Source organism: Alteromonas sp. CNT1-28, assembly GCF_022348345.1.
Classification (GTDB): domain Bacteria; phylum Pseudomonadota; class Gammaproteobacteria; order Enterobacterales; family Alteromonadaceae; genus Alteromonas; species Alteromonas macleodii.
This window is the reverse complement of record NZ_JAKREZ010000025.1, coordinates 1-57671: the sequence shown is the minus strand read 5'-3', so window position 1 is coordinate 57671 and position 57671 is coordinate 1. Positions and strand designations below refer to the sequence as shown.

Annotated in this window: 49 protein-coding genes (1 of these 49 running past the window's edge); 24 read left to right on the top strand and 25 right to left on the bottom strand. The window is 44.5% G+C overall.

All coding sequences use genetic code 11. The features are described 5' to 3' along the window. On the top strand, positions 1-318 hold the 3' end of the coding sequence (locus MHN02_RS15000) for a tryptophan halogenase family protein (RefSeq protein WP_239247105.1). 1185 nt of this gene lie to the left of the window's left edge; 318 of the gene's 1503 nt are visible here — the last part of the coding sequence; its start codon lies off the left edge, out of view; its stop codon occupies positions 316-318. Positions 319-333: 15 nt separating this feature from the next. Here the strand turns inward: MHN02_RS15000 and MHN02_RS14995 are convergent, their stop codons facing one another. The 10 genes from MHN02_RS14995 to MHN02_RS14950 form a co-directional block, all read right to left on the bottom strand. Then, positions 334-1359, bottom strand: coding sequence for a LacI family DNA-binding transcriptional regulator (locus MHN02_RS14995; RefSeq protein ID WP_239247102.1), 1026 nt, complete (start codon positions 1357-1359; stop codon positions 334-336). Positions 1360-1544: 185 nt separating this feature from the next. Beyond that, positions 1545-2174, bottom strand: a complete 630-nt coding sequence (gene upp, locus MHN02_RS14990; RefSeq protein WP_239247099.1) for a uracil phosphoribosyltransferase — start codon at positions 2172-2174, stop codon at positions 1545-1547. A 204-nt stretch (positions 2175-2378) separates the two neighbouring features. Then, positions 2379-2600, bottom strand: a complete 222-nt coding sequence (locus MHN02_RS14985; RefSeq protein WP_014950268.1) for an XRE family transcriptional regulator — start codon at positions 2598-2600, stop codon at positions 2379-2381. A gap of 366 nt (positions 2601-2966) precedes the next feature. Beyond that, entirely contained in the window at positions 2967-3479 is a 513-nt protein-coding gene (locus MHN02_RS14980) for a WbuC family cupin fold metalloprotein (RefSeq protein ID WP_156087354.1), read from the bottom strand. A gap of 13 nt (positions 3480-3492) precedes the next feature. Continuing rightward, positions 3493-5556 carry a glycoside hydrolase family 97 protein gene (locus MHN02_RS14975; RefSeq protein ID WP_239247097.1) on the bottom strand — a complete coding sequence of 688 codons (2064 nt, stop codon included), beginning with the start codon at positions 5554-5556 and terminating at the stop codon, positions 3493-3495. Between the two features lie 93 nt (positions 5557-5649). Next, on the bottom strand, positions 5650-6654 hold the full coding sequence (gene ylqF / locus MHN02_RS14970) for a ribosome biogenesis GTPase YlqF (protein WP_239247094.1): 1005 nt from the start codon (positions 6652-6654) through the stop codon (positions 5650-5652). 38 nt (positions 6655-6692) lie between these two features. Then, a complete protein-coding gene (locus MHN02_RS14965; protein ID WP_061486297.1) occupies positions 6693-7475 on the bottom strand; it encodes an RNA methyltransferase in 783 nt (260 codons plus the stop codon). Positions 7476-7651: 176 nt separating this feature from the next. Beyond that, a complete protein-coding gene (locus MHN02_RS14960) occupies positions 7652-7957 on the bottom strand; it encodes a hypothetical protein (RefSeq protein WP_014977116.1) in 306 nt (101 codons plus the stop codon). Positions 7958-7961: 4 nt separating this feature from the next. Next, a complete protein-coding gene (locus tag MHN02_RS14955; protein WP_014950274.1) occupies positions 7962-8243 on the bottom strand; it encodes a hypothetical protein in 282 nt (93 codons plus the stop codon). A gap of 144 nt (positions 8244-8387) precedes the next feature. Next, positions 8388-10421 (bottom strand): aminotransferase class V-fold PLP-dependent enzyme, encoded by a 2034-nt coding sequence (locus tag MHN02_RS14950; protein WP_239247091.1) that lies wholly within the window; start codon positions 10419-10421, stop codon positions 8388-8390. A gap of 198 nt (positions 10422-10619) precedes the next feature. Here MHN02_RS14950 and MHN02_RS14945 point away from each other — a divergent pair, with 198 nt between their 5' ends. The 3 genes from MHN02_RS14945 (at position 10620) to MHN02_RS14935 (ending at position 11956) form a co-directional block, all read left to right on the top strand. Further along, positions 10620-10985, top strand: a complete 366-nt coding sequence (locus MHN02_RS14945; RefSeq protein WP_239247088.1) for a hypothetical protein — start codon at positions 10620-10622, stop codon at positions 10983-10985. Between the two features lies 1 nt (position 10986). Next, positions 10987-11193 carry a hypothetical protein gene (locus tag MHN02_RS14940; RefSeq protein ID WP_239247085.1) on the top strand — a complete coding sequence of 69 codons (207 nt, stop codon included), beginning with the start codon at positions 10987-10989 and terminating at the stop codon, positions 11191-11193. A gap of 106 nt (positions 11194-11299) precedes the next feature. Beyond that, positions 11300-11956: a crotonase/enoyl-CoA hydratase family protein gene (locus tag MHN02_RS14935; protein ID WP_239247082.1), complete on the top strand. Its 657-nt coding sequence runs from the start codon at positions 11300-11302 to the stop codon at positions 11954-11956. Positions 11957-12014: 58 nt separating this feature from the next. Here MHN02_RS14935 and MHN02_RS14930 read toward each other — a convergent pair whose 3' ends face one another. Then, positions 12015-12530 carry an Mpo1-like protein gene (locus tag MHN02_RS14930; RefSeq protein WP_239247079.1) on the bottom strand — a complete coding sequence of 172 codons (516 nt, stop codon included), beginning with the start codon at positions 12528-12530 and terminating at the stop codon, positions 12015-12017. Positions 12531-12717: 187 nt separating this feature from the next. Between MHN02_RS14930 and MHN02_RS14925 the strand changes: the two genes are divergently transcribed. The 5 genes from MHN02_RS14925 to MHN02_RS14905 all read left to right on the top strand — a co-directional run bounded on the left by MHN02_RS14925 (position 12718) and on the right by MHN02_RS14905 (position 19646). Then, entirely contained in the window at positions 12718-13581 is an 864-nt protein-coding gene (locus tag MHN02_RS14925; protein ID WP_014950280.1) for an META domain-containing protein, read from the top strand. Positions 13582-14259: 678 nt separating this feature from the next. Next, a complete protein-coding gene (betB, locus tag MHN02_RS14920; RefSeq protein ID WP_014950281.1) occupies positions 14260-15726 on the top strand; it encodes a betaine-aldehyde dehydrogenase in 1467 nt (488 codons plus the stop codon). An 18-nt stretch (positions 15727-15744) separates the two neighbouring features. Continuing rightward, the gene (betA, locus tag MHN02_RS14915; RefSeq protein WP_239247075.1) at positions 15745-17391 is read left to right on the top strand and encodes a choline dehydrogenase; all 1647 of its coding nucleotides are present in this window, start codon (positions 15745-15747) and stop codon (positions 17389-17391) included. Positions 17392-17567: 176 nt separating this feature from the next. Then, a complete protein-coding gene (locus tag MHN02_RS14910) occupies positions 17568-18785 on the top strand; it encodes a choline transporter (protein WP_014950283.1) in 1218 nt (405 codons plus the stop codon). 138 nt (positions 18786-18923) lie between these two features. Further along, positions 18924-19646, top strand: coding sequence for a TorF family putative porin (locus MHN02_RS14905; protein ID WP_239247073.1), 723 nt, complete (start codon positions 18924-18926; stop codon positions 19644-19646). Between the two features lie 118 nt (positions 19647-19764). On the opposite strand, the gene rlmF is transcribed toward MHN02_RS14905, so the two are convergent. Further along, entirely contained in the window at positions 19765-20754 is a 990-nt protein-coding gene (gene rlmF, locus MHN02_RS14900; protein WP_239247071.1) for a 23S rRNA (adenine(1618)-N(6))-methyltransferase RlmF, read from the bottom strand. A gap of 6 nt (positions 20755-20760) precedes the next feature. Beyond that, complete coding sequence (soxR, locus tag MHN02_RS14895) at positions 20761-21237, bottom strand: redox-sensitive transcriptional activator SoxR (protein WP_014977126.1); 477 nt, start codon at positions 21235-21237, stop codon at positions 20761-20763. A 106-nt stretch (positions 21238-21343) separates the two neighbouring features. Here soxR and MHN02_RS14890 point away from each other — a divergent pair, with 106 nt between their 5' ends. Both MHN02_RS14890 and MHN02_RS14885 read left to right on the top strand, forming a co-directional pair. Continuing rightward, positions 21344-21724: a VOC family protein gene (locus tag MHN02_RS14890; protein WP_069944783.1), complete on the top strand. Its 381-nt coding sequence runs from the start codon at positions 21344-21346 to the stop codon at positions 21722-21724. 157 nt (positions 21725-21881) lie between these two features. After that, entirely contained in the window at positions 21882-23225 is a 1344-nt protein-coding gene (locus tag MHN02_RS14885) for a M24 family metallopeptidase (protein ID WP_039228505.1), read from the top strand. 204 nt (positions 23226-23429) lie between these two features. On the opposite strand, the gene MHN02_RS14880 is transcribed toward MHN02_RS14885, so the two are convergent. The 3 genes from MHN02_RS14880 to MHN02_RS14870 form a co-directional block, all read right to left on the bottom strand. Then, positions 23430-23897 carry a hypothetical protein gene (locus MHN02_RS14880; RefSeq protein WP_014950289.1) on the bottom strand — a complete coding sequence of 156 codons (468 nt, stop codon included), beginning with the start codon at positions 23895-23897 and terminating at the stop codon, positions 23430-23432. Positions 23898-24216: 319 nt separating this feature from the next. After that, positions 24217-25329, bottom strand: a complete 1113-nt coding sequence (locus tag MHN02_RS14875) for a hypothetical protein (protein WP_014950290.1) — start codon at positions 25327-25329, stop codon at positions 24217-24219. Between the two features lie 185 nt (positions 25330-25514). Then, the gene (locus MHN02_RS14870) at positions 25515-26315 is read right to left on the bottom strand and encodes a PaaX family transcriptional regulator (protein ID WP_239247069.1); all 801 of its coding nucleotides are present in this window, start codon (positions 26313-26315) and stop codon (positions 25515-25517) included. Between the two features lie 249 nt (positions 26316-26564). Here MHN02_RS14870 and MHN02_RS14865 point away from each other — a divergent pair, with 249 nt between their 5' ends. After that, positions 26565-28274 (top strand): acyl-CoA dehydrogenase family protein, encoded by a 1710-nt coding sequence (locus tag MHN02_RS14865; protein ID WP_239247067.1) that lies wholly within the window; start codon positions 26565-26567, stop codon positions 28272-28274. A 237-nt stretch (positions 28275-28511) separates the two neighbouring features. On the opposite strand, the gene MHN02_RS14860 is transcribed toward MHN02_RS14865, so the two are convergent. Both MHN02_RS14860 and MHN02_RS14855 read right to left on the bottom strand, forming a co-directional pair. Continuing rightward, entirely contained in the window at positions 28512-29063 is a 552-nt protein-coding gene (locus MHN02_RS14860) for a DsrE family protein (protein ID WP_239247065.1), read from the bottom strand. Positions 29064-29080: 17 nt separating this feature from the next. Next, positions 29081-30142 carry an L-dopachrome tautomerase-related protein gene (locus MHN02_RS14855; RefSeq protein ID WP_014979926.1) on the bottom strand — a complete coding sequence of 354 codons (1062 nt, stop codon included), beginning with the start codon at positions 30140-30142 and terminating at the stop codon, positions 29081-29083. 252 nt (positions 30143-30394) lie between these two features. On the opposite strand from MHN02_RS14855, the gene MHN02_RS14850 reads away from it, so the two are divergent. The 7 genes from MHN02_RS14850 to MHN02_RS14820 all read left to right on the top strand — a co-directional run bounded on the left by MHN02_RS14850 (position 30395) and on the right by MHN02_RS14820 (position 40268). Next, positions 30395-30970 (top strand): DUF4136 domain-containing protein, encoded by a 576-nt coding sequence (locus MHN02_RS14850; RefSeq protein WP_014979927.1) that lies wholly within the window; start codon positions 30395-30397, stop codon positions 30968-30970. 175 nt (positions 30971-31145) lie between these two features. Beyond that, a complete protein-coding gene (locus MHN02_RS14845; protein WP_014979928.1) occupies positions 31146-31805 on the top strand; it encodes a hypothetical protein in 660 nt (219 codons plus the stop codon). A 169-nt stretch (positions 31806-31974) separates the two neighbouring features. Further along, positions 31975-33960 carry a class I adenylate cyclase gene (locus tag MHN02_RS14840; protein WP_239247064.1) on the top strand — a complete coding sequence of 662 codons (1986 nt, stop codon included), beginning with the start codon at positions 31975-31977 and terminating at the stop codon, positions 33958-33960. A 162-nt stretch (positions 33961-34122) separates the two neighbouring features. Further along, entirely contained in the window at positions 34123-34515 is a 393-nt protein-coding gene (locus MHN02_RS14835) for a BlaI/MecI/CopY family transcriptional regulator (protein WP_014950296.1), read from the top strand. Next, a complete protein-coding gene (locus tag MHN02_RS14830) occupies positions 34508-35749 on the top strand; it encodes a M56 family metallopeptidase (RefSeq protein ID WP_239247062.1) in 1242 nt (413 codons plus the stop codon). The genes MHN02_RS14835 and MHN02_RS14830 overlap by 8 nt, the downstream gene beginning before the upstream one ends. Positions 35750-36055: 306 nt before the next feature. Then, the gene (locus MHN02_RS14825; protein WP_061095627.1) at positions 36056-36646 is read left to right on the top strand and encodes a DUF2780 domain-containing protein; all 591 of its coding nucleotides are present in this window, start codon (positions 36056-36058) and stop codon (positions 36644-36646) included. A gap of 145 nt (positions 36647-36791) precedes the next feature. Continuing rightward, positions 36792-40268 (top strand): DUF748 domain-containing protein, encoded by a 3477-nt coding sequence (locus MHN02_RS14820; protein ID WP_239247060.1) that lies wholly within the window; start codon positions 36792-36794, stop codon positions 40266-40268. 170 nt (positions 40269-40438) lie between these two features. Here the strand turns inward: MHN02_RS14820 and gloA are convergent, their stop codons facing one another. Further along, positions 40439-40987 carry a lactoylglutathione lyase gene (gene gloA / locus MHN02_RS14815; RefSeq protein WP_239247057.1) on the bottom strand — a complete coding sequence of 183 codons (549 nt, stop codon included), beginning with the start codon at positions 40985-40987 and terminating at the stop codon, positions 40439-40441. 169 nt (positions 40988-41156) lie between these two features. Further along, on the bottom strand, positions 41157-41990 hold the full coding sequence (locus MHN02_RS14810) for a DUF1456 family protein (protein ID WP_239247054.1): 834 nt from the start codon (positions 41988-41990) through the stop codon (positions 41157-41159). A 60-nt stretch (positions 41991-42050) separates the two neighbouring features. On the opposite strand from MHN02_RS14810, the gene MHN02_RS14805 reads away from it, so the two are divergent. The 3 genes from MHN02_RS14805 to MHN02_RS14795 are packed head-to-tail and all read left to right on the top strand — an operon-like array spanning position 42051 to position 45785. Next, positions 42051-42560: a 2Fe-2S iron-sulfur cluster-binding protein gene (locus MHN02_RS14805; RefSeq protein WP_239241121.1), complete on the top strand. Its 510-nt coding sequence runs from the start codon at positions 42051-42053 to the stop codon at positions 42558-42560. Continuing rightward, positions 42560-43585, top strand: a complete 1026-nt coding sequence (locus MHN02_RS14800) for a xanthine dehydrogenase family protein subunit M (RefSeq protein WP_272492370.1) — start codon at positions 42560-42562, stop codon at positions 43583-43585. Before MHN02_RS14805 ends, MHN02_RS14800 begins: the two co-directional genes overlap by 1 nt. Further along, on the top strand, positions 43572-45785 hold the full coding sequence (locus tag MHN02_RS14795) for a xanthine dehydrogenase family protein molybdopterin-binding subunit (protein WP_239247048.1): 2214 nt from the start codon (positions 43572-43574) through the stop codon (positions 45783-45785). Before MHN02_RS14800 ends, MHN02_RS14795 begins: the two co-directional genes overlap by 14 nt. A 38-nt stretch (positions 45786-45823) precedes the next feature. Here MHN02_RS14795 and MHN02_RS14790 read toward each other — a convergent pair whose 3' ends face one another. The 3 genes from MHN02_RS14790 to MHN02_RS14780 form a co-directional block, all read right to left on the bottom strand. Next, positions 45824-46753 carry a dienelactone hydrolase family protein gene (locus MHN02_RS14790; protein WP_239247046.1) on the bottom strand — a complete coding sequence of 310 codons (930 nt, stop codon included), beginning with the start codon at positions 46751-46753 and terminating at the stop codon, positions 45824-45826. A gap of 123 nt (positions 46754-46876) precedes the next feature. After that, complete coding sequence (locus tag MHN02_RS14785) at positions 46877-48685, bottom strand: DUF1223 domain-containing protein (protein ID WP_239247043.1); 1809 nt, start codon at positions 48683-48685, stop codon at positions 46877-46879. 10 nt (positions 48686-48695) lie between these two features. Continuing rightward, positions 48696-50054: a radical SAM protein gene (locus tag MHN02_RS14780; RefSeq protein WP_239247041.1), complete on the bottom strand. Its 1359-nt coding sequence runs from the start codon at positions 50052-50054 to the stop codon at positions 48696-48698. On the opposite strand from MHN02_RS14780, the gene MHN02_RS14775 reads away from it, so the two are divergent. Both MHN02_RS14775 and MHN02_RS14770 read left to right on the top strand, forming a co-directional pair. Then, entirely contained in the window at positions 50053-51096 is a 1044-nt protein-coding gene (locus tag MHN02_RS14775; RefSeq protein WP_239247039.1) for a hypothetical protein, read from the top strand. The genes MHN02_RS14780 and MHN02_RS14775 overlap by 2 nt on opposite strands. A gap of 113 nt (positions 51097-51209) precedes the next feature. Beyond that, entirely contained in the window at positions 51210-51767 is a 558-nt protein-coding gene (locus MHN02_RS14770) for a PepSY domain-containing protein (protein ID WP_239247037.1), read from the top strand. On the opposite strand, the gene MHN02_RS14765 is transcribed toward MHN02_RS14770, so the two are convergent. Continuing rightward, positions 51762-53810 (bottom strand): TonB-dependent receptor, encoded by a 2049-nt coding sequence (locus MHN02_RS14765; RefSeq protein WP_336246512.1) that lies wholly within the window; start codon positions 53808-53810, stop codon positions 51762-51764. The two genes, MHN02_RS14770 and MHN02_RS14765, sit on opposite strands and share 6 nt — an antisense overlap. 126 nt (positions 53811-53936) lie before the next feature. Then, entirely contained in the window at positions 53937-57191 is a 3255-nt protein-coding gene (locus MHN02_RS14760) for a glycosyl hydrolase (protein ID WP_239247033.1), read from the bottom strand. Positions 57192-57671: the final 480 nt, after the last annotated feature.

Below are 57671 nucleotides of genomic sequence, written 5' to 3'. Positions count from 1 at the left end.
CGCAACGACAGTGACTATTGGAGAGACAACAGAGCTAACATGAAGCTGTCCGAATCACTGCTTAGTTTACTTGATGTGTGGTACAGAAAAGGGGATATTGTTGAGGAAATAAAACGGCAAGGTATTGGTCGACATTTCAGCACAACGTCGTGGCACTGTTTGTTGTCTGGCTATGGTGTATTCCCGCCACCGGCACTCAATCAGCCCGCTTCTTTGAAGGAAAGCGGCGATCTTTTCGAAGAAAAGAAACTTGCCGCATTTTTTAATCGCTGCTCACTAAACTTTGAATTGCAATCTACGTTATTTAGCGCGGGCTGAATTTCAAGGCTCAGCCTATACCGTCTCGCCGAGTTGCAACTCAAAAGGCAGCATACTCTTTGCTGTTACATGATTAAGTAGCGCTTTTGTTGCTTCTACGCCTTTGCCACTGCTGGATTGGCAAACTGTAGTAAGACGCGGGCGCGCACGCTCAGCTTCCCCAATACCATCAAACCCCGTGATTTTTAGCTCTTCCGGTACCTTAATATTCATATCCAAGGCTAAGTGAAGTAGCTCAAGGGCTATAATGTCACTCATACACAAAACCACATTAGGTCTTGGAGCGCTGGTCAATACTTCTTTGGCAGCCTGTCTTGCAAAGTGCCTGTCACTTTCTGGCAAATTCCATATACGCTCATTACTAACCGTGATGTTCTTTTCTTCAGCGGCCCTTAAATAACCATCAAGTCGACGGTGAGCAATTGAGCTGTCTGCGGCAATTAACGGACTATCATAAATACGGCATGTGGAAGGCGAGTCAATCAGGCGAAGCCCAAAGATTGCCACATTGTCACCTTCATTTAACGCATGAGACGCAACACGATAGGCCGCTTCTTCGTTATCAATATTTATAGATGGCTTGTCTTCGATATCAAAGTCAACGGTGACCACAGGTTTTGGCGACACTGCCAACTCCGCTACCAAGTTGCTGTTGCGCGGTTGTCCGTAACAGATAAAACCATCAACAAAATCTACAACATCAAGAATGCTGTCAGAGTCGCCCGCGTACAGTAACAAATGCTTGCCATTTTCTTGAAGCGCAGAAGAAACACCTTTAATAAAAGTACTCGCGACGGGGTCACTCACCATATATGAAATGCTGTCGGCTAATACTAAAGCCACAATATTTGATGTGCCCTTTCTGAGGATCTGTGCTGCTTTATTGGGGCCGCTGTAACCAATCTTTTTGCACTGCGCTAAAATCACTTCGCGCTTCGCTTTTGATAATTGGTCCGGGCGGTTAAATGCATTTGAAATGGTTGCCGTTGAAACGCCCAACTGTTCAGCAACATCTTTTAGGGTAAGTTTTGTTCTATTCATTATTTTTAGCTCTTTTCACGAAACTAACTACCCAGATTTAAAAACAAAAAAGGGTAGCAAGCGTGCGCTCTGACTACCCTCTGACTATATCATTAACTTAAACGTTTAACGCGTGAAATTTAGCGCTAATTCGATGAGTTGTGTAACAAATTGCTCAATGGCTTAATTTTTAGAGATTTTCGCTCTTAGCGCGTGCCAAAGATTTTGTCTCCAGCATCCCCCAATCCCGGTAGGATATAGCCTTTCTCATTCAATCTATCATCGATTGCGGCGGTAAAGATATCAACATCAGGGTGTGCTTCAACAACGGCTTTAATGCCTTCAGGCGCAGCAACAAGGAATAGTCCCATTATTCTTCGACACCCTTTCTTTTTCAGAAGGTCGATTGTTGCAATCAACGTACCGCCTGTTGCCAGCATTGGGTCAACAATCAGTGCGGTACGTTCATCAATGTTTTTTACTACCTTGTCAAAATAGGCAACTGGCTGCAGTGTATCTTCATCACGGTACAGACCGACTACACTAATCTTCGCATTTGGAATAAGTTCCAGTACGCCTTCAAGCATTCCTAAGCCAGCACGAAGAATAGGGACAACAGTTATTTTCTTACCTTTAATTTGTCTTACTTCTACCTCATCCTCCGACCAACTTTTAATCGTCGCTCTTTCCGTAGGCAGTGTTCGCGTTGCTTCATAAGTCAGAAGGTTCCCTACTTCAGAGGCAAGCTCGCGAAAGTCTTTGCTGCTAATTTTAGCGTATCGCATAAGCCCTAGTTTGTGCGCAATAAGCGGGTGGGTAATTTCGTGAACGGCCATGTAAGACTCCTTGTAATCGATTTAGCTATATTTTAACCCAGAAGTATTTTAGTTAAAGCGATTAGTCGTAAAAATATGTCTATTCGATGCGTGCACTAGACAAACAGAGCCAGCTTTCTTTAACAAAGCCCTATTATTGGTAAACACTACCTAGTGAATACACACTTTTGAAAAAACACCAAATATGTCTTGGCTACAATTTCACTACCCTACTTGCAAAGTAGCGCCATCAGGCATCGTTACTTCAATTTTCATGTTCCCGCCAACCGCAGCTAAATATGCAGCCGCACGTTGAAGTGAAACGTCCTGAATACGTTTTGATTCCAACTTACTTACACCAGAAGCTGTGACCGATAACGCCATTGCTACGACTTCCTGTTTAACTCTGTGCTGCTTTCTGATGTCACCTAATGTGATTTCTTTCATTGTCTTTTACCGAGAATTACGGGCATTAAAAAAGCCCAGATGGTGATACCTTCTGGGCTTTTGCAAAACGTTCTACCTGCAGTGCCCAGAAGCCAATACTTGCCCCTGAACACCGACGGTCAGGTGCAATCAGTAATTAAAATTATAAAAATAACCAGTTGAAACGTTTTGCATGATAATTCTCTTTTCACAATGTGCTTGTACAATCGGCCCTTTGCCGCGACTAAGCTAAATGTATTGGCCTCGGTGCTTTTTAAATATATAGCAGCGACCTTCTGTCACTTATCCTTAACCATACCATGTAGATAAGCAATAGCAATGACTTTCCGAAAAGGAAAGTGCCGAAAGCCGGCTATAAGCGCTTTATTAGGCAAGTAGAGGCTTTAAAAAACGTACGCTATCACCCACCGCCGCTTGCTTAAGTGATGCTAGAAAATTGGGGACCTGGTCGCTTCCTTCTTCAGGAGACCAGCTTGCAAAACCTTTATCATCGGTGACTTCGTAAGGCCCTTGTTTAACTTCCATGAAAACTACTGGGCTATGACACACCGTTGCGTGCCAGGTATTAGGAGGAATCTCAATTCCGCAGGTCTCTCCACGAGCGGTTAGCGTTACTCTGTTTTCGACTTCGCCATCGTCGCTGAAAAATAGAATGTCTAATTCGCCCTCTACCACCATGAAGAACTCCCACTTATGAGACTGTACATGTCGATGAGGCCGCACGTAGGAGTCAGGCATCATTGCAATAAACAAACGCTGTACCATGTCGGTATAAGATTTATGTACGTTCAAATTAGCCCGTCGGCGAGGACTTTCCTCAGCCGACTGTTTAAGCGTTTCAAACAACGCTTTATCAAAATACTGAATCTTATCCAACATCACACCCTGTCTATTATTGCGCTAGTAATTTAAAGCGTATCGCTCCTCCCCCCGATGGCGCAAGCTTTAATGACAAGACATCGGCAGACGTCACTACCTTTTTCTCGATGTTCATTGCGTAGGGGTTTGTTTTCCAATGCGCTTTCTCTCCATCCAGATAGAGCTGCGCTTCATACTGCTGACCTTCCTCTAGAAAGGTTAGCGGTAGTGATAATTCTCTGGCTTCTTCATTCGTAATTGCACCAACATACCAATCGTTTCCAGAGTAGGATTTGTGCTTGCTCGCTTTACGCGCCATTACAATATATTCGCCCACTTCCCCTTGAAGCGCTTTACTATGAGACCAGTCTGTAGGGACGTCTTTGATAAACTGAAACGCCGGTAAATTATTCTCATAATTACGAGGCAAGTCTGCAGCCATTTGGATAGGGCTATACAGCACTACGTATTGGGCCAGTTGCTTGGCAAGCGTTGTTTGAGGGCGCATTACCTCTCCTTTGCCCCACTCTATTCCGCCATCATTAGTTCTTACATAGTCAAAGTTGAAAATGCCAGGTGTGAAATCCATCGGACCAGCGAGCATGCGAGTAAACGCCAACATGGGAATATGGTTGGGTGGATTAGGTGCCGCCCACCCTGAGTTGTATTCCTGACCACGAGCGCTTTCTCGCGATATCCAGTTCGGATAAGTACGGCGAAGGCCGGTATCTTTTACCGATTCATGAGTGTTGATAGACAACTGATATTTCGCAGCGGTTGTGACGTTTTTAATGAAATGATTTACCACGTCTTGGCTGTCGGTATATTCATAGCGCAGTACATTGTTGTCGTCGCGCACTTTGAGATTTTGGCCGTGTGCAACATAGCCGGTTTTAATTTGAGAGACCCCTAGCTTGTTGTACAGGGCAAAACCGTCTTCCATCTGCGCTTCGTAGTTGGTTATTCCTCCTGATGTTTCATGGTGTCCTATTAACTTCACGCCAACGTGCTCGCCGTAGCTGGTCACCGCTTCAATATCAAAGTCTGGATAACTTTCTGTGAAAGAAAATAGCTCTGAATTCGCTATCCAATCACCATCCCAACCTTTATTCCAACCTTCAACCAATACACCATCAAAACCGTGTTTAGCGGCGAAGTCCATGTATTGCTTTGTGCGCCGAGTAGTAGCACCATGCTTGTCTCCAGAGCCCCACGTATACTCATCAATGTGCATTCCCCACCAAATACCTATGTATTTGCCTGGTTCAACCCAGCTCACGTCACCGAGCTTATTTGGCTCATTAAGATTCAAAACAAGGTACGAATTAATCAAATCCGTTGCGTCATTTCCTAACGTAATAGTGCGCCATGGGGTAACAAAACTACCAGTTTTATGCACCAAACTCCCGTCGTGACGAGGTGCCAGCGACGCTGTAAAACGCCCTAACTCTTGTCTTTTAAGGCTCATACCCGCGTAATCAACAAGGGCAGCTTCATGAATAGCGACATGAGTGCCGTTTTCATACTTCACCGTGAATGGCGTGTGAGCGGTGTGAACGTCTTGCAGATTAGTGGATTGATAAACATATTCATATCTATCTCGACCATGGGCGGGGATCCAAAACGCTTTTGCTTGATGAGAATCGACTAAGTTAAATTCAGTCAGCTCTCTAGTAATTATGCGATTACCGCTTGCAGGTAGCTCGTAGCGAAAGCCGATACCATCGTTAAAAACTCTGGCTCTTACAAGAAAAGTGCGGTCTTTATCGCTAGGGTTATAGAACTTGACCAAAAGCTCATTGTGGTTGTCGCGAATGTTTCGCTGCTCTCCCCACGGCTGCTGCCATGTTTGATCCACCGTATTCCTGCTTATCTCTTCTACTTTAAAGTCGCGATATAAAGGGGCGGCTTTTGCAAAAGTAAAACCAAGCTTACCGAGCCCTAAAACGGGTTCTCCGTTAAATGACACCCGATATTGCGCTAATTCGCCATCATCTGTGAACGATAACTTTACTTTTTTATCTGGGGAGAGAACCGATAACTCATTAGCTATTGAAGGCAGGGAGACGACCAATAAAAGAAGCAAAAATACGCGCATAAAATATCCAACAAAAGTTGTTAACCTAATGTTAGTATCAAGTAATGGCGAATTTTTGCAACCTTTTTCTTAATCGATTAAGTCTATTTTGGGTTAGCGCTTGTTTTTCTTCATTCTACGGCTTTGTTCTTGACGTTTCTCTTCTCGTTTTTCTTTCCGATCTTTCTTATCTGGCGTCAACGAACCTCTTTTGAATTTTGCTTTACGCTTGGCTTTCGCTTCAGCTTTCTTCGCCGCTTCGAGTGCCATTTCTTCTTTTTCAACTTCCAGCATTTCTGGAGTCTCTAGGGTTATTCGCCCCAACTTGCCCGACTGCAGTTCTTTAAGCAGGATCTCACATATTTTATGAAGGTTTACGCGGCCACCCGCTTGAATTGCCCCGCGCGTTTTAGCGGCGGCTTCTAAAAATTCAATTTCAGTGTCGGGCAGCTCGTCCAGCTTATAGCGCTCTTTCATTACCTCTGGATACGCTTTGATTAGATAATCGGCTGCAAAAAAACCGACATCGTCGTATTCCATCGCGGTGTTTTTAACGGCGCCCGATGAAGCTAACCGATAAATTGAATGTGGGTTTTCAAGCTTAGGCCACAGTACTCCCGGTGTATCGAATAATATAATACCGCTGCCCAAATTAATGCGCTGCTGGCTTTTCGTTACAGCAGGCTCGTTACCTGTTTTCGCAATGATTCGCTCGGCCAAAATATTAATTAGCGTTGATTTGCCAACGTTAGGTATACCCGTGATCATGGCCTTAATAGCTTTGGGCTGGCCTTCTTTGTACGAACAAATGCTTTTAACAAGCTGCATAATTTGCTTGCTATTGCCCGGGTTATCGCTAGAGGTCGTAATCGTCTTCACGCCGCGCTCTTTCTCTAAGCTTTCCTGCCAGCGCGCGGTAATTTCTGGATCTGCCAGATCGTACTTATTAAGAATTTTAATACAGGGCTTATCGCCGCGTATTTTTGCAATTTCGGGGTTTTCACTGGAATATGGAATACGCGCGTCAAGCACCTCAATAAGAATGTCTACTTGATTAAGCGACTCTTTAATTTCTTTTAGGGCCTTGTGCATATGCCCTGGGAACCATTGTAATGCCATGGTTGTTTCCTATCGTAATCGAGTTGAGGGGAGTGTGCTTAACGGGTTAATTCATAAGCGCAGATATTCACAGCGCTGGCTAAGTTTAACGAGTCAATCTTACCGCTTCCCGCAATGGTATACGCCGTTGCGTTTAGCTTTGATAGTGCCTCAACAGGCACGCCACGGGCTTCGTTACCAAACAGATAACACTGATAATCACCAAAGGTGTTAGAGGTGATATTACTACCATTCATATCCAAGAAAGCGAAACGTTCGAACCGCTCGCCTAGGCTTTCAAGCGCCACGTTTAATTCCATGTTTACATGGAAAATAGCCCCCATACTTGAGCGTACAACTTTCGAGTTGTATGGATCTACGCTATTTGGGCTTAGTAATAATGTAAAATCCCCAAACCACGCTAGCGTTCTTAGTATGGTGCCTAAGTTGCCAGGGTCTTGAACTTCATACAAATAAATGTACTTTTCGGCACTGGATTTGTTTGCTGAAATGCTGGTTTGTGACCGCTCTGAATATAACGCGGAGTTAGGAAGTGGAACGCGAGCAATAATACCTTGAGGTGACTTAGTATCGCTGAGTTGCTGCATTTGTTGAGACGATACCGTTTCTACCTTCATATTAGAGACTGAAGAATCAAGTTTTTCTTTCAGCCACGCCTCATAATCAGCTGTCACATAAAGGGTTATATCACCTAATGTACTGCTGTCATGCTGAGCAACATTAATTAACTCTAAAACTAAGTGCTCTCCTTCCACCAAATAGAATCCGAACTGCGTTCTAAATTTCTTTTGATGAAGCTTTTTCACGTCACTTAGTTTCATTTGCACTGCCCTTTTTATAACTTTCGGCGCAAGTGTAAGGTATGAAACCCAAAACGCAAAGCGGCAACGCTTAATAGTGAAACAAATAATGAGAGAAAAAGATTGTAGTGGAGAAATACGGGATAAAGGAGAGTATCAAAAAGGCGTTTCAAATATACTTGTAAACGCCTTTTTAATTACCGAGATACCAAGACACCTAAAGCGTTCCAACGTTTGCGTGGCTCACCAATTGGAATACATAAGCAGGCCTCTTCTTTTTCACTTGGTAAAATCTGACATACAACATTTGCACTTTTAAACTCGTGAGCAAGTTCTGTTGCAAATATTTCCGTCACACCCTCCACCAGCACAAACTCGTTTTGCTTTTTCAACGCTGTAGCCAACTCTTCTACCGCTTTTAGTGAAAGCGGCCACAAAGTACGCAATACTCTTAACGATGCAACTGAGGTGATATCGCCACCTTGAATTTGTACTTTAAACATTGAATTACTCGTCTAATGTTGTTGCTTCTTGAGTATCATCACTCGTTGACGCTAATGACGTGCCAGCGGCAAATCCACCTGCGCCTGCTAAACCAATACCAACGACACCAACTCCGATTTCACCAAGCGTTGCAGCGCCCGCAAGAGCAATGGGCACAGTTGCTAACCCTGCTGTGCCAACAATGGCAATACCCAAACCAATCATAGCAATGCCAACGCCTAGCTGCTCCCAACCATCAAAGCCGCCGGACACCATTTCAATTTCACTTGTATTTAACTCTTTCATTTACATTTCCTTGTTTTATTAGGCTTCCATTCGAAGCCAAAAACAGGGTAAAAAATGGAATAACAAATAGAAACTGTTCGATGGACGGGTTTTAACACTTAAGAGCTAAAGCACCGTCCAAACTGGTTTGGTTCGCTTTTTTTCCTACTGTTGGTCAGCTACAACATAAATTTCACCGTCGTAAATACCTTGGACGGTAAGCTTCTGGCTTGCCAGTGCCTGAAGGTAATCAATATGCGCTTGTTCCACTTTCTGTCCAGGAACAATAAGCGGAATACCAGGCGGATACGGTGTAATTAAACCTGCTGCAGTGCGTCCAACGCTGTTTTGCCATGGAATGGCTTCCCTAGGGCTGAAAAACGCTTTTGACGGAAGGTCGTCTAAATGAATTGGCGGAATGTCTGCCGGTAACGGACTCTTGCTCTTGCGCTTGCTTAGGTTAACGGCGCCATCATCAAGACGTTTTAACGCGTTGTATAGCCTTACAATTTTAGAGCGCATTCCACCTAGCGTAAGCAGTACTAGAATAGTGCTATGAGTAAACTTCTCGATTTCTAAACCAACTTCGTCCATTAAGAAACGATGTATTTCTTGGTTTGAATAATCAAGCGCCGATACGTCAATTAAGATTTTAAGCGGATCATGCCCAATGTTGTCACTTTCAAAGTGAGAAAACATATTCGCAAAGTCACTAGGCGAAAGTATTTTAAGTCGCTTAAACTTGGCCATTTGCGATTTGAGTTCGGCAACATTGCTCAATAGCTCATTAAGGATTTTGTAGCCTTCCATTTCCAGCTGCTGACGACATACATCAAGCGAGGCAATGAGTTGATACTTGGGCGAGGTACTGGTGTGAATTGCAAACACTTCTTTAAAAAAGTCTTTATCGAAATCTGGATCGTTTACATGAATAAAGGATGCTTGCGAGAACGCCGACACCACTTTGTGCGCAGAGTGAGTAATATAGTCTGCCCCAGCGGCGATAGCCGAGTAGTCACGCAATGCAGGATGGAACAAGGAATACGCAAACCATGCTTCGTCAATGAACACTTTAATGCCATGCTCGTGGGCTAAATTTACGACTTGCTTAAGGTCAGTCAATAACCCGTCGTAGGTACAGCCCGTCAGTACGATAAGTTTAGCGTCAGTATTTTCTTCAATAAGCTGCTTAATTTGCGCCATTCTAGGCGGTGAGAAAATACCGTATTCAGGGTTAAATACACTGTCTAAATACACCGGCATGGCTCGCGCCTGAATAATGCCGTAGTGCACTGACTTGTGGCAGTTTCTGTCGGCAATAACTTTGTCGCCCTCACGCAACAGCGTCTGCAAAATGATTTTGTTTGATGTAGAAGACCCGTTCGTGACGAAATAGGAATGACGAACTTCAAATGTATTGGCAACAGCGGCTTGCGCTTTACCAATAGCGTGAGTGCCATCTGATAGTGAGCCCAGCGAGTCTACGCTTACCGATAAGTCACTAACAAACACGTTACGACCAAAGAAGCGATAAAAATCACTGATATAGGGTGAATTTCTAAAGCTTGCGCCACCGCTGTGACCTGGCGTATGCCACGAGTCGTTAGACTCCACTACATAGTCTTTGTATTCAGTCCAAAACGGCGTTTCGTTTCTATCATCAAAGTCGTTGATGATATAACCCAAAATAGACTCTGGGTCTGAAATAATGTCGTTACGATAGAAGAACGATTCAATGCCATTGGCTTGGTTTACAATATCCAACCCTTTTACTGCATCGCCTAAGACATATACGGGGAGTTCAGGGCGAATGCGTTTAATGGAGTCTATAACTCTGGCGTTATTATCAATAACAGCGTTGCGTGCAGACGACTTTTCGCTTGTGGTTTTCTCGTTCGCGTTTTGTGAACTAGCGCTTTCGGCTGCGGGGCTTGTATTTTCATTAAGTACGCCATTTAATGGCACAACGTCTGTCAGCTCTTTAACCTTCGCCACCACATCCCAGCTAAATACCACAGCTTGAATATCACCGTCTTCACGAACAAATTGTAGTGCCTTTGCAACGGAGTTCGCTTCAAGCAGGCTTATTTCAACGTCACTTCGGTCAAAGTAAGTGATGGTGTTGCCTATACTTGACGTAATTTGTTCCAATAAATCAACAGCATCTTCTATAACAAGAATTTTTAAATGAGGGCGCATTAACCAACCATGTAATTAATAATGAGCATTTAGCGCTAGGCTAAAACTCATAAAACTAAGAATCAATAAACTAAGAATCTATAAACAAAAACAGTAAAACTAAAAATAGTGTAACTCTGAATTTCACTGGTGTCGTGTAAACTCTTGCTATGTCGAAATAAAAGTGCGTAAACGAATTGGACGAGGGCTAAATCACGCATGCACACACCTTCCCTTCAGAACCAATTCCCACACGCTTATCTCTCAAAATCAACGGAGCACACGAAGAACCTACGAGAATTTCTACACTACGCGAAAAATGTGCTCCCTTCTATTGCATCTGCAAAGAAAAACGCCTGGCCAATACATCATGACCACTGCTTTATGCGAGTGATTTTAGACAATATTGTCGGCTGTGCGTGGTATGAGGTCATTCCCTCGCCGGCCTATAACAACCTGACCGACGAGCAAGCCAACGCAGCGTTAAACCTCGCGAGACAGATAGCCACTGAGAGTGTCTCGCTTCACGCACTCAACCAACGCTCGAAACAATGGCGCAATAAGCAGCTAAAACTGGAGTTTTAGTATGACAAAACGAACAACCATTAACGACGCAATTTTGATAGAGGAAGGTCAAGACCTAGAGCGAATTGTGAAAGACAAACGTGCGCAATGGCGGGCTAATAACGCGAAAGCGCGTCGCAGACAACGCCGATATAAAAAGAAGCTTATTGCAGAACTTCCGCGAATTATCACCGATATTCGTAGCGCATATCCCGAAGATGAAGCCTAAAGCACTATCATAAAAGAAATCAATTACCTACAATCACTGCTAGAAAGTTGCGCTTAACAGAGCGTAACGTAAATTAATTCCTACTAAGAAAGTGACAGGACATACCATGGCGTTTAATTTAGCTATTAATAACGATATTGCAGTAATCACCTTTGACGACGGAAAAGTTAACGCCGTTGGGTTTGAGCTTATTCAGCAGTTTAACGATGCCTTAGATGAAGCAGAGCAAAACGCAAAAGCGGTTGTATTACACGGTGGTGAAGGCAAGTTTTGCGGCGGGTTTGATTTATCGGTAATGAAAGCCGACGACAAAGCAAAACAACACGAGTTGGTGTCAAAAGGCGCTGAGTTAATCGTACGTCTTTATAGCTTCCCACTACCTGTAGTCGTTGCTGCAGAAGGTCACAGCATTGCAATGGGCGCAATTATGCTTATGGCTGCTGACCTGCGCATTGGTAAAGACGCAGGTACTAAGTATGGGCTTAATGAAACCGCCATTGGTATGGTGCTACCGCCTTTCGGTATGGAGCTAGCCAAAGCCAGACTAGCGAATACGTCTCAAACTGAAGCATTGCTTTTTTCACGTATTTACCAAGGTAAAGAAGCAGTGAAAGCGGGCTTTATCGACGCTGCGGTGCCTCAAGAGCAGGTTTTAGCAACGGCCATGGGTTATGCAGAAAAGTTGAAGATGTTGCCTAGACAGTCTTTTGCTGAATCTAAGCTTCAGTTGCGTAAAGAGACAATAGCCAAGATGCAAGCCTAGGCCCTAGTTTGTAATAACGCGTTGAGACTTGTTACTTCAACGCGTTGTTTAGAAGTGATTACTTTACAGGGCCAGAACGGCGCTCTATCTCTTCTTTAAGTGCACTTCGAAGGCCTAGCTCAAAACTTAATTCCGCAAGCACAAATAGTGGTCCTATCGCCAGCCCCATTATGTCGTCGACAAACGCAGGCTTTTTACCCTCATAGTGATGACCAATAAATTGAAGCACCCAACCACCAATAAAAATACCAAGTGAAATAGCAAGCCATGTTCCCACTTCATTCTGTGCGATGGGTTGAGCGAAATAGACCATAGCCCCCGTAATAAGCGACATCACTATGCCAAGTTTTATATCTAACTTAATGTAGAACGCATTACCAATTGCCCAAACAAAGAGCGCTGGGCTTATGATCATTTCCCCAAAAATTGGCGCGCTAACTAGAAACGCAGGCTTACTTAGTAGACAGAAAACCGAGAAAACAATTAGCGGAATACCGACATAATGGGTGTATATGTTTCTTTGATCTCTGTGGTACTTGGCGTACTCACTCAAGTGCTGTTCTAAATTTTTCATACTGCGTCACCCATAAGTTATATCAAGGTGTTAGTTTACTCCCTTCTTTCGCTTACAAACTGTCGTTTTGACGACAAAGTGGAGGTATAGTGGTGCTCTTCGTGCTATTTGAGCTCAACGATTAAAGATGAACTTAGTTGGCTATCGCGAATCATAGTGAAATTGATTAAAAACAATTGGAGTTTTCATGACTTACAGGAAGTACCTTTGGGCTTTGACAGGTTCTGCGCTTCTTTCTTTAACAGCGTGCAGCTCGGTCTCCTCTCTCTATTCAAATGAAAGTGAAGGTAGTGAAAAGCGTACCGAAGGCAAACCACTTACGTTAGCAGACAGTCATTGGCAGGTTGAAAGTATAGACCGAGCAGGAATTATCGATTTCAGCCATGTTACGCTTAACGTAAATTCAAACGGAGACACTAGCAGAGTAAGCGGCAGTACAGGTTGTAATCAGTTTACCGGAGCGCTAGATGTTGATGAAGCCGATACGGTATTTAGTAATAAAAGCTCAGCTGAATCCTTTTCCACTGATAAGCTCATTCTCACTAAAAAGGCATGTGCGCCTGCACTGATGAAACAAGAGCAACGCTTCATCGAAATGTTGGCCGCATCGGCAAGTTATTCGATAGTGGAAAATACTTGGTTGGTGCTTTACGACAGTAGTGATAATGAAACGATTAGAGCGATTGCTGCACAGATTTCTCAATCGACGACAAACAAATCGGCAAGTGCGACAAAAAGTAATGTAGATACGAAATTGTCTGACCTGGCGTCATCGCAAAAACAAGATGTAGTTGGCTCAAATGAACAAGAGTCGACCAAAACGTACAAATGTGAAACGCCTAATGCCAATCTCGCTACTTTACGTGTAAATACGCTGGGGCCTGACACATTGGCTTTATCATTAAACAACACCCATCACATTGTGCAGTTATCACGTTCAGCATCGGGGGCAAAATACACCAACAACAAGAACGTAGTGTTTTGGAATAAAGGTGATGTTGCTACCCTATCGATCAACTCAGGTTATTACCATTGTAGTTTAAGCACCTAAAGCGAAATCGACGCTTACTTGTCTGTTTTAGGCTTAGTCTCTACCTTAATATTTACCTCACATGATGAAAGGGCCTAAGCTGCCCTTTTAACTTCTCTTTTCAACAGTATCAAATTGCGAAGAGCAATTGCTTTTAGCCCCGCAAGGTTAACCCTTACCTCCAACTCAATTAGTTTCAGTTAAACATTTTCGCACCTTTAATTGGTCAATCAAAAACGAATTAAGCATGGGGATAGCTAATTCTTTATATTTTTAATGATTACACTTTTACTGTTTAAAATCATTCACTTACCAGCAAGCTTCGCAGGTTACTCCTAGCCATTCCGCTTCTGTAACAATGCTCACAAGTTGAAACAATAGTTAGAACACTATACAATTTATTTTTATTGAACGACCAATTAAAATAAAAACATCAGTAAAAAGACGTGCGACATTACGTCCTAAAACCTTCAATAATGCGCCATTGGCGCAGTAGGTAATGATGTTTTTTACAGGGTGACTTTTACAAAGCGAAAGTGTTCTATTCGAGCAAGTTAGCACTTCAATAAAGAAAATAGTTTCAACACTATTCATCATTTTGAAACTATTTCTACGTATTAGGTATTTGTAATAGAAGTTAATTCGCAGTATCCGCAAATTGGCGAAAGTTTTAGTCCTTTTAAAAGTAGGAGTTTATGCATGTCATTACCGACTTATCAGAATTTCATTCACGGCAAGCCGATGGCAAACAAAAGCAAAGAAACCTTTGCTGTAACCAACCCCGCAACCGGTGAGGTAATTTACCACGTAGAAGTGGCTGATGAGTTTATTCAACAAGAAGCAATTAAAAGCGCTAAAGAAGGTTTTTCAGTGTGGTCAGCAATGATGCCAATTGAAAGAACCCGCATTCTTAATAAAGCGGTTGCATTGCTTCGTGAGCGTAATGACGAACTCGCTAAACTTGAAGTACTCGATACCGGTAAGCCTATTCAAGAAGCCGACTGTGTTGATATTGAAACTGGCGCTGATGTCATTGAGTACTATGCCGGCCTAGCTCCTACTCAACTAGGTACCCAGCAACCTGTGGGTGGCGATTTCTTCTACACGCGCAAAGAAGCGCTAGGTATCTGTGCCGGTATTGGCGCATGGAACTACCCTATTCAAATCGCTTGCTGGAAATCAGGCCCCGCCCTTGCCGCAGGTAATGCGTTTATATTTAAGCCGTCAGAAGAAACCCCGATGGGTGCGCTTAAACTGGCTGAAATTTTCACCGAAGCTGGCGTACCTGACGGCGTATTTAATGTGGTTCAAGGCGCAGCACAAGTAGGCCAGTGGCTTACAAACAGCCCTGACATAGAGAAAGTATCGTTTACTGGTGAAGTAGGCACAGGTAAAAAAGTGATGCAAAGCGCCGCTGCGTCGAACTTAAAAGACGTGACAATGGAGCTTGGCGGTAAGTCACCGCTTGTGGTATTCGAAGATGCCGACATTAGCCAAGCTATCAGCGCCGCTATGCTTGGTAATTTCTACACCCAAGGTGAAATCTGCACTAACTGCACCCGTGTTTACGTTCAACGTTCTGTTTATCAAGCCTTTATTGATGAGCTTAAAGCCCGTACCGAAAACAACATTGTTATGGGCGATCCACTTGACCCCAACGTAAACCTAGGCGCACTTATTTCTAAAAAGCACCAAGAGCTAGTACTTGGCTATATTGCCAAAGGAAAAGAAGAAGGCGCAACGCTGTTAACCGGCGGGAACGCTGCCTCTCCGGCATCTGCGCCAAATGGCTATTTTGTTGAGCCAACAATTTTCACTGACTGCACTGACGATATGACTATCGTTAAAGAAGAGATCTTCGGACCAGTGATGAGCGTGTTAGTCTTCGATGATGAAGACGAAGTGATCGCACGCGCGAATGACACTGAGCTAGGTTTAGCTGCCGGTGTATTTAGTAAGGATATCCAGCGCGCGCACCGCGTTATCCACCAGCTTCAAGCCGGTATTTGCTGGATAAATGCATATGGTAACTCTCCGGCTGAAATGCCTGTAGGGGGCTACAAACAGTCTGGCATTGGACGTGAAAACGGCGTTGAAACGCTTAATAGCTACACACAGACCAAATCGGTTTATGTAGGTATGAGCCAAATTGAGAGCCCGTTTTAAGCCGCAGTAGGAGTACATATGCAGACATTTGATTACATTATTGTTGGAGCTGGTTCTGCCGGCTGCGTGCTAGCGAACCGCTTATCAGAAAACCCAAAGCACAAGGTGTTGCTACTGGAAACCGGTGGCTCAGATAAAAGCATTTTCATCAAGATGCCAACGGCGCTGTCTATTCCTATGAATACCGACAAGTATGCGTGGCAATTCAACACTGAAAAAGAGCCCTATTTAAACAACCGTGAAATGCACTGCCCACGCGGTAAAGTGTTGGGCGGCTCGTCATCCATTAACGGAATGGTATACGTACGCGGCCACGCTAAAGACTTTGATGAATGGGAAGCTCACGGCGCAGAGGGCTGGAATTATCAGGCGTGCCTACCCTATTTCCAAAAAGCTGAAACCTGGTACAAAGGTAACGACGCTTACCGAGGTGGCAATGGTGAACTCGGCGTTAACAACGGTAACGAAATGAAGAACCCGCTTTATACGGCCTTCATTAAAGCCGGCGAACAGGCGGGCTACGACATCACTAGCGATTACAATGGAAAGCAGCAAGAAGGCTTTGGCCCTATGCATATGACCGTTAAAGATGGTGTACGCAGTTCAGCAAGCCGTGAATATCTTGACCCGGTAAAATCGCGTAAGAATTTAACTATAGTGACTGGCGCGCTGGTTACTAAAGTCGTGCTGGAAGATAAAGTCGCAAAAGGCGTTGAATATGTAGTTAACGGTAAAACCGAGACTGCCGCCACATCTAACGAAGTGATTTTAAGCGCCGGCTCTATTGGCTCGCCACACATCCTGCAGCTTTCTGGAATTGGCGACAAAGATATTCTTGAAAAAGCAGGTGTCGATGTTAAGCACCACCTGCCGGGTGTGGGTCAAAACCTGCAAGATCATTTGGAATTTTATTTCCAGTACAAGTGCAAACAGCCAATAACGTTAAACCGCAAACTGGGCTTAATTTCAAAAGGGTTGATCGGCGCTCGCTGGTTGCTTAACCGTTCTGGGTTAGGCGCTACGAATCACTTTGAATCTTGCGCGTTCATTCGCTCGAAAGCAGATGTGGAGTGGCCTGACATTCAGTATCACTTCTTACCTGCCGCTATTCGATACGACGGAAAGTCAGCGTTTGATGGCGATGGCTTTCAAGTGCACGTAGGTCACAACAAACCTAAAAGTAGAGGTAGCGTAACCCTTCAGTCGGCTAACCCGACGGTTCCGCCTAAAATTTTGTTTAACTATTTGCAGCATCCAGATGATATCGAAGGGTTTAGAGCATGCGTAAGACTTACACGAGAAATCATCGCACAGTCAGCATTCGACGACTTCAGAGACGGCGAAATTCAGCCTGGCGAGCACATTCAGACGGATGAAGAAATAGACGCTTTTGTGCGTGAAGCCGTTGAGAGCGCTTACCATCCATCATGCTCTTGCAAAATGGGTGAAGATGAGATGGCAGTGGTAGATTCTCAAACCAATGTTCATGGCATTGAAGGATTGCGAGTGGTGGATTCTTCTATCTTCCCCACAATTCCAAACGGAAACCTAAATGCGCCTACCATCATGGTGGCGGAAAAGGCGGCAGACATCATTCTGGGTAAACCCGCTTTGCCACCACAAAATGTGCCCGTGGATATTCACCCGCATTGGCAAACAGAGTAACGCTAAATTTTTAAACTATCTCGCACCAGTGTGCTTGTTGTTAAAACAAGCGCACCTTCCACAGTGCCTACATGCCGCCTTTAATATAAGGCTTTAATGTGTAGTTGGGTGGACTGTTTAATAACGAAAAAAAGGAAAAAACATGTTTCATTTTTATCAATATTGGGAGGGTGATAATGACAGTATGGCTTAGTGCAGGCATTATTTTCACTCTACTTTCTGTAGCCTATATTTTGTTTAAATGGGGCAACATGAAAGTGGTCGGCGTAACGCCAGTTAGAACCTTTACCTTTATTGCTATTCTCTTTACCTCAGGTTTGGACGTGGGCCTTATTATGTTCCCGCTCACTGAATTTGCTGGTTATGCTGACATAAGCGCAAGTCCTGAATATGCCTTCACCAATCCGCTCGCCATTGAGTTTGGGTTCTGGGGATTCTTAATTTGGGGATTCTACTTTCTTACTTGTTTTTATTTCTGCGTAATCGAACCGAAAGTAAAGTTCTTCGAGCTTCCCGTTGTTAAGTTCGTAAACAACGTTGTAATCATCGGAACCTGTGCTTTCACGGCGTTTCTACTGCTGTCTAACCTTCCATGGTATTTACCGTCGATAGGCGACGGAGAATCTGTCGTGCCTGCGTTCTACCTGATTGTGTTTGCAGCCATTGCTTTTGCCGTATATTCGAGCACTAGCATTAAATACGTGCGTATTTTAAGCCTTACAACCACATGGGTATTCATCGCACTCATTGTTGGCATGTGGGCGGCAGCATTTGTATTTGGCGAAAGTGAGATAACGGCTTATTTTACCAACCTAGGTCTTATTGGTGGGTACTTTGCGAACATCGATAACTTCGTATTACCCATTAATGAGTATCACGAGTTCTATCTATTCTGGTGGTTCAGCTGGAGTATCATGATTGGTCAGTTTACGTCTCGTTTCGTGGGCGGTCTTAAAACTTATCAAGTCATGTTGGCTATGATGGTCATTCCATCTATTCCCATTGCGGCTTGGTTTTCAGTACTGTACCACTATCACAGTGCAGGTATTCCTACTGAGGGGATAACCAATTTAGCCATGGTGTGTGTGGGTGTCGTCTTTGTGATCAACTCACTTGATTCACTGATTAGACTTTACACAGATAATCTAAACATGACCGTTGAACGCATCGGTAAAGGCAATTACATTGCTCTCAATATCGTGGCGCTTTCGCTACTCACGCTGCTGTTCAAACTAGACTTCTTGCAAATTCAGTGGGTGGGTGCGTTAGTTATCGCTATCTTCTTTAGCTGCTTTGCTTTCATTCTAAGTCAGAAGTTTAAATCGGTGACGGCCATCAAAACATCGCCGAAAGAAAACAAAATCGACTTTACCAAGATAGAAAATCTCAACTAATTAAATCAATCACTTCTTACCTCATTAACATTGGCTCACTTTTAGCCAATGGGGGTAAGTGTTGCCCGAAACCGGCGTAAAAGCGCATTAACTAGGAAGCGGGCCAAATAAAACAACGATAAAAACAGGTATTTAACAATGAAAAAATTGAATTCTTTTTTTACATCCGCGCATATTTTCACAGTGGCTATTGTCGCAGCGTTATATTCTTCAGCTTCATTCGCTGATTGGAGCGCCAATATCTCTGCGGTTTCAGATTATACCTTCAACGGCGTTAGCCAAACGCAAAACGACCCTGCACTACAAGGCGGTGTTGATAAAGCATTTGATAACGGCACTTATGCAGGCACGTGGGCATCAAATGTAGATTTTGGTGGCGATACAAACCTTGAATGGGATTTTTACGTGGGTCGTTACCAAATGCTAACCGAAACGGTGAGTTTGGACTACGGCATCGCTTATTACTCTTATCACGGTGGCGATGATTCAAGTGATGGCAATTACCCAGAGGTGTATACCAAGTTTGGTTATGCCAGTGACTACGGTAGCTCAGAACTAAACTTCTGGTACACGTGGGATTACTTTGGAACAGGCGCAAAACACGCTATCGCAATGATTGCTCATACCTTTGAACTCGCACCCAACCATCATTTACGTGCAAGCTTTGACGTATCTAACTCACTAGACAGTGACAAGTGGCTGTGGAATGGTGATGACACCTCTTTCTACCACTACCGTTTGGCTTACCAAACGAGTTATGAAGGGTTCGATTTCGAAATTGCTGCTGAAAACACAAATCTTGATTTTGATACCGCCGATGAGCGCATTGTGTTTGGTGTGTCAAAAACCTTCAGCTTCTAAACGTTGAATTGGAAGGTGGTTCTTCAGAACAAGAACCACTTTCCTTAGCAAATGCTATGCGTGCTCGCACTACGCTGCTTCAACTGTACTCGGTCAATTTAACTTAGCGATACGACGGTTAAAAAGTCCACGCAACAAAACGACTCAATTTACTTCCCTGTCCCATATCAATCACTTTACACTGCGCAGCACCGTAATAATCAATACTGGTTTTAATTGGTTTCAAATGGGCACTCTTCGACACCAAGCAGGTGAACCATTCTACATTGTCTTTTACAGAGACACTCTCTTTAACCATGCGCTGAATAAAGGCAAGTTCACCGCCTTCGCACCACAGTTCATTCGCTTGGCCCGCAAAATTCAAGTTTGCGTCCTTACCTTGGTAAGCGGCATTTTTACCTTGTAGCTTGGATGTACGATGCCCAAAACCTTGCTCACGATTATCGGTGAACTTCGCACCACTTCGTTTCTGTTTATTACGGGTTAAATTAGATGTCTTCCTTCGCGTGCCTGACAGTGCCTCTTGCGCAGACTTATGAAACGGAGGATTGCACATAGTAAACGTAAATCGTTCATTTGCTTCAATCACGCCGTTGAAAATACTTGCTCTATTCGCTTGTTTACGCACTTGGAATTTATGGGCTAACACACTATTTTTACTAGCAATAGCTTTAGCACTTTTTACTGCGACGTCGTCAACATCACTCCCTACGAACGACCAGTCATAGGATGTAACGCCGATAATAGGATAGATAGCATTTGCGCCCACGCCTATATCAAGCCCACGAACGTTTTGATCTTTCCCCAGTTGACTCTGCTCACCATGCGCACTGCTGCTCGTTGATTTTAATAAATCAGCAATACCGTGGATATAATCTGCTCTTCCAGGTACTGGGGGGCATAAGTAGCCATCAGGAATATCCCAATATTCAAGGCGGTAGTAGTGATGAAGTAAGGCCGCATTAAGCACCTTCACCGCTTTTGGGCTGGTGAAATCTATACTGGTATTGCCGCTTTTAGCACGAACGAGAAAAGACTTGAGCGCTGGGTATGTCTGGCACAGCGTATCCATAGGATAGCCGTTCTTGTGAAGATTTTTTGGGTGCATGAAGCGCTACTTTTTGTGTGAAACTAAGAACTGGGATTGCACGTTTTCATCGAGCAACTGGGCACCGCTACCTTGGGCTGCCACTTTATCGTCGGTATTGTAAAGCCTACAGCGGTCTAATGACAAACACCCACAGCCAATACAGCCTTCTAACGACGTCTTCAAACTGGTCAGCGCTGCAATTTTTGCTTCGATATGCTGATTAAACACCGTGCTTAATTTTGCCCAATCAGCTTGTGTTGGCGTTCTGTTGTCTGGAAGTGTAGACAACAGACTCTTTATCTCAGCAAGGGAATACCCCATATTTTGCGCAATCAAAATAAAGGAAACTCTGCGAATGACTGAGCGAGGAAATGCTCTATTTCCGCCATTTGTGCGCACAGAAGGAATTAGTCCTTCGTTGGCATAATAGCGAATTAATGAAACAGCATTACCAGTACGTTTAGCAATAAAGCCAATGCTTACCATAGGTTCTGGTGCCATAACGCCCCTTTTCCAATTTCGAAATAGCGGTAAAAAAACGCTTGATCTAAAGTTAGCTTTAGATATTAAGCTGTTTTTCGTTGATTATCTACACAAGGAAAAACACATGACAACTGCATACTTAGAGCACGCGAATATCACCGTTGAAAACCCAGATGAGCTAGCCAGCTTACTTTGTACGCTATTTGGTTGGAAAGTACGGTGGAGCGGCGGCGCCAAAAATGACGGCTACACGGTGCACGTAGGAAACGATAAAGACTACCTAGCCCTTTACAGACCTAAAGCTATCAATGATATTGAAAGCGATTATAAAACCCTCGCCAATATCAACCATATCGGTATTGTTGTGCCTAATTTAGACGAAACAGAGCAGCGGGTTCTGGCACTAAATTTCAATACTTTTAGCCATGGCGATTATGAACCAGGTAGACGCTTTTATTTCATGGCTCAGCAAAACATAGAGATTGAAGTCGTTTCATATAATTAGGGCTATCAGGTGATACGCCTAGCTGAACTTTCAAATTTAGTGTTAGATTAACGTTACCCCACTCGTGCGCGTTTTACTTTGTATTTGTGTTTGCTAGGTTTGTTTACTAAAAATGAACGCGCACTGTGGTCATTTTAATAATAGACAGGAAACATGGATGAGAAAGTTACTAGCGATAAGTTTAGGTTTAGTAATGTTGTCCCTATCGGCAAACGCATGGGCGAATAACATTCTTAGTATGAAACAGCGAAGCGAGCTGATTGATAAGATCACCGTTGAACGCTTCAACTCTGTGCTGCCCCAAATTATGGAGCGTGAAGGCATCGACATGTGGGTGCTTATGTCCCGGGAATACAACGAAGATCCCGTTTTAAAAACCATGTTACCTTCTACTTGGATTTCCGCACGACGTCATACCATGTTAGTCATTTATAACCCCGGCAATGGTCAACCGCTAGAACGTTTGGCCGTTGCAAGATATGCGGTAGGGTCACTATTTAAAAAAGCGTGGGATAAGGAAGCACAACCCGACCAGTGGGAGGCATTGAAACACATTATCGAAGCCCGGAATCCCGCTAAAATTGCCATTAATACGTCTGATTCATTTGCGCTCGCTGATGGCATGACCTCTACCGAACACGATAAATTCATGGCCGTACTTCCTGAAGCGCTGAAAAGCCGCGTTGTAAGTGGCGAAAGACTCTCAATCGGTTGGCTGGAAACGCGCAGTGACCTTGAAATGCAATATTATCCGGTACTTACTCAAATTGGTCATTCACTAATAGCAACGGCATTTTCAAATGAAGTTATAACCCCTAACGTGACAACTACAGACGATGTGGTATGGTGGCTGCGTGATCAAACGCGCGCTTTAGGGCTGACCAACTGGTTTCATCCTACTGTCTCAATTCAACGTAAAGACAGTGAAGTCTTCGACCAAATTACCGCGTTTAGCAAGCGTCCTGGTGAAAACATCATTCGGCCGGGCGATCTCATTCATGTCGATTTCGGCATTACTTACCTTCGACTTAATACTGATCAACAGCAGCATGCTTACGTGTTAAAGCCTGGTGAAAAAGACGCGCCAGCTTCACTTAAGGAAGCACTTAAATCTGGAAACCAGTTGCAGGACATTCTGACCGGTAATTTTAAAGTAGGCAGAACAGGTAACACTATTTTGAGTATGTCGCGACAGCAGGCTATCGAACAAGGCATTACACCCGCTATTTACACCCACCCGCTTGGTTTTCATGGGCACGCGGCAGGTCCAACGATAGGAATGTGGGATGCACAGGAAGGAGTACCAGTTCAAGGTGACTATCCAGTGTTTGCACAAACGGCTTATTCGATAGAACTCAATGCAGCAAGCTTTATTAAAGAGTGGAACAAAGAAATTAGAATTATGCTGGAAGAAGATGCATTTTTTGACGGTCAGTCAGTAACCTATTTAGATGGCAGGCAAACTGAGTTTCATTTGATTCATTCAGATGAAAACCAATAACTATAGGTGGAGCGTTACGCCTATTTTAAGGCCTATACAAAATGAAAAAACTGAACGGTGCGGCTAAAGGTTGGCCGATGCGAGAAGACTTACGTAGAATTAAATCAAGCGAAGCGTAAAGTGTCAGGCCTTTCGCCCTTTCAAGCGAAAGGCCATGAAACTGTACTAAATATTAGCAGTAGGTTGCTATCCTAAAACGCAGTCTTATTCAGCAGCAGTGCGAACAACTACGTTCTCTGCACTGTATTCGCGAACAAAATCAGACATTGTTTTGTGGTTACAAATAATGTTCTCACCTTCCAAACCAAACTTCGCTAGTGCCGCTTCTTTACCTACTGAAAGCGCTTCTAGACAAGCCTGTGACGCAACATCTTGGTTTTTAGCAACAAGTGCTACAGTTTTCGCGTTTTCAGTCGCCTTGTTGTTTTTGTACATGTAAGCAAAAGTGCGAAGTGATTCGCCGTTGCAACGTACAGATGCACTGAACTCTTCTGCGTTAAAACCTTTTGAACGGATAAGACGCAATGCAGGACCAAAACCATCTTCAGCAGCAGTTAAACATGCTTGTGTTTCGATGTTGTCGTTAATTGGCTTTAGTACCACATCTTTTGCGAAAGATTGAGTGGCAGCAACAGATAGTGTTAGAGCGATTGCGAAAGTAGACAGTTTCATTTTTGAATTCCTATTTTGTAACTAAATTAGATATCACCTGAGTGATGAATACATTATGAACAATACTTTCAAAAAATAAAGCATTTTTCGTAATTTAATTACAGAAATAGCAAAATAAACAGACAGATCACGACAAAACTGAAAGTTATTTACAAAAACAAACATATTTTATATAAAATTTTACATATAAGTCTTTTTAGTTACAGAATGACTTCAGAAGGAATATAAAAAAGCGCGCATGGAATTGCTTTCAGCGCGCCTAGCTTTGTGAACGATATGAACTAAAATCGGACAGTAGAGTAATCTTAAAAGTTTAAAACTATAAAATCAGATCGTGCATCCAATTTAGTGAAGGCAACTGCTGCTCTGGTTGGTAAAAGAGTCGATTTAGTCTACCTAATAAATTAACCGAACGGCTAGGATCGTGCGCTTTAACCCTATGCTCACTTTCGGTTAGCATGAACTCCCAAGGCTGAAGATTGAGTTCGTCTACTTCTTCCTGCCTAACGCCCAGTGATTGCAATGTTGACAAAATTCGCTCCGTTTTACTTTCGGCAATAGGAATGATTTCGTTGCCGTATAAATCATCGAGCGGCGCATTGATAGCTTCTAACGTGTGATTTATTGCTGCCCACACTTCATCGTGGTCAAACGCCCAGCCTCGCGGAGCATAGTACCCCTCTATTTCCCACTCAAACTCTGCGTTGCTTACAGCAATAGAGCTTTCTGCTTCAGGAGAATAAGCTAGATCGGGTTTAGCGCCAATGTTGTAGGCGTCTACACTCATGGCGACGCAAATGATCAAATCACCACAATGTTGCTTGTTTGTGTAAAGCGCTTCAAATGCTGCCCGCTTAACCCCCATCCAACCGTGTACTCTTGAGGGTTGTTCAACAAAGTGTCTTACATCATCGGGTAAGTCTTCGCCATAGGCATTGATGAGCAAAGGAAGCGGATTTTGATCTGGCGCTTCATCTGGCATCCACACTTCGTATTCTTGTCGGTTGTCAGCTTTTCCGCGACTTTTAATTCCGAACGACAAATTCACAGGGCGGCAAATACTTCTATCTTCATCCACTTTGTGAAAATACTCAGAACGCATACGTTTAATAAATGGCGCGTCTAGCCCAGCCAACGCTGCCGTTGGGTAGCGATAGCCTATTTCACTATGCTCAACCATATGTAACGTGGGAATAGCCTGTGTCAGCTTATTCTTCAAACCCGACAACGCATGAACTTTAGGCAGTACAATGCTTCTCTCTGGCTCTATGGTAAGCCGACTTCCATCTTCGGTTACGAACTTTGGCGTTTTATGAAATTCATACCCCGTAAACCCTAAAGTATCTACAGCGGCGTTTCGATACTGAGAAAGCTCATTAAAAAGCGCTGTATGATTGCGAATATGCTTAAATAACGGTCTTGATGCGGTCATCTTCTCTCCATTTACGCTACTTCCATTAGAGCTAATTACACTTAGCGTTCTATGCGGCCAAATAATTACTTACCGTCTCATCTTTCTGACTGTTCTCACACAATACATCTATATGTGAAATTTACGCTCAACTGTGTGTAACGTATCTGTAACCCTCTTTTTGAGCTGTTTACCTTTAATCTCGCTTAGTTTTGATTTAAAAAGCGGTGCCAAATTTGTGCGCCAGCATCATCGTACCGTTTTACTAGATTACGATAGCGTTCACGCATTGCTACATCTGCAAGTGGCGATGGCAATAAGGGGTCAAACACCAAGTGGTATAACGCCCTGTCTCCTATCACATAAGATTCTTTGGTTGCTTCTTCAAGGGGTAAAGACGTTAATCGAGCAAGAGATTCCTCTATTTCGATGCATCCGTCTTTATAAAGTGCCTCTAGGTTTAGATGGCTCCATAATCCCATCGCCCTGCTGTGTGATTTAGTGTCAAAGTCGCTGGCACTAAACACGAGCGCCTTTCTCGATAGACCAAGTGTGTAAAGTTTGTCTCTTACTTCGCCTGTTCCGCCTGAGAAATTGTTCGGTCTGAGGTAAACGTCGTTTGTCAGCTTTCTCATCCCCAAAAGCTTCAGCGCTCGTTCATTATTTCTGAGCTGCTTTTTATCACTTTTAGGAAGCGTGCTGGTTTGAGCGACAACCCAATCGTTTTGCCAGGGTATAAGCCCATCCTCATCCTCTCGCCACTGATGAATTTCCTTTGCAAAACGAATGCCTTTGTCGCCCAGCTTGTAAAAACCGCGTTCAACCAAGGTAATAAGCTGTGCAGACTGTAAACGCGTGAGCGTTACCCGAATGTTATTTTCAGAAATACCAAACAGCGCCCCTACGCGAACAGCTGCGCTGGCATTCATTTGAATATTGTCACGGGAGCCCAATAGCTTTAGCAGTAGCTTTCTTGCGTTGGGCTTTTTCTGTTTTTCTAATTGCAAACTCTATTTACTTCTTTGTCTCAAATAGGACGTTATTTTAATTAAAATATAAGTTGGCTTAAGGCCAAACATATACGCATTCATCATTATATAAACACGCGCTGCGCACAAACATTACATGAAATACCAATTTACAACTATTAATGTAATGTTTTAAGGTAGTACTTGGAGATAGTGCTTTGACGTAGCCCTTTAAAGTAAAAGCCCAGTTCAAAGGTACACCTTGTATATTCACCAAGTGGAAATGCCATGACTTCATCAAATCGATTTGTTACGCACGTTGTAGAAAACCAACCCACCATTTCCACACCCTATAATTTGTGGCGTGATGACACCTTACTGCGCGTGTTAGTCGATCAGCATTTGCCATCATCCCACCAGCATGACGAAGGGTTATTAGGCCAGTATGGTCAAATCGCGGGGGATGCACTTATGGCTCACGGAGAGCTTGCTAATAAGAATAAGCCAACTCTCCACACATTCGATCGCTATGGCCGCCGCATTGACGATGTTGAGTTTCATCCCAGCTATCACGCGCTTATGGAAAGTGCGATGCAGCACAATGTACACAACTATTCGTGGAAGCATGAAGGCATTGAAGGCGCACACACCTTCAGGGCAGCGCTAATGTATATGCATTATCAGGCTGAGTCTGGCACGTCTTGCCCGCTGACTATGACCCACGCAGCTATTCCGGCCATGCGGTATGGAAAACAGCTGCCACCCGTATACCTAGAGAAAACCATTAATGGTGTTTATGATCCTCGTTCCCTGCCAGCTAGTCAGAAACATGGACTGACTATTGGTATGGGGATGACTGAGAAACAAGGTGGGTCGGATGTTAGGCGTAATACCACTACAGCGGTTAAACAGGCTGATGGAAGTTACCATATCGTAGGGCATAAATTCTTTTTCTCAGCCCCCATGTGCGACGCTCATCTTATACTTGCGCAAGCCGAAGGCGGACTAAGCTGTTTTTTACTACCAAGGTTGTTGGAAAATGGTGCACTCAATAACGTGAGAATTCAGCGTTTGAAAGACAAGCTGGGTGACTGGAGCAATGCATCGTCTGAAGTTGAATTTCAGGAAGCCACGGCATATTTGATTGGCGAAGAAGGTCGTGGTGTGCCGGTGATCATAGATATGGTGTCGCTTACGCGGTTAGACTGTATGATTGGCTCATCAGCACTTATGCGACAATCACTGATTCACGCTTTACACCACGTAAGTCATCGCGACGCATTCGGCAAGACCTTAGTCAATCAGCCTTTAATGCAAAATGTGTTGGCAGACCTCACCATTGAATGTGCGGCTGCTACTGCACTCACTATGCGCGCTGCCAAAGCGGTTGATAGTGCATCGAGCGATAATCATGAAGCTGCACTGGCAAGGCTGGCCACCGCCATTGGAAAATACTGGGTTTGTAAACGCACGCCTATGTTTGTTAACGAAGCTCAAGAGTGTTTAGGCGGTATTGGTTACGTTGAAGAAAACCCCATGCCACGATACTATCGCCAAGCGCCTCTGAACTCTATTTGGGAAGGAAGCGGAAACGTACAGTGTTTAGATGTACTGCGCGCACTCGCCAAAGAGCCCAACGTTAAAGAGGCTTTGTTTAGTGAGCTTAAAACACAAGCAGGCAAAAACAAGCACTATGATATTCATCTTAGTAAGCTATTCGACGAGCTATCAAACACGCAGAATATGGAAACGCGCAGCCGATATTTAACAGAACAAATGGCGCTAGCGCTACAAGCATGTTCACTTCTTGCTACGTCACTCGATAACGACAACGCCCTAATCGACATTGCCCACACCTTCTGTGAATCAAGGCTTGGCAATGCATGTGGTTTTGCCTTGGGGACTCTGCCAGACACCACGCCGTTTGAGAAAATTATTGCGTTTGGGCAGGTATCGTCTAGGGCCTGTCAGTCCTGCAAGCCTAGCGGGCTAAGTTAAAGGACTGTGACAAAGAGTAAAAGGCTTCCATAACGACCCCTTCGGGCAGCGCCTTTGTGCCATCTATACCGCGTTGAATGTTCTCGATTTAGAACCACTAAACCGTCAAACATTCGCCTTGTCTAGATGGCACACAGACCGCTGCAAAAATGTACAGCAAAGGTCAACAGGCCCTACCTAGACAATGCACAGAAGCTATAGTTAAGCTCCTGTGCGCAAGAGGAATTAACTCACAACTTAAAAAGGGTTAACCGAATACCCTTTTTGTGCCAGGCGCGCGTGGGCTGTCATGGCTGACAAATCCATTTTCACTCCGTCTATCAACGCACTTTTTTCAACGCCATGGGCAGCGGCAGACTGCCCACACACTATTACGTCTACGCCTTTCTCCATCAACGCTACAAGTAGCGTTTCGTTTCCATTAGGTAAGCCCTTACGCTCTTTGAAGTTTGCAGTTTTAAGCACTTCTTCTGTGGCAGAGCCGTGAACGACAAGCGCAAGCGAAAGATTTTCCTGCTTAACGCCGTTGGCTACGTGCATATTGATAAACCGTGCCAGCGACTCAAACTTGCGGTTTACCTCACCAGGGCTTGCCGCTTTGGCTACGTCAAACACAACCTTGAACGTCTGATTTTCAGGAAAACTTACGCCCTCAACATGAGCATGCTTGCCGAAAGTGTCAAACACAGGGCCATAATCAAAATCTGATTTAGCTGAGGCTTGCCCGGCTACTAAGAGTGCTGCTGCAAACCCCAGTGACGCGCTGCCGATCCCTTTTGTGATGCTCATCGCTAATTCCTCGAACTTTAACGCGCAGGTAGCGCTGTCTTATACACTTCAAATGTCATGTCGCTAACATCACTACCCGCATCTTGTATTTTGCTATTGGTATAGTAAAGCGCATTGTTGTAGATACTAAAGGTATCAGCCCAATTCACCACATCACCTTTCACAAGGGTGCGAAGGTCTAGACTTGGCGTAAGGTACTGTACTTCTTGCTTTTCCAGGTCAGCTAAATAAACATTACCTTGATGAAAAATCATGCCATCTGGTGCGCCTGTCGTCGCTACTTTTCGCACTTTTTCTGCCAACACGTCGTTTGACGATTTCTCGATGTCAGATGTGTTGATGGCATACAGCGAATAACCAGACAATGCGTGAAAATATAGTGTGTCGTTTAACGTATCTAGCGCGATCCCGTCAGACTGAACAGGCATAGTAAAGGGTTTGCCCTGAATACTTAACGCATCGACTTCAGCTTTAGTGGTTTTATGGTTATCTAAAATACGATAGCTAGTATTGTCATCAAGGTTATATACCACTAAACCCGCGTGAGCCGAGTCGGTCATATAAATGCGATTCGTTTTTTCGTCTACTCGCAAGTCATTAATATACGAATCAGGATGGTAAGCGTCTTCGCTAAGTATCAAGGTTCCTTCTATCTCGTTTGAGGCTAAATCAACAACAAATAAGCGAGGTGCATCCACTACACCTTTAAACTTAGGATTTCGGGTGTCCAATACATACAGCTTATCCTTGTGCGCGACCACTGACTGCACCGCTAAAAAGCAGTCTTTTCTTACTTCACTTTGTGCCACACATTCATTTGTTTGGCTATTAGGGTAAGCGACAAATTCTCCAGTGTCGGTAACCTGAGCTACGGAAAAGCGAACGCCGTCACGCCAGTTAGGCGCATTCACAAATACCCGTCCATCATTACTTACCGTAACACCAGTAATTTGCGTGCCCTTTATGTCGCCCACTAATTCAACATTCGCGTCTGATGAACGTTGCGCGATTGCATTTACAGAAAAAAGTGCGGCGACACTGGTGGCAAGTAACCCTTGTTTTATACGCTTTGTATTCATGTCCTTTTACCTTTAATTAGTGGCTTCGCTTGTCTGCACACACCACAAAGCGATGCGCATTAACAAAACTGAATGGAATAAAGCATACGGTCTTATTGTGAATGTGGAACACCTTTTAGCGGCTTATCTATGCAGGCTGACGAAAATCAAGTGATGAAACTAGCTTTACCACTTATGAGATCCAAAACACGCTATGCTCTCGTTTAAGTTAAGAGCTAACAAACTTTACTGAAAATTATGCACAGCAGTATGATGAAAAAACGTGAAACTGGTTTAATGCAAAAGGCAAAGTATTTGAAAACAGTGCTACTTTTAACAGCATGTATGGTCGTGGTTGCCGCATGCAGTAGTAGTAAGCCTCAAGTAAATATGGATGAAACACAAAACTTTGCCGATATTAAAACGTTCTATATTCAGCCTCCTTTAAACCCAATCAACGCGACGCTGGCCAATCATCTTTCCTCAGCCATTACCCAGCGGCTCATTGAGAAAGGCCTCACCCCATCTTCGGAGGAGGACGCCGATATCGCGGTGGGATACCTACCTTCCACCACCACTAAAGAGGATGGCACCACCTTGAATCTAGGGCTGGGCACCGGAAGTTACGGCCGCTCTGGCGGCATTTCATTGGGCAGCATTTTTAGCATTCCGGTTGGAGAGCAAACCACGCTTCAACAAGGGCTTCAAATTGACATGGTTAAAGACGATACATTTGTTTACAGCGCGTCTGGAGTGGTAGAGCTGGAGTCGAAAGACAGTATCAGCATTCAAAATAAACTTGATGAACTCGTCATCAAGCTCCTTGAGCAATATCCGTCGAACAGATAGCTCACACCTGGGTCAGCAATAAGAACCGACTTCTTCGCTAGGGGCTCGCAAGAGCCCCTACTCCATAAAAACTCTTCTTGACGATGAACTTGGCGCTGATTTTGCGTATGAACGCCTATATTAGGTCCCCCACTTTTATGCCACACGCTATGAAGTGAGCTACACAGAGTCAGAAATGGATACCACATACAGCCACTTGTCGTCTTCACCTTCACTATTCAATTACTTGGGCGACACAGCAAATGCTCAAAGCGCACTTCAAGATGTTGTAGAAAAATCCAAGCAGGCCAATGCTCTCGGTGATGCGTTCAGTGCGTTTAATGGTGAACTACAGGGCAATCAAATTGACACATATCTTGAAAAAATAGAAAGCGGCGAGGCCTCACTCAACGGCAACACAATTGCAAACTACCTCGATTTTAATCGGCAAAAGCTTGCCTCGGAATTAAGTGATTTAGCGGCAAAACTTGGTATTTCAGACGATACCAAGCTAACGGTGAGTAAAGGCGAGCTGGTGATTGATAGCAGTCAGGGCGAGCAAGAGCTTAATAAAACCACGTTGCGCCTACAACAGTACCTAGAAAAGGACTCCAACCTTACGTCACTTATTCAACAAACATCTCGTCTGTCTCAGTTCAACGAGTGGGGAGATGCCACGTCATTTGCATCAACACTACAAGAGAAAGGCACTGACGAAGCGACTATCCAGTCATTTTTAAAAGAAGCCCGCACGTCAGTGACGTCTGACAATACGCTGATATTCAATAAAAATGGATTTGGCTTTTCTTCCGATGGTAAAACTGATGCGCTAATTGATGCATTTGAGAAGCAGTAGGAGCAATCTTACAAAGTGAATAAGTCTCTATTCATTACCTTCCTCTCACACGAGAGCAGATAAGTACCGAATATCACAAATTAAGAATCACTTTTTCTGTGCGAAATTAGAGGAAGTCGACGCGAAATAACGCTATGCTTGGCTGCATGATGAAGTGCAGATTGACATAATGGCAGCGCAACAGCCGCTTTCCGTTCAGCAAAACCTTACCATTAGGTTATTGCGCGTATTGCGATACAACAAAGCACGTATTGAGCGTGCACTCACGCTCATGCCTGAAAAGCACAGGCCGCTTTTTCATGTGCTACCCTTTCTTGTGCATGTTAACCACGAAGCCCTTCCTGGATATGTGGCCCCACTCACTTCGGGTGAAACCGTTCCATTTGGTATCAACAATTACTCGTTTAGACCTGATGTAGAACAAGCTTTGCAGCGCTGTTTTCCTGCACAGAGTCACTTGTTTTCAGACATTAAGCAAATTTGGCCAAGACAGCGGGCGGTTGATGCACTGGTTTTAATGGGCAGCGTGGGGACTATCGCTCAGACTGACGACTCAGACTTTGATTTTTGGGTGTGTATTGACGGTAAACGTTTTTCGACTACTGAGCTGGCTTTACTTCAACAAAAGCTTACAGCCATTGAAAAATGGGCGGATAACACCTTTGGTATTGAGGTGCATTTCTTTTTATCTGAGATAGATAAAGTTAAGCAAAACGATTTTGGCGTCGCTGAAGGTGAAAGCGCGGGCTCTGCGCAAGCCCTGTTTCTAAAAGCTGAGTTTTACAACACCAATATAGTGGTAGCAGGCAAAGCGCCGTTTTGGTGGCTTACTCCAGAGAAAACATCAGAGAAGCAGTATCAGGCTATTTATAATAGTTTGGAAAAAGGCGGCTCACCAGACGTAGACTGGTTCATGGACTTGGGTCACTTAGAGCGACTAGACGCAAGCGAACTTTTTGGCGCCGCCATTTGGCAATTAGGCAAAGCCATGGACTCGCCATTCAAGTCCGTATTAAAAATGGCAAAGCTTGAAGTATACCTTGCCAATATCTCTCACGGACAACCACTGTGCAACCTTTTGAAAAAGCATGTACACCGCGGTGCTGAAGCTCCAGGGCATGTTGCAGATATCGACCCCTACGCACTCATGTTTGACGAACTCATCGCTCATTACAAAGCCAATGGTCAGGCGGAAGATATTGCTGTATTGCAGCAGTGTTTATATTTGAAATGTGGGTGTACATTGAGCCACCCGCTTGTAGAAGGTGAACAAGCGAATTTCAAACGCAAAATTATGGCCTCGTATGCAAAACAGTGGGGGTGGAGCCGCAAACTACTTGCCCACTTGGATAACCAACAAGATTGGACATTCAATGAACGTGTACAGCTGAGCCGTCGAATTCACCGCTTTTTATTAAAGTGTTATCGCCGCATCTCCAAAGAGATTAGTCACCATCAACAGGTGATGGATCAAAAAGACATGACCGTTCTGGGTCGCCGATTAAGTACCTATTACGCTAAAAAGCCGGATAAAATTGAGTTTTTGCGACGCGCTTTTGACGAAAGCCTTTACTGTGAAAAGATTACCATTGCTATGCGTCAGCTCAAAAATGGTGATGAAGTATGGTCAGCTTATGCTGGTGATTTACTGAGTAAATCGGGCATTATCGACGATTCGCAAAAAGTTACTCAAGCGGCTAGCGCCATTGCACTGATGGTCTGGCTTGTGTCGAGCAAAATAATAGATACAAACAGTAAGGTTTATCTCGATTACAATTACGGTGAAGTGAGCGAACTAGACTTGAACGATTTGCTTAAGCATTTGTGCAAGTATTTTCCTCCAGTCAAAGTATCGTCACTACCGCGTAATGACTTGCTGGCGCCAGAACGCGTGACGGCATGTTTTGCCATTGTGAACTTCCCCACCCTACGCCAAAAAGCCACGGTAGAGAATGTATCCATCCTTTATACGACGTCTTGGGGTGAAACCTTTTTGAGACACGGCAGCGACGTGCTGGATACGCTGTGGTACGACTTACAAGAAGTAACCCCAAAGCCGCCGTGCTATGTAATGGTGCCACGTGGAAATCAACAAGCACGAATACTCGGCGAGTTCTTAGAAGCTAACGAGCTTAATTTCACCGTTTTATACTGATACACCCAACGTAACGCTTTCAAAGAAGCGCCAAGCGTAGTACTCCATCTCACACTATCTCTCCGTTTAAAAAACATGCAGAAAAAGCTTGCGCTTTAGAATTACAAGTGTAATCTAAAAACATGGACTACAAATGTAATCAAAATAAAAGACGTCGTAATTATGAGTAAAATGTCAGACAAACCCGAAATTTCAAACGCTGAATTTGAAGTGCTGGACGTACTGTGGGACGACCATCCTGCCACGTCGAACGAGGTTATTGCGCGACTTAATGACAAAAAAGACTGGCACGAAAAAACCGTAAAAACCTTGTTAGGCCGCTTGGTAAAAAAAGAAGTGTTAGGGTTTGAAAAGCAGCAGCGCCAGTATCTTTATTATCCACTGATTGCTAAAGAAGACTATACAAAGAAAGAAACCACGAGTTTTGTTAGTCGACTGTTTAAAGGCAAGATCGCCCCTATGGTTGCTGGTTTTGCAAATCAAAACTCGTTATCTAAACAAGATGTGGACGAGCTCAAAGCCCTTATCAAGAAATGGGAAGAAAACAATGATTGATTGGATTATTGCTCAGCAGGGTATTTTGTCGCTAGCGCTTGTTTTACTCATGGTGTGCGAACACTTTTTCACTAATAAAATTGGGGCTTCGCTTACCTATAAGCTATGGGCGCTGATACCAGCTTGCCTCATAGTCAACAACCTTCCAATGTCGCTGGTTAACATTCCATCAAATAGCTTTGCTCGCTATGTGGTTGGCGTTAAGCCCACATTAAACACCGTTGAGTTTGAAACCTGGTTTACTGTATGGGCGATTGGCGTAAGCGCAATTACAGCCTATGTCTTAGCGCATCATCTTAAAATATGGGCATCGATAGGAAAGCGCCACGCTATCCACACCAATGCCTACTATTCCAGTAAAGCTACCACACCTATGCTATTTGGTTTTATCTTCCCAAAGGTGCTTATTCCCTTCTCATTTAAAAGTTCATTTTCGATTCAACAACAAGCACTGGTATTAGAGCACGAGAACGTGCATCGCAAACATTACGATCACCTGTGGAACGCGTTAGCGCTGGTTATCGCTATTGTATTTTGGTTCAACCCACTGGTTTGGCTTGCGCTAAAATCCTTCAGAATTAATCAAGAATTGGCTTGTGATCACGCAGTACTGAAAGACAAGACAGACAACGAAAAACTTACCTATGCAAAAGCACTCGTGCAGTGTGCCGAGCATGGTTCAGACGCCCTGCACTTTACACGCGGGCTTTACCCAACCTTTGGAGAAAAAAGGACTATGATCAAACGTTTAAACGCGATAAAGCAACCTATGCGTAACAATAAGGTACTAGCTGCAGGCGTACTTTCAATTGCCGCCATGCTCACCATCAACACGGCTTTAGCCAATGCGCCAGTAGCAGAGACAAAATCTGAAGCTAAGATTAACCAGGCATCGCCGGTTAAACGCGTTCCACCAAGCTATCCAGAAAAAGCAGCGCAGCAAAATGTAGAAGGTTTCGTTGTACTCTCTTTCGATATTACTGAAACGGGCGCTACAGATAATGTAAAAGTAGTAAAATCAGTGCCTGCTGGCGTGTTTGATAAAAGCGCAAAAGTTGCCCTGAAACAATGGGAATACAAGCCTCGTATTCAAGGTGGCAAAGGCATGAGACAAACCGGCCTTCTGGTGCAGCTAGACTATCAACTTGGTGCCTCTCTTGATACGGCAAGTGTTGAAAAGAATGCTTCCCCTGATGTAGAGCGTATAATCGTTCCACCCAAACAGAGCAAGTAAGCCCCAAAATTATCAGAATACTAAAAGGAGCGTATCGCTCCTTTTAGTGTTTTGTCTAATTGACTTAGTTCCAGCCTACTGCACACTACCACTCGATCACCCAATTCTCTTATAAAATGTAAAGTGCCTTTACAATTTCTATAGAGAATTTACGACCTCACTACGTTAGAATGTGAGTATTCACACACCTGAAAACTTCTAATTTATGGAAGGTTTAAATAGTCGATAGCGCAATTGCTACGGTTATTTTCAATCATGTTACTCCAGATGGGCTTTCGCTGCTGGTGTACAAAAAGGAAATCTATAATGAATCGTATCGTTTTAGCACCTACAGTGCTTGCCCTTACTTTTTTTACTACTTGTGCTAATGCCAATATTGATCAGCTTAAAGGTCTGTTAGGCGGTAAGAAAGCGGAATCGACAGTTACTTCCAGTAGCCTAACTGAAATGGCAACCAGCGCAGCATCTAATATCGACTTGGCTAGCTTAGTGAGTTCAGTTGCAGGTAACCTTAACGTGTCTGAAAACCAATCGGAAGGTGGCATAGCGTCAATTATGAACTATGTACAAGGCAACCTTTCAGGCGCTGATTACGCCCAGTTGGCAAACAGCATTCCAGGTATTGATGCCCTGCTTGAAGATGTTCCCTCTCTTAGTGGTAACTCAGCAGCAAGCTCGAGCTCTTCACTATCAGGCTTACTCAATAAGGCCTCTGAGTACAGCTCTACACTTAAATCGGTAAACGACTTAAAGCAACAATTTGAAGCGCTAGGCCTTTCAACCGATATGATTGCCAGCTTTGTCACTCAAATCAGCTCGTATTTAAATGTAAATGCAGATGAAGAAACACAGGCGTTGTTTAAATCTGGCCTAGATAATTTGCTAACCGCTCTGTAACCTGTCTAAGGCGTATTAATTCTCTTCTACAATCCAAATTAATACGCTTTAACTTTTTTGCAGGGGCTTTTAGCTTAGTGAAATAGCAACTCCTGTTTATCTTTTTACATTTAAATACACAGCCTAATCGCCTATGCAAAATGCAATGTCTCGGTTTTCTACGAAGCCCAAATGGTTTCGACTATCCACTTATCTTGTTCTCATCTACCTTACTTACGCGCTTCTTATCGGCGTAGTTACGCCTGCGGTATTAAAGGCAAAGTTACCCAACATAGTGAAAGAAAACACTGGAAGAGATGCTGCTGTTGAAGATATTGCAATCAACCCTTTCTTGCTAAAAATAGAAGTGACTAATTTTGTTATCTATCCAAATATACGCTCCTCAAATGAAAGCGAAGATAACGCCGTAATCCAGAACCAAGAAAATCATTTCTTTAGCGTAGGCAATGTTTCACTGGACGTTGGATTCTGGCAATCACTTTTCACCTTCACTCCTGCCGTTGAATCGCTAACCATAGACGAACCTTTTGTTTCCATTGCACGTTTAAGCGAAAGTGAAGACACACAAATCTTCAACTTCTCTGACATTCTTACCCACGTAGAGAAACGCAGTACAAAAGCACCTGAAGAGCCTAATGACACTAGCAAAGGGCAAATTCCCCGAATTACGTTACGTGATTTTGCACTTAACGAAGGGCGAGTGGTTATTGAAGACAAGGTGACCAACACCCTACTTGATTACCCCGAATTGAGCGTTGACTTGCAAGATTTGGATACTCACGCTTTGATCAGTTCAAGCAGTGTTGGCAACAAAAACGCTAACCCTAAAAGCGATAAAAGTGAGAGTGCTCAGTCAAAAGGTAAGTTAGCGTTCAACCAATATCAATTTAACTTGCTCACCGCAGAGAAAGGTAACATCGCCATTGATGGCGAGTTTCAATTATCTCCACTAAAAGTTACGACAGACATCACGATAAACGATGTAGCGCTTACGCCGCTTTGGTCACTTTCGAAAGATTTGATAGAAGCAGATTTAGTAGACGGCAAGGTTAACTTAAGCTTACATGCTGAAGTTTTTGAACAAGATACAGCCTTCCAGTTTATTCTAGAGCGTGGCGAATTCGGTGTTAACAACCTTGTGTTTAACGCTGATTCTTCGCCAGCCACAACAGGCACCTCCAAGAGTTCGCAAGAGATCATTGCCATACCCGCGTTTGCCATACACGATATAAACGTAAACGCATTAGAACAGCAAGTTAGCATTGCTGAAGTTGCTTTTGACAACGTTCGAGTGTCGGGTCTATTTGACAAGTCAGGGCTTGATTTACAGCGTCTGTTTACCCCAAAAAGCCCAGCGGCAGATGCTACATCAGCTAACGCTAACCCCAGCGCAGCGCAAGAAGGAAATAGCGCAGCGCATACAAGTAATAGCACAGCGCAAAAGGGAAATAGTGAAACAGAAGATGAGGATGTTTCCAACGTAGCAACTGACAACACAGAAGAACTAGCACATGACACTTCGTGGTATGTTGAGCTTCACCAATTTGCATTTAATGACGGTAGCATTGACCTTTTAGAGCGTAGCGTAAGTGACGGTACTTACTACCGCATCAGCAACCTCAATATTAAAAGTGGAAAAGTCACTACTGACTTCTCTAAACCTATTCCCTACACCACCAGTTTACATATCTCTGCCGACCCACAGACGTTTAGCGACACATCCAAAGGTGCACTAAGCAGTAGCGGCAGCGTAGTTATTGCAGAACAAACTGTGCAGGGTAAAGCAGCGATTGAGCAACTGGTGCTAAGTCAGTTCCAGCAGTACGTTTCCCCCCACGCAAACGTGACCCTTGAAGAAGGGCTATTTAATTTAAACGTTGAGTTTGATGGGGCATTTATGAACGCCGCTGATAAAGAAAATATCGACTCACTAAACGTTAAGGCGAGTACTAGCATTAATAATTTAAGCGTACTGGATGACGCTAGCTCTCCCCTACTACAGTGGCAGTCCTTAAATGTAGACAACATCGAATTTGACCACGCATCGAACCAGCTAAGCGTAGACAACATTCACCTACAAGCGCCATTTGCACGACTTATTATTGATGAAGCTAAACAGACCAATGTGAGTAAGCTGATTGTCGCTTCATCAGACAAGTCCGCTAACAGTGAAAGTGCCAGCGAAAATGGCAGCGCAACCACGTCGAAAGCATCAAACGCAAACGTGCATGCAAGCACTACAGCTGAGCCTTCACAAGCCAACGAATTGGCCATTGCCGTTAACACCATATCAATAGAAAACGGCAAAGCGTACTTTGCTGACCATTCATTAACGCCAAAATTTGCGTCTGCTATAGAAAGTTTAAATGGCAAAGTATTGGGAATTGACTCTCGCTCAACTTCCCCTGCCAATGTTGATATCACCGGAAAGATAGACAACTATGCTCCGGTCAAACTAGCAGGCACTATTCACCCATTAAAAGATGATATAGACCTTGATTTAGATTTTTCAGTCAAAGGCGCTGAACTCACTTCAGTTAACCCTTACTCAGGCACCTACATGGGCTATTACATTGACAAAGGCTTGCTGTCATTGGCTGTGCAATACAAACTAAACGGTAAGGCACTGGAAGGTAAAAATCATGTTGTTATTGACCAATTAACGTTGGGCAAGAAGTCGAACTCTGATCAGGCATTAAGCCTACCGCTTGGCCTTGCTATTGCGTTATTAGAAGACAGAAACGGCGTTATCGATTTGGGTTTGGATGTGTCTGGCGATATCGATAGTCCGGACTTCAGTTTCGGCTCCATTATCCTCAATGCTATTGGCAATATTATTACAAAAGCTGTTACTGCACCCTTTTCTCTACTTGCGAACCTGGTTGGCAGTGACGACGAACTCGACAACGTTGAGTTCGGGTTTGGAGAGCATTCGCTAAATGCGGACGCTCAAGAAAAACTGAATACCCTTGCCAAAGCACTTAAAAAACGTCCAGGACTTAGGGTTAATATCGAAGGTACTGTCAACGCCATGTCTGATGCAAGTGCCCTAGCGCAACGTCAGTTGAACACTACACTTTTAACAAGAAGCGGCTATGCTGATTCATCTGCAACTTCCGGCAACGTTAGTACTAACGAAAAATCTCTTGCTGGCGGTGAAAATGAAAGTTCCAACACCCTTGGCAGAGTACAGCGCGATTCAATAAGTGGCAGTAGTATCCCACTGGAAGGCCCGTTAGCCGATGCGCTTTTATCCTACTATGTTGAGGTGTTTACACCTGACCTTAATCAAGAATATGACAACATGGTGGCGCAGCTTTACCCTGAACTCGCAAATTCAGACAATGAACAGAGCCAAAAGAGTGCTGATAACAATAAGGAAGTCATTAACGAAGAAAGTGTAAACCGAGCATTAAGCATTGCCCGATACAACAAACTACGTAACAACATTGATATCCCTGAAAGTGACTTAATCCTTCTGGCTGACGCGCGCAGTAAAGCGGTGAAAGGTTATTTGGCAAATGAAGCTGAGGTAGAAGCGAATCGCTTATTCTTGCTTAATACTCAGCACGACTTACATACCGAATTTAGCGGTGTGGAATTAACGTTAGAAGCGAAGTAATGAACGGGTTGGCTTGAAAATAAAACCCTATAATTTAGGGTTCCATAAGGTCACTAAACAAAAAAGGGTAGCTTATTCAGTTAAGCTACCCTTTTTTGTAAACAGTGACTTCTGATACTACTTGATACTTAAAACCCAGCTAGCAAATGGTACCGTAGTGCGTGCCTCGCCTACTTCTTCAAATGGGGCGCGCAAGTTGCGGATACGTTAGACGCGTTGAAAATTTCGATCCAATAGCCGTCTGGGTCTTTGATAAATGCGATCCCTTTCATAGAACCATCATTAAGCCCTTTCTGAAAAGGAACGTCTAGTGATGCAAATCGTGCACATGCAGCTTCAGCATCAGGCACATGAAAACCAATATGCCCAAAACCTTTTGGCTCTGTATTTCCGTTATGATAATCAACCGTATCTGGTGTATCGCCCCAATTGTGGGTTAGCTCCAACATGGCCGGGCGACCAAAAGTTTGCTGAGTACGTTCGTCTACATCGTCAGAAATATCAGAGAAATCATCACCTGCCGCCAAAAAATAAAGGCTGAACTTCATTTCTTCAAAATCTAGACGCTTAATTAGCGTCATTCCCATAACTCGCGTATAGAAATCTAGCGAACGCTTGGGGTCGGCAATGCGCAGCATAGTTTGGTTGAACACAAAACCTTGTGTCGCGGCATCTTTCTCTTCATACAGGCCTTCGGCCTTATCGAAATGTCGGCTCATAATAGTCGTCCTTAGCGATATAGATAATTAAGGCAAGGCAATCTTGCTTTGCCTAAAAACGAGTGCATAGAAGTGAGGGGTAATTTTCTTTTCACAACAGCACTTAGTCTATCCTCTTACGCGCTTTACCTCAGATGCGTTTTATTCAACGCCTATTTTTACAACGCTTTTATTTTTTAGGGAGCTTTCCCCAAACCGAACCTGCATCACTTTTTTTCACTGGCGACACTTTAGTATTGGTGTTTTTGCCAGCCGCTTCTTTTTGTTTGCTAGCGCCTTTATTAAATGAGCTTGGCTTAGTACCAGAAGTGCTTGGGCTATCTGATTTTTTAGGCGAAGTTTGTCGGGTGGACTCCGGTCGATATTTTTTCACCATACCTTGCAACAAATTGCGAACCACTTGATCGCCAGCAGGTTTAAAGTTGCGATGGTCTGGCTTTCTAAAAAACGCCGACAGCTCACCTTTACTCATTCTAAAGTCTGCTAATTTAAGCACCGCTATCATATCGTCATCTTTATAACTCATCGCAATACGGATTTTGCGCAGTACTTCATTATTACTTAATCGCTCTTTTGGCCCCAGCTCTTGAGGCATTTGCCCTTCTTGACGACCACGATTTTTAATAATCAATCCATCTAGAAACAGCGCAATAATCTTATCGCGACACGGCAGATAGCCCTCTTCGCCTTCCCGCTTCATCACAGCATGTAAATAATCAATTTCCATGTCGTAGTTCACTAATTTAAAAATACTTATGGCGGCGGTATCGTTGATAGCTAATGCATAACGAAGGCGACGTAAAACATCGTTGTGGATCATGAAAATGGGCCTGAAAAGTGGAGTAGCCAATAATTGGTATGGATTAAAGTGTAGCGCAACGTGCGCTTTCACATATTTTACACTACTTGGCCATTCGCATCTATCGCGGGCTGTCAGGAGCGTTATTTCCACCAACACATAGTGAAACCAAATTAACGTACTTGGCGTAACGACATTGTACATCTGGTTTCGCTCATTTCATCGGCGTACCGAAATTGAGCTCATTGGTAGAAGGATACTTCCATGGCAACATTAAATCTCAACGGGAAAGACGTCAGTATTCCCGATGATCCACGAACGACTTTGTTAGATTTTCTCCACCAGCATTTATCACTTTTTGGCACCAAAAAAGGTTGTGACCACGGTCAATGTGGTGCTTGTACCGTTATCGCTGACGGCAAGCGTATTAATGCATGCTTAGTGTTTGCATTCCAGTTAGAAGGCGCTGAAGTCACAACTATTGAAGGTATCGGTGAAGGTGAAAGTCTTCATCCGCTGCAAAAAGCTTTTATCGAGCGCGACGCGTTTCAGTGTGGCTATTGCACATCTGGTCAAATATGTTCAGGCGTATCCCTACTTAGGGAAATGAAAAATGAAGACCCTAGCGCAGTTACTTATAGTCAAACTCGTCACAGTAAAGCTTCGTTGAAAGAAGAAATCAGCGAACGCATGAGCGGTAACCTATGCCGCTGCGGTGCCTACCCTAACATTGTGGATGCTATAACCGATGTTATTGCTTTGGAGAGACAATAATGCAGCCATTCACTCTTCATCATTATAACGGCGAAAAGCCGTTGAGTAGCCTGCCCCTGGACACAAGATCACGTTTTTTGGCCGGAGGTACAAACCTAATAGATTTAATGAAACTACAGGTAGAAACGCCTAAAACATTAGTAAGTCTTGCGAAATGGGATAAAGCTAACACTATCAGCGAAGATGACAATTACTATTATATTGGCGCCATGGTGACTAATTCTGACTTAGCGAAGTTCGCTCACACGCAGCCCAATGTGTCTTTACTTGCGCAAGCTTTATTAAGCGGTGCAACAGTTCAACTTAGAAATAGGGCAACCACTGCAGGCAATTTGCTACAACGCACCCGCTGTTATTATTTTTACGACACCACAAAAGCCTGTAATAAACGAGAGCCAGGCACTGGCTGTAGCGCATATAACAGCATGAATAGAATTCATGCCATATTTGGCACTAGCGAGAGCTGTATCGCCACACACCCTTCCGACATGGCCGTAGCCATGATTGCGCTTAACGCACAGGTACATACGCAGCAACCTGATGGCAACACGCGTCAAATCGCGCTACGAGATTTCTACCGTGAACCTGGCGACACGCCGCACATAGAAACCCAATTAGACGAAGATGAACTCATTACCCATGTCAGCATAAAGAAAAAAGCAAACGGTACTCAGTACTATCACAAAGTACGCGACCGTTCTTCCTATGCGTTTGCACTCGTTTCTGTTGCGGCTGGTTTGAAAATTGAAGATGGTCGTTTTAAAGACCTTTCTCTCGCCTTTGGTGGTGTGGGCACCAAGCCTTGGTATCCGCAAAAAGCAATCAGTTTTCTTGAAGGCGCGGAACCAACCCAAGAAGTCATACTGCAAGCCGCGGAAGCTGAGTTATCCGAAGCAAAAACGTTTGGCAGTAATGACTTTAAACCAGAACTATTGCGCAGGACGTTAACAAAAGTGCTTTTAGAGTTAGCAGAACATCAGGTAAAGCACCCAGGACATGAAGGAGCTTTATATGACAACGCATAATGCCAAAACTGTAGGGACGCCAGTTAATCGAGTTGATGGTTCAGCAAAGGTGTCAGGTCAAGCAAGGTACGCTGCGGAGCATATGAGCGATCGCACTCCTTTGATAGGCTGGGTTGTATCAAGTGATACTGCCGTAGGTAAAATCACATCCCTTAATACAGAGCAAGCGGAACAGGCCGAAGGCGTACATGCAGTTATCACGTATAAAAATGCAGGTACTCTTAAGCCATTTAGCAAGCCTGCAGATGAAAGCAGGTTTACTCAAAGTCGCGCCGTACTTAACGAACCTCATATTCGTCATTTCGGTGCGCCGGTCGCTCTAGTTATTGCTGAGACGTTGGAGCAAGCACGCTATGCCGCAAGTCTAGTAAGCTTCACCATAGACGGTGAAATACCAGATTTGCTGACAGAATTCGATGATGCAACACAAAAACCAGCGTCGCTAGATGGTGGGTTTGAGGCAGATGCATCTAGCGGTGATAAACCGCAGCAAAGTGATATCCAAGCAAGCATTAACGAAACTTATACTACACCCAGCCAAATCTCTGCTGCTATGGAGCCTCACGCCACGGTTGCCGACTTTAAAGATGGAAAGCTTGAGGTCTATTGTAGCGTTCAGATTATAGCGACGGCTGTTGAGGCGCTTGCGATTACGCTTGAAATGGATGAAGCAGACATCGTAGTGCAGAGCCCCTTTGTAGGTGGCGGGTTTGGCTCTAAGCTAGGTCTTCATTACGATGCAACGCTCGCTTGTATAGGGGCCAGGTATTTAGAGCGGGCTGTCAAAGTGGTGTTAAGCAGGCGTCAGGTCTTTTATAACACCCCTCATCGAGGGCACAGCATACAGAAAATCAGCCTTGCTTCTGGTGATGATCATGCACTGTTAAGCGAACAACACAAAAGCGCTATGCCAAAAGCCAAGGGCTATGAGTTTGCCGAAGCAACAGGGGCTGGCGCACGGGTTACCTATAAATCTCAGTTCATTGAAAGTACGCATAGGGTCAAAGACGTAGACCTGCCGCTTATCGACTCTACCCGTTCTCCCGGAGATGCCATTGGTTCCCTTGCTTTTGAATCGGCCATTGATGAACTTGCCCACGAAGCCGGTATCGACCCGCTTACGTTTCGCATAAAAAACCTGCCGGTAGTTCATCCTATGAAAGGCACGCGGTTTACCACCCACAACTTAGGTGAGTGCCTTCGTCAAGGCGCGCAAAACTTCAAGTGGCAGCATAAAACACAGCCCACACCGGGTAAACAAATCGGCCATGGCGTAGCGAGTGCTATGCGTATGAATGTGCTGGTGGAAAGTTCAGCTGAAGTGGAATTGAGTGCTACCGGTGAGGTAACGGTTCGCACTGATATGACAGATATTGGTACAGGCACCTACACTATTCTCACACAAATTGCCGCCGATACTTTAAATGCGTCGGTAGACAATGTCACAGTAAAACTCGGTGATAGCCGCTACCCTGCTTCATGTGGTTCAGGTGGCTCATTTGGCGCAGCAAGCTCTGGTTCGGCGGTAAAAAAGGCTTGTGAAGCGCTTATTGCGAATATTAAAAGCTCACTTCCCCCAGCCCTTAGCCAAGCTGAAGTACAAATTTTAGATGGGCAAATAAAGTTAGTTTCGATTGCACAAGGTGATGATGAAGAAGTAAGTCGTCCGGTATTACTCGCCAACTTTATGTCCGACAGCGACTTCCCCATATCAGCAACCGGTAGCGTATCCGAAGATGACACCAGCGATGATGAGCAGTATTCATGTGGCGCTCATTTCGCGGAAGTAGAGGTAGATGAATACACGGGTGAAGTTAGGCTACTTCGCCAATACGGTATGTTCAGCGCGGGGCAAATCTTGAATATGAAAACAGCTGCATCTCAAATAAAAGGGGGAATGGTATGGGGCGCTGGCTACGCACTTACTGAAGGGATCCATCACCATAGAGACACGGCAAGCTTTGTAAATCCAGATTTTGGTGAATATCATGTGGCAGTCAATCGGGACATTGCCGAAGTTAGCCTGGATTTCTTACAAGAGGCAGATTATGCCGCATCGCCAGTGGGTGCAAAAGGTATTGGTGAACTAGGCATTACTGGAGCAGGCGCCGCCATCGCTAACGCAATTTATGATGCATGCAAAGTGAGAGTACGAGACTTCCCCATTACCATGGATAAAATAATCGCAGGTAAAAACTAAGCAAAAAAAGCGGTCTAACAAGGCCGCTTCACATTTTACTATTTCAAATGGCTATCAAAAAAGTCTACCGTTCGACGCCACGCTAATTCAGCATCTTTGGGACTATAACGACTTGTTGAATCGTTGTGAAAGCCATGCTGTGCTTTAGCGTAAGTAAAGGCCTCGTACTCAGCAGCATTTTTTTCTAATACTACTTTGTATTCCTCCCATGTCGCATTCACTCGCTTATCGTTTTCAGCAAAGTGAATCAATAAAGGGCCTTTTACTTGATCGACTAAGGGCTGTTTCGCTGGGGTCCCGTAGAAAGGAACAGCAGCGTCCACCTTGTCAGGTATGCTGGCTGCTAGAAAATTAACAATATACCCACCAAAGCAAAAACCTACTACACCAAGCTTGCCTGTGGTTTTTTCGTGCTCTTTTAACCACAGTGCTGCCGCTACCATATCTTGTTCTATCTTGTCCTTATCAAGGCTCTTTTGCATAGCACGACCATCGTCATCATTTCCCGGGTAGCCACCTAACGGAAACAGCGCGTCAGGTGCAAACGCTACATAGCCTTGCATAGCGAGCCTTCTGGCTACGTCTTTTATATAAGGGTTAAGCCCGCGATTTTCGTGTACCACTAAAACGCAAGGCGCAACGGCAGATTCCGGCAGACTAGTGGGCTGCACTAAATAACCGCCGCCTTCACCATGGCCTTTGGGCGAGGAAAAAACTTCGTAAGTCGCTTTAATTGCAGGGTCGTTAAACGAAACCTGTTCTGCTTTGGCATAGTCAGGGATCAGTGCGCCACCAATAGCGCTCACAGTCAAACCTGCAACTGAAAGCGAAGCAAGCCTGGTTAAAAACGTTCGACGGTCTATGTCCCCGTGGGCGTATTCATCGTACCAATCAAACGCCTCTTGAGGGATACTAAGTGATGCCTCTCGCGATAATTTTTGCGGTTTTGGGGTGTTATTTTGCTTCATCTGTTTTAACCCTAATGTGGTAGCACAAACCCCGTGCTCCGAAAATCGTCGGTAACATCTACTCTACGTGTGATAACTAAGAAAGCAAAGCGCAATTCATTTTCAAAGCAATAACTCTCTACGTCACATAGACTCAGTACCTTGTAACCACCAAGACGCAGCAACTTGAAGTGGCGAGGGGTCGTTGGTATCAGAGACCCAAACAACGAGGGCGTGTTTTTTGGCTTTTATATGAGTATTACTGGGCAAAGGCAGACTAGCCACATATTGCTGAGTATGAGCATTGTCGCCGTTGCTACTCAATAACGCGTTTTCATAATCGACTACTATAAAGTCGTGAGTGAGTTTACGCCCAGCGTTTTCTCCCCGCTTGACCGAGGTTTCTATGCCAAAGCCAAGTAACGCAGCGTGAACAACTAGCGTGTTCGATGTACTTCTGTTGATATTGTTGAAGGACACATCAACGATGTTGTTTTGAACCGAAGCATGAAGCGCACCAGACAGAGGGGCGACTCGGTTAGGTAACGACTGCCCCCGAAACCATCCATTCCAAGCACGACCGTTTAAAGCAAAACCAGGCGTGGCAATGGTGTTTGCTTTGCCTACACGCTTGTAGTCTCGCTGCCGTTTACTAAAAGTACTGTCAGCAAATGGATCCTTCCAGCCTAGATAATCCCAGTAGTCCACGTGAAAGTTAATGGGAACCAGTTCTGTCCATAATCTATCGCTCTCTACTAACCCTGAAATCCATTTTTCCGCAGGCGGACAGCTGCTGCAACCTTGGGATGTATAAAGTTCCAAAACGATTGTTTGGTTGGGCGAACTGGTAAGTATAAAGGGCACGTCTGTTGATTCATTGGTTGCTATATTTGTTGCTACGTCTGTCGCTACATCTGTTGCTAGCAGCTGCGTAGATGACAGCGTAGTTAATAGCGCTGATTCTGACGCTAGTGCATGGGCTGAACCTGACGTTTTGCTCTCATTAGAATGCAGAGTGAGGGCAGCTTTAACTATGGGGTTCTTTGTGGCTTGACTTGAAGCATTATCAACGTCGCTATTTGTAGATGTTGAAACCTTCGGTTTTTCCGGTTGCGCATTAATACGCCAGTCATAATCAATGAACCGCAGCTTATAATTCTTAGGAATAGGTTCGACTAGATACGGGTTAATGTATTGAGGTAAGTCCTTTGCTTTTCCTGAAGCGACAAAGTCTTCAGTATAAAAATCGAGGATTTCCGAAACGTACACGCGCTTGCGTTTGTCATCAAAGTAAAAGTGTTTCTTACTCCCAAAGAACTCACGGGTAGCTTGCTCTAGGGTGTCGTCTAAGGTTTCTGCATAAAACGGCGTTTGCGGTAGCCTTGGGCAATCTTTTACCATGCAGTTAAGCGCAAAGTGGGCTCTGGGCTCGTTAAGCGGTCTAATTACATCGTTTTCAAAATCATATAAATTTGTGACTTTACCGCCAATCACCACATCGCGAAACTTGAAAAAAGCTGCTCGTGAAAAGAAACTGGTAAAGCCATCGGGAATACCTTTTTCAATGACACCGTACATGGCTAACGCATTATAGCTATTGATGTAATAAGCCATTACGGATTGTGGTGAGTCAAACAATTCAGGGGTCATTTCAGGGCTAGCAAAACTAATAAAATTAATGACGTTTTCAAGGGGCGCTATATCTTTAGATAACCCTTTGAAATCGGTTCGCCCCTGCTCATCTACATAGTGTTGGAGTACATATTCCCAGTCTTGCGATGCTTTTCGATAGGCTAGCTTAAGCTCTTTTATCGCTGCAGTTTCAACACTGTAGTCAATTATCTGCTTATCAGACGCCTGGCTACTGTTGGCAGCTGGTAAAATATACAACAGCAGCATGGACAAGATAATGGCTAACACACTTCCAAATTGAGGAAATCGGCGAGGCTTCATGATCTTCTCCTTACACGCTTTTGGCTGGATGGTGACGCTTGCCATTTGTACTAAGCGCATTTGCTGACAGCGAACTAGGTGTTGCTGTATCTGGGATTTCGCGAATGGGTATTACATTACTTTGTTTGTAGCGTTCTCCAAGTGGCTGGTACTGCTTTTTCTGCCCATGGCGGTCGGTATATGTCAGAGGTTTCAATATATGTTCATCGCGCTCGGCGTTGTGCTTGCACATAGAGATGGGACCATCTGCGGTCATAACCATGAATGAACACGCATCAATTCTGTCTTGCTGAAGGGCGTTGGCATCCATAAAGTTCTGAACAAAAAACGACAATTTGTGCACACGTCCTTTGCTTTTGAAAAGGCTGCTACGCATTTCAAACAGTTTCAATGAGGTCGCTTTAGCCAGTGTCCAAATCCACTTTGGCCTAGCAAGCAGTGCTTTACTGTAATCCCATAAAATCTTTGCCATGCCGTGCTGTCGAGTTGTTTGTATGTGCTTAAAATCCTCTATGAACTGCGCAAATAAGTATGCGTCATCAACGACGGAATAAACCTGTTTATTAGCCACTAACGTTGGCATGTAGCTATGACAGTCGTTATGCCCAATACGTACTTTTTCCCACGGCAGCGCTTTGCTAATTGTTTTTTCTATAGCGGCTTTCACCGTTACGGGGTCAATTACATCAGCTCTTGCTCCCCACTCCCCTCGGCCTGTTTCTGCCTGTAGCTGAAACGAGGCGAAACTTACAGCGTCTGCATGCTGCACAAAAAAATCTACCAGCATGGGAAGCGCTTTGAAATTGTCGGTGTGCACGGTGGTGTTAAAAATAATCATAAGCCCCAAGCCTTTGGCCTGTTCTATGTATTCTTCGCGGATAGCATTTAGCGATGCTTCATCAGGGAAACCTTTACGTTCCTGTGTGGTATCAACGTGAAAAGCGACATCGTTTAAGCCGACTTTAGCTAACGCTGCAAGCAGGTCACGGGAAGCCGCAATACCGTTGGTGAAAAGTGCGGTGTGTAAGCCGAGCTTATTGGCATATTCGACAATTTCAATTAGCTCGCTGCGCTTTCTTAACGTAGGGTCACCACCGGTTATTTGTACACTGGTACCGGGACCATAGTGACGAAGGACATTGTCTAATCGCTTAAACACTTCTTGAATGGGAATGTCGCGAACCGCTTGCGAATGCTCAGATAAATAGCATAAGGTGCAATCAAGATTACACTTTTGCGTGATTTCAACAGCAACACAACCTATGGTGTGCGTGCGGCCCAGCAGCTGATTTGGGGTGAAATGTTCACCCATGCGTTTTTGGGTATGAAGAAGTTGTTGATTTCTAGTGATACCAGGGGAGCACGCCATGTCAATGCGCCTTTTTCGAACTACACAGTATCAACAAAGACCTATTACATATAAAAATACTTTCACGGCGTGCCGTTTTTTTGCACTAGTTTTATTGTCATGCAATGCACTCTCTTCTTCTGATACAACTGAAAACCAATCGCTATTCACAACGACGTCGACTTCGTTCGAAGAAGTAAAAAGCCGTGTTTTTTCAGATCCCTATTCGGCGCTACCGCAATATGAAGTGTCGCGGAAACACTTCGATGCTGACGGTAAAAATCTGCTGCTAAGTCACGCTAAAAGAACCCTTTCTTCCAACGCAAATTTTATAGAATTAGGTACCAAGCATAAGCTACTTCAAGCTAATGGTATTTGCTTCGCTGGCACATGGAAAATTAATCACAGCAGCCCTTATTCGGGGCTTTTTCAAGCACGCACAAGCGTGCCGATTATCGTAAGAGCGTCAGTCAGCTTGAGCGGTACAAAGCAGCGAGATAAGCGTGCTTTTGGTATGGCAATCAAGCTCTTCCCCAATACTCAAAGTACGGTTACTGAAAACATATTTTTAATGCACTCGCTGGGTGGCACTAAAACCCAGCACGTGGCCAACTTACCTATCACCAACGAGCCCGCTCTGGGCGAATTGCCGCCTTTCAGTCAATTACTCACCGCTTATCGCTTGGAAAGCGATCTTGAAGAAGCAGATCAAGCGTTTAGCGGAAAAAATGCGAATGCACGTTTCAGACCTGTTTCACATTTGGCAGAAGTATTGCTCCCCAACGACGAAATAGCGAATAACATGAGGCAAGGTCCTTACTGGCTAAAAGCGTCGTTAAAACCTGATACTCCGCTAGTGAATAACGATGACTTTAGGGATGAATTGTCGTTGCAGCATTACCCAAATAAGACGCTATCTTGGGTTTTATCTGCTGCCAATTTTAACGATGCAGGGATAGATAAAGCCCAATGGCAAGAGATAGGTGAAATGACATTGACTGAATCTGTGGCCTCCCTTACCTGCGACACGAAACTTCACTTTAATCACCCTGCAATCAAATGACGCTAAGCAATTCCGTTTAAACGGGTAAACCTCGCGTTAGAGTGTTTTTACTGCCTATTGAGATTACCGTATAGTGAGCAATGTTTTCATTGTTTTAGTATTAGTGTTGTTTCATGTCCGGTTCCTTTCGCAAGAACAGTCGCAAATACAGCCGCAGTATTCACTTGTGGCTGTCGCTGGTTATTTTTATTCCTGTGATCATTGTTATTGCGAGCGGTTTATTATTGCAGGTTAAAAAAGAATTCGACTGGATCCAACCACCAACACAAAAAGTGCAGAATACCCAAACCAACGGGCCTACGATTTCCTTCGACGAAGTGCTACACGCTGTAAAACAAGTGCCTGAGGTTAGTTTAAACAGCTGGGACGATATAGACCGGTTAGACGTGCGCCCCACAAAAGGCATCATTAAAGTGCGAGGGAAGAACCATTGGGAGGTTCAACTGAATGCACAAAATGGTGATGTACTTCAGGTTGCGTACCGACGCACAGACACCATTGAAGCTATTCATGACGGTAGTTGGTTCTTTGAGGGCGCCAAGCTATGGCTGTTTCTGCCCGCTGCCCTATTGCTTTTTGTGCTGTGGGTAACTGGCCTTGTCATGCTGTACACCACCATGAAAAGTAAATATCAAAAGAACAAATTTCGTCGGCGCTTAAACAACTCATAACAGATAAGTTATCGCCAGTTGAACACTTTCGCCCTGCGCAAATGCCGCTTTGTCATCGGCACTGGTGTAATACTGTTGATTGGTTAAGTTGCGCCAGCTAGCTTGAAGCTGAACCCGCTCGTTTAACTGCCAATCAGCGCCCATGTCCAGCGTAAATACCTCATCAAGAGCTCGCTCTCCGTCAGCAATATCCGTCTTACTTGCACGATAGGCAAATACCGTAAAAAACCGCACAGCTTGCCATTGAACGCCTAAATCAAGCCTCTGACTGTTTGCAGGTATATCTGCGATGCTATTACCCAAATCGTCTTCACCGCTAATCCACATTCCGCTAAGTCGAGCGTCTATTGCGTCATTGTGCGATTGCCAACTAAGTTGATAGCTCACCCCCTCTATCGTTGCACTGTCTAAATTAGAATATTGAAGCACATCTTCAGCAACCATAATGCGTTCAATATAGTTATCAATTTTCTGATTAAACACCTCTATCGAGCCTTGCAGTTGCTCACTGCTGTAAGCAACACTGGCTTGCATATTTAACGCTTGCTCTGTTTCAAGTTTGAGGCTGCCCAACACAGTACCGCGAGGCGTTTCGCCAGCGAAGAAACGTTCAGTTAAAGAAGGATTTCGAAACGCGCTAGACACATACATACCGGCCGCCCAATGCTGAGAAAGCTGATAATTTGCGCCTAAATACCCGCTTAGATTAGTGTTAGTCTGAGCAGTGCTAGGTTGGAATGTATTGGCATCTGAATCATCAGACTGGCGCTGCCAGTCAACCCGTGCGCCAAGGGCGAGCGACAAGCTTTGCCACTGTCGTGAGGCATCAGCAACCGCTGCGGTAGTAATCTCGCTTGCATCGAGAGTACGCACTTCATAGGCAAGCTCTGCTTCAAATGCGTTTGTTATGAAACGGGGCGATGTGGTGTCAGGTAACGCGCTTTCCGCTGGTGTTAATGTGAATTCTCTCTCATCTGCCACTACGCCGTCTCGACCAGTAACTTGCAGCTGCCAGTTCAAATCCCAGTCTTTCAGCTGCGTATCTGTGCTTATGTTAAACCCATAGTCAAACGCCTTGTTTTCGCTGTCGTTGATGCGGCTTTCTGGTCGCAACACCGAGGTGTCTAGGCTAGATTTATGCCACCAGACATTTCCAGTAAATAGATGACTTTCAAACGCTATTTTGCCAAGCCAGTGCGTGTTGTCCGGGTAGGTGGTTATTCTGCTTTCTGGGAAGTCACTGCTCGACTTACCAATGTCGTTATTATCAGAATAAAGCGTCCACGCCTCTTTTATGACGCTATCTACCGGCCTGTGTCTAACAAATAGCCCTGATTGTTCGAATTGATCAAACAGCGAGCCCCCATTCGCATCTTCTCCATTGTCGGCGCTTCTGTATGAAATGTTCCAGTCTGTCTCGCTCTCTTCAGTTAGGCTGTTGCTATTGTCTTCACGGCGTGTGCTGCCAGCATAGCTCAGCGCCTTCATTTGTTGATTACTGCTGTAGCCAACGCGTAGGTGAGGCTTTTGAATTTCCCCAAAATGCAAGTTCACCGCGCCACCTATCGCTCCCGAGCCTAGGTAAGTGGAAGCGGCGCCCGGTAACACAGATACTGTTGAAATAAAGTCAGGTGGAATAAAGCCTATGCTAGACCCTGCACGCCTGTCGCTCACAATCGGTACGCCGTCTAGCAGGGTTTGAATTCGCCACCGCGAATACCCTCGGATACTGATGCTTTGTATTTGCCCGCCCTGCCCATTTAACGACACAGAAGGAGATCGAAGTAAGACATCATTGGTATGTAACGGCGCTACTAGGCCACTTTTATCAAACTCATATTGCGGAAAAATGCGCGAAAGCGTCTCGTCGTAATAGGGTCGTGCAGCCGTTACTGTGTAGCGCTCTACCTCGTTGAGCGGTGCACCTTGGGCAACGCTAAAAGATGATGTAAGCAGTAAAGGTAGTGCAGCAACAGATACCGATAAACCAGACGAGGATTTAGAAGACACTGAAAAACTTGAATCTAGCAAAAAAGAAAACAATGATGATCTCACTACGCGATACATACCTGTGAAAATAAGTGTGCACCGAAAAAGTTGGCAAAGAAAATGAAAAACGCGGCAGTAAAACTACCGCCGCGTACTAAGCAAAATGATGCTTAATTACCGCTATTTAGCGATTACAGGAAGACCCGTAGTCCACGGTCCACCAGCATCAATCACCGCTTGTTGAAGTGATGGTACAGCACGCTGCTGCAATGTACCGATTCGCTTCACTACATCATCTAGACCATCGTTGGCGTAACCGAGCTGGTCTTTATGCTGCTGCGTTGGTCCGTAAGAAGACCCTAATGCAGAACGGGCATAGCCCAATCGACTCAACACATTTGCAGGCTTAATACCCATCTTATCGCGAGATGAAAGGCCAAACAGAACTTTGTTTACCCCGTTAATTTCATCTTGAATAGCAGCGTATTGCGCTTCAAGACTGTTCACATCACTTGGCGTGCGATCAATCGCGGTACGCAAAAGGTCCATGGTTTCTTTTAATTGCTTCAGTACAGTCGTCGATGATAATGCACGTTTTTGCGCATCGTTCACCGCATTACCATATGCTTCAATTTCAGCATGCGTAGCACCTTTCAGCGCGCCGTCATAGATAGATTCCAATACAAACGACGCTGGCTCAGAAAGCGCTGTTACCGCGGCACCTTCTCGCTTAAATAACGTTGCGGTATAGCTGCCTGGTAGCGCCATGAGTCCATTGTTCTTGCTGTCTTTGTCAGTAAGCGGAATAGTGAGTGAATATTTCATATCCCAGGTAATACGGTGTAAGCCTTTCTTTGTGTTACCTTCTACACGCTTCACTAAGTCACCATCACTGTCGCGTACTTCGACATACACTGCTGGGGCAGCTTCTTGGTTTTCAGCTTCAACCGCTTCCCAGCTTGGATACTTAGGGTACTTTTTGTCTTCTATAAGTTTCTTTTCTGCTTCTTGGCGCTTTTCTTTTGCCGTTAGCAAACTGTCTTTCAAATAGTAGGTGAAAGTTGCACCGTGCTCGGGATTCTCGGCAACAAAGCGATCGTCACCATCAGAGTCTGTGTGATTATCATCTAACTGGAACCACTTAACCGGTCGACTTGGCGCAAACAAAATGGCGTCTTTTTGCATCGACTTCTCGGTTAATGAACGCAGCGGCGCATAATCATCAAGTATGTAAATACCGCGACCAAACGTACCTGCGACTAAGTCATTCTCGCGACGTTGAATTTTCACATCGCGGGTTGAGATGGTCGGCATACCACCGTCTAACTCAACCCAGTCTTTACCGCCATCTACCGAGAAAAACACACCGAATTCAGTACCGATAAACAATAAGTCCTTATTTACGTGGTCTTGTACAATACGCCACACTAAGTGCTTTTCAGGTAAATCATCAGCTAATGAAGTCCAGCTTTTCCCTAAGTTAGTCGACTTGATTAAATAAGGTTTGTAGTCACCATATTTATGATTATCAAGGGCAACGTATACCGTATTGGGATCAAACAAGTCAGCGCGAATATCATTCACGTACGAATTGGCTGGAATCCCCTTAATGTCATCTAGCTCAATCTTTTTCCAAGATTTACCACCATTAGTGGTCACTTGGATAATACCGTCGTCGGTACCTGCCCACAGAATATTTTCATCTACCGGGCTCTCAGCAAAGTTGGCAATGGTATGAAACTCTGTCATGGCATACAGGTCCCAGCCGGCTTCTACTGACCACGTGCGCCCCATAAGTGGCGAATGCATGCGATTGCCGTTTTTAGTGAGATCGCCCGACACTGCCGTCCAGCTGTCACCGCGATCATCACTTCGCCAAACCCGCTGTGAGGCAAAGTAGATACGCGCAGGATCATGTGCAGATACATTAATCGGCGCATCCCAGTTAAACCGCTCTGCAGGGTCGCCTGGTAGTGGCTGAGGCTTAACATACACCCCTTCTCGGGTAGTCGTATCGACACGCACCAAATTTCCTTGCTGCCACTGCGAATACATAATGTCAGGGTTACCAGGTTCTACCGCTGGGCCGTGCCCATCACCGCCCAAGGTTAAGAACCAATCTTTGTTCTTTATCCCCTCTTCACGCATAGTGCGCGAAGGACCGCCTTGGGTGGAATTATCCTGTGCGCCAGCGTAGATCTTATAAAATGGTTTAGAGTCATCTGGCGCTACTTTATAGAACTGGGTTAATGGAAGGTTCGCCATAAAGCGCCAATTTGCCATTCTGTCGTGAGACATATAAATACCACCATCGGATCCCATCAATACGAAATCTGGATCGGTAGGATGAAACGCCATGGCGTGGTCGTCTACGTGCTTGCGTTTAGTGTTGATGGGCGTCCACGTTTTGCCGCCGTCATCCGACACTTTGCTGTAGTTACTGGCAATATAAACACGGTCAAATTGATGTTGGTCAGCGAATATTTCCTGATAGTAGTGAGGACCTGTGCCACCGCCTACTTCATCTGACATTTTAGTCCAGCTAGCACCTTGGTCGGCTGAACGGTAGAAGCCACCACCGCGATTATCGGTTTCAATGGTGGCATAAATCACATCTGGGTTCATGGGTGATATAGCCATACCAATTTTACCCATGTTGCCTTGTGGTAAACCTGTTTTAAGTTCAGTCCAGGTTTCGCCTCCGTCGCTGGAAGTATGGATACCTGCGCCTTCGTTCGTTCCCACATAGGCGCCAATTGAACGCTGACGCGCCCACGTTGCAGCATAAAGTTTGTCTGGGTTACGCGGGTCAATAAGTAGTGATGTTACCCCGGTCCATTCGTCAGCTGGCTTAAGCACTTGCTTCCACGTTTCACCGCCATCGGTCGTCTTATAAAGCCCACGCTCGCCGCCGCCACTCCACAATGGCCCTTGGGCAGATACCCATACAATATCTGGATTTGTAGGGTGAATAATAATGTCAGAAACGTGCTCTGACTTCTTCAGACCCATATTCTTCCAGGTTTGACCGCCATCTAACGATTTATATACACCGTCGCCAAAGCTAATGTGACGGCCACCATTATTTTCGCCCGTTCCCACCCAAATAATATTTGAGTTGCTTGGCGCAATGGTCACGTCACCAATGGAGTAAACTGGCTGGTCGTCGAAAATTGGCGTCCAGGTCGTGCCCGCGTTGGTAGTTTTCCACACGCCACCCGAACCCACCGCGGTGTACCATGTTGAGGGATTGTTCTGATCGACTGCGATATCAGCGATACGCCCAGACATGTACGCAGGCCCAATATTTCTCAGCTCCATGGCTTTGAATGTTGAACTGCTGAAGACTTCATTCTTGTCGTTTTTGTCTGCAAAGGCGGGGGTGCACGCAAGTGCAACTGATACAGCAACTGCCGCTTTAAGAAGCTTTTTCATTATTGTTATCCAGTGTGTTTGATAGGGCTCAAAACCCTTTTTTAATTTGTAGTACTATCACTCTATAGCATTACTAATAAATGCTTAAAGTTACAATGTAACATACGACCAACTGCCCATTACAAAAGTTGAAAATATTGTGCACCGACTTAACATTACTTAATATCTTGATGGTCATTAGCCAGTGCATTTTTTCAAAAAGTAGTTTAGCCCTACCGACTCAATCTGTACATTTATTCAACAAATCGTATATTATCCAATCTGGATCTTTGTTTTACTATTCAGGGCGTCAGCCTAAGAATACTGATACTGATTCACAGGATTCAAATAGACACGAAAAAGCTTAAAGGCTCGAAGGGAATACATAAAAATAATATGCGGATCAGGGTAAGAGCGTGATCATTTTTTAAGCAGTTATCACTTTTTCAAGATACGCAGTATCCATAGCCGCAATGCGCTGTTTACGTCGGATGCTGGCCT

Coding starts and splice junctions, on each gene's coding strand:
- MHN02_RS14840 (WP_239247064.1), top strand. CDS start 31,975: ATGGCAGCGCAACAGCCGCTTTCCGTTCAGCAAAACCTTACCATTAGG.
- MHN02_RS14890 (WP_069944783.1), top strand. CDS start 21,344: ATGACAACTGCATACTTAGAGCACGCGAATATCACCGTTGAAAACCCA.
- MHN02_RS14965 (WP_061486297.1), bottom strand. CDS start 7,475: ATGAAACTAAGTGACGTGAAAAAGCTTCATCAAAAGAAATTTAGAACG.
- MHN02_RS14955 (WP_014950274.1), bottom strand. CDS start 8,243: ATGAAAGAGTTAAATACAAGTGAAATTGAAATGGTGTCCGGCGGCTTT.
- soxR (WP_014977126.1), bottom strand. CDS start 21,237: ATGGCACCAGAACCTATGGTAAGCATTGGCTTTATTGCTAAACGTACT.
- MHN02_RS14875 (WP_014950290.1), bottom strand. CDS start 25,329: ATGACCGCATCAAGACCGTTATTTAAGCATATTCGCAATCATACAGCG.
- MHN02_RS14940 (WP_239247085.1), top strand. CDS start 10,987: ATGACAAAACGAACAACCATTAACGACGCAATTTTGATAGAGGAAGGT.
- betB (WP_014950281.1), top strand. CDS start 14,260: ATGTCATTACCGACTTATCAGAATTTCATTCACGGCAAGCCGATGGCA.
- gloA (WP_239247057.1), bottom strand. CDS start 40,987: ATGAGCCGACATTTCGATAAGGCCGAAGGCCTGTATGAAGAGAAAGAT.
- MHN02_RS14910 (WP_014950283.1), top strand. CDS start 17,568: ATGACAGTATGGCTTAGTGCAGGCATTATTTTCACTCTACTTTCTGTA.
- MHN02_RS14995 (WP_239247102.1), bottom strand. CDS start 1,359: ATGAATAGAACAAAACTTACCCTAAAAGATGTTGCTGAACAGTTGGGC.
- MHN02_RS14980 (WP_156087354.1), bottom strand. CDS start 3,479: ATGTTGGATAAGATTCAGTATTTTGATAAAGCGTTGTTTGAAACGCTT.
- MHN02_RS14850 (WP_014979927.1), top strand. CDS start 30,395: ATGAAAAAACGTGAAACTGGTTTAATGCAAAAGGCAAAGTATTTGAAA.
- MHN02_RS14760 (WP_239247033.1), bottom strand. CDS start 57,191: ATGAAAAAGCTTCTTAAAGCGGCAGTTGCTGTATCAGTTGCACTTGCG.
- MHN02_RS14945 (WP_239247088.1), top strand. CDS start 10,620: ATGCACACACCTTCCCTTCAGAACCAATTCCCACACGCTTATCTCTCA.
- rlmF (WP_239247071.1), bottom strand. CDS start 20,754: ATGCACCCAAAAAATCTTCACAAGAACGGCTATCCTATGGATACGCTG.
- MHN02_RS14845 (WP_014979928.1), top strand. CDS start 31,146: ATGGATACCACATACAGCCACTTGTCGTCTTCACCTTCACTATTCAAT.
- MHN02_RS14830 (WP_239247062.1), top strand. CDS start 34,508: ATGATTGATTGGATTATTGCTCAGCAGGGTATTTTGTCGCTAGCGCTT.
- MHN02_RS14885 (WP_039228505.1), top strand. CDS start 21,882: ATGAGAAAGTTACTAGCGATAAGTTTAGGTTTAGTAATGTTGTCCCTA.
- MHN02_RS14905 (WP_239247073.1), top strand. CDS start 18,924: ATGAAAAAATTGAATTCTTTTTTTACATCCGCGCATATTTTCACAGTG.
- MHN02_RS14810 (WP_239247054.1), bottom strand. CDS start 41,990: ATGTACAATGTCGTTACGCCAAGTACGTTAATTTGGTTTCACTATGTG.
- MHN02_RS14835 (WP_014950296.1), top strand. CDS start 34,123: ATGAGTAAAATGTCAGACAAACCCGAAATTTCAAACGCTGAATTTGAA.
- upp (WP_239247099.1), bottom strand. CDS start 2,174: ATGGCCGTTCACGAAATTACCCACCCGCTTATTGCGCACAAACTAGGG.
- MHN02_RS14825 (WP_061095627.1), top strand. CDS start 36,056: ATGAATCGTATCGTTTTAGCACCTACAGTGCTTGCCCTTACTTTTTTT.
- MHN02_RS14780 (WP_239247041.1), bottom strand. CDS start 50,054: ATGGCGTGCTCCCCTGGTATCACTAGAAATCAACAACTTCTTCATACC.
- MHN02_RS14820 (WP_239247060.1), top strand. CDS start 36,792: ATGTCTCGGTTTTCTACGAAGCCCAAATGGTTTCGACTATCCACTTAT.
- MHN02_RS14790 (WP_239247046.1), bottom strand. CDS start 46,753: ATGAAGCAAAATAACACCCCAAAACCGCAAAAATTATCGCGAGAGGCA.
- MHN02_RS14865 (WP_239247067.1), top strand. CDS start 26,565: ATGACTTCATCAAATCGATTTGTTACGCACGTTGTAGAAAACCAACCC.
- MHN02_RS14805 (WP_239241121.1), top strand. CDS start 42,051: ATGGCAACATTAAATCTCAACGGGAAAGACGTCAGTATTCCCGATGAT.
- MHN02_RS14770 (WP_239247037.1), top strand. CDS start 51,210: ATGTCCGGTTCCTTTCGCAAGAACAGTCGCAAATACAGCCGCAGTATT.
- MHN02_RS14855 (WP_014979926.1), bottom strand. CDS start 30,142: ATGAATACAAAGCGTATAAAACAAGGGTTACTTGCCACCAGTGTCGCC.
- MHN02_RS14860 (WP_239247065.1), bottom strand. CDS start 29,063: ATGAGCATCACAAAAGGGATCGGCAGCGCGTCACTGGGGTTTGCAGCA.
- MHN02_RS14800 (WP_272492370.1), top strand. CDS start 42,560: ATGCAGCCATTCACTCTTCATCATTATAACGGCGAAAAGCCGTTGAGT.
- ylqF (WP_239247094.1), bottom strand. CDS start 6,654: ATGGCATTACAATGGTTCCCAGGGCATATGCACAAGGCCCTAAAAGAA.
- MHN02_RS14775 (WP_239247039.1), top strand. CDS start 50,053: ATGTCAATGCGCCTTTTTCGAACTACACAGTATCAACAAAGACCTATT.
- MHN02_RS14795 (WP_239247048.1), top strand. CDS start 43,572: ATGACAACGCATAATGCCAAAACTGTAGGGACGCCAGTTAATCGAGTT.
- MHN02_RS14925 (WP_014950280.1), top strand. CDS start 12,718: ATGACTTACAGGAAGTACCTTTGGGCTTTGACAGGTTCTGCGCTTCTT.
- MHN02_RS14935 (WP_239247082.1), top strand. CDS start 11,300: ATGGCGTTTAATTTAGCTATTAATAACGATATTGCAGTAATCACCTTT.
- betA (WP_239247075.1), top strand. CDS start 15,745: ATGCAGACATTTGATTACATTATTGTTGGAGCTGGTTCTGCCGGCTGC.
- MHN02_RS14975 (WP_239247097.1), bottom strand. CDS start 5,556: ATGCGCGTATTTTTGCTTCTTTTATTGGTCGTCTCCCTGCCTTCAATA.
- MHN02_RS14785 (WP_239247043.1), bottom strand. CDS start 48,685: ATGAAGCCTCGCCGATTTCCTCAATTTGGAAGTGTGTTAGCCATTATC.
- MHN02_RS14985 (WP_014950268.1), bottom strand. CDS start 2,600: ATGAAAGAAATCACATTAGGTGACATCAGAAAGCAGCACAGAGTTAAA.
- MHN02_RS14950 (WP_239247091.1), bottom strand. CDS start 10,421: ATGCGCCCTCATTTAAAAATTCTTGTTATAGAAGATGCTGTTGATTTA.
- MHN02_RS14960 (WP_014977116.1), bottom strand. CDS start 7,957: ATGTTTAAAGTACAAATTCAAGGTGGCGATATCACCTCAGTTGCATCG.
- MHN02_RS14880 (WP_014950289.1), bottom strand. CDS start 23,897: ATGAAACTGTCTACTTTCGCAATCGCTCTAACACTATCTGTTGCTGCC.
- MHN02_RS14930 (WP_239247079.1), bottom strand. CDS start 12,530: ATGAAAAATTTAGAACAGCACTTGAGTGAGTACGCCAAGTACCACAGA.